This is a genomic window from Microbulbifer maximicatervae (SeqCode) (genome assembly GCF_052467305.1).
In genome coordinates this window covers 175,514-233,184 of record NZ_CP174306.1, presented here as the reverse complement: position 1 = coordinate 233,184, position 57,671 = coordinate 175,514, and the positions used below count along the sequence as shown (strand labels likewise).

At 48.8% G+C, this 57,671-nt stretch carries 46 protein-coding genes (2 of these 46 running past the window's edge); 18 read left to right on the top strand and 28 right to left on the bottom strand.

All coding sequences use genetic code 11. From position 1 onward, the window contains the following. Positions 1–949, bottom strand: partial view of an ATP-dependent RNA helicase HrpA gene (hrpA, locus tag ACJJI4_RS01020; protein WP_444926745.1) — the 5' end (the start) only. Its footprint begins 2,966 nt before the window's first position; 949 of the gene's 3,915 nt are visible here — the first part of the coding sequence; it begins with the start codon at positions 947–949; its stop codon lies off the left edge, out of view. A gap of 166 nt (positions 950–1,115) precedes the next feature. Between hrpA and ACJJI4_RS01015 the strand changes: the two genes are divergently transcribed. Both ACJJI4_RS01015 and ACJJI4_RS01010 read left to right on the top strand, forming a co-directional pair. Next, positions 1,116–2,609, top strand: coding sequence for a peptide MFS transporter (locus ACJJI4_RS01015; RefSeq protein WP_413664480.1), 1,494 nt, complete (start codon positions 1,116–1,118; stop codon positions 2,607–2,609). A gap of 12 nt (positions 2,610–2,621) precedes the next feature. Next, a complete protein-coding gene (locus tag ACJJI4_RS01010; RefSeq protein WP_444928203.1) occupies positions 2,622–3,869 on the top strand; it encodes an amidase family protein in 1,248 nt (415 codons plus the stop codon). 16 nt (positions 3,870–3,885) lie between these two features. Here ACJJI4_RS01010 and ACJJI4_RS01005 read toward each other — a convergent pair whose 3' ends face one another. The 10 genes from ACJJI4_RS01005 to dnaX all read right to left on the bottom strand — a co-directional run bounded on the left by ACJJI4_RS01005 (position 3,886) and on the right by dnaX (position 12,755). Beyond that, a complete protein-coding gene (locus ACJJI4_RS01005; RefSeq protein ID WP_444926744.1) occupies positions 3,886–5,067 on the bottom strand; it encodes a vWA domain-containing protein in 1,182 nt (393 codons plus the stop codon). 100 nt (positions 5,068–5,167) lie between these two features. After that, entirely contained in the window at positions 5,168–6,013 is an 846-nt protein-coding gene (locus ACJJI4_RS01000; protein WP_444926743.1) for an AAA family ATPase, read from the bottom strand. A 172-nt stretch (positions 6,014–6,185) separates the two neighbouring features. After that, complete coding sequence (locus ACJJI4_RS00995; RefSeq protein ID WP_108731891.1) at positions 6,186–6,866, bottom strand: YEATS-associated helix-containing protein; 681 nt, start codon at positions 6,864–6,866, stop codon at positions 6,186–6,188. 415 nt (positions 6,867–7,281) lie between these two features. After that, a complete protein-coding gene (locus ACJJI4_RS00990; RefSeq protein ID WP_282934168.1) occupies positions 7,282–7,662 on the bottom strand; it encodes a hypothetical protein in 381 nt (126 codons plus the stop codon). A 196-nt stretch (positions 7,663–7,858) separates the two neighbouring features. Continuing rightward, a complete protein-coding gene (locus ACJJI4_RS00985) occupies positions 7,859–8,308 on the bottom strand; it encodes a YcgN family cysteine cluster protein (RefSeq protein WP_444926742.1) in 450 nt (149 codons plus the stop codon). 10 nt (positions 8,309–8,318) lie between these two features. Continuing rightward, positions 8,319–8,606 carry a YcgL domain-containing protein gene (locus tag ACJJI4_RS00980; protein ID WP_444892840.1) on the bottom strand — a complete coding sequence of 96 codons (288 nt, stop codon included), beginning with the start codon at positions 8,604–8,606 and terminating at the stop codon, positions 8,319–8,321. After that, on the bottom strand, positions 8,603–9,733 hold the full coding sequence (gene rnd, locus ACJJI4_RS00975; protein WP_444926741.1) for a ribonuclease D: 1,131 nt from the start codon (positions 9,731–9,733) through the stop codon (positions 8,603–8,605). Before rnd ends, ACJJI4_RS00980 begins: the two co-directional genes overlap by 4 nt. Before the next feature lie 9 nt (positions 9,734–9,742). Continuing rightward, positions 9,743–10,348, bottom strand: coding sequence for a recombination mediator RecR (gene recR, locus ACJJI4_RS00970; RefSeq protein ID WP_444926740.1), 606 nt, complete (start codon positions 10,346–10,348; stop codon positions 9,743–9,745). Between the two features lie 30 nt (positions 10,349–10,378). Further along, on the bottom strand, positions 10,379–10,723 hold the full coding sequence (locus ACJJI4_RS00965) for a YbaB/EbfC family nucleoid-associated protein (RefSeq protein ID WP_413664473.1): 345 nt from the start codon (positions 10,721–10,723) through the stop codon (positions 10,379–10,381). Positions 10,724–10,778: 55 nt separating this feature from the next. Then, positions 10,779–12,755 carry a DNA polymerase III subunit gamma/tau gene (gene dnaX / locus ACJJI4_RS00960; protein WP_444926739.1) on the bottom strand — a complete coding sequence of 659 codons (1,977 nt, stop codon included), beginning with the start codon at positions 12,753–12,755 and terminating at the stop codon, positions 10,779–10,781. 235 nt (positions 12,756–12,990) lie between these two features. On the opposite strand from dnaX, the gene ACJJI4_RS00955 reads away from it, so the two are divergent. The 3 genes from ACJJI4_RS00955 (at position 12,991) to ACJJI4_RS00945 (ending at position 17,919) form a co-directional block, all read left to right on the top strand. Further along, the gene (locus ACJJI4_RS00955) at positions 12,991–13,518 is read left to right on the top strand and encodes an RNA polymerase sigma factor (RefSeq protein WP_444926738.1); all 528 of its coding nucleotides are present in this window, start codon (positions 12,991–12,993) and stop codon (positions 13,516–13,518) included. 351 nt (positions 13,519–13,869) lie between these two features. Next, entirely contained in the window at positions 13,870–14,898 is a 1,029-nt protein-coding gene (locus tag ACJJI4_RS00950; RefSeq protein WP_444926737.1) for a FecR family protein, read from the top strand. 126 nt (positions 14,899–15,024) lie between these two features. Further along, the gene (locus ACJJI4_RS00945; protein ID WP_444926736.1) at positions 15,025–17,919 is read left to right on the top strand and encodes a TonB-dependent receptor; all 2,895 of its coding nucleotides are present in this window, start codon (positions 15,025–15,027) and stop codon (positions 17,917–17,919) included. Positions 17,920–18,340: 421 nt separating this feature from the next. Here ACJJI4_RS00945 and ACJJI4_RS00940 read toward each other — a convergent pair. The 3 genes from ACJJI4_RS00940 to ACJJI4_RS00930 all read right to left on the bottom strand — a co-directional run bounded on the left by ACJJI4_RS00940 (position 18,341) and on the right by ACJJI4_RS00930 (position 24,048). Beyond that, positions 18,341–19,503 (bottom strand): IS3 family transposase gene (locus tag ACJJI4_RS00940; RefSeq protein WP_444925492.1). Its coding sequence is split into 2 segments (ribosomal slippage): positions 18,341–19,245 and positions 19,245–19,503, totalling 1,164 coding nucleotides; the frame shifts between segments, so codons are not numbered across the junction. 923 nt (positions 19,504–20,426) lie between these two features. Continuing rightward, positions 20,427–23,138 carry a TonB-dependent receptor plug domain-containing protein gene (locus tag ACJJI4_RS00935; protein ID WP_444926735.1) on the bottom strand — a complete coding sequence of 904 codons (2,712 nt, stop codon included), beginning with the start codon at positions 23,136–23,138 and terminating at the stop codon, positions 20,427–20,429. A 754-nt stretch (positions 23,139–23,892) separates the two neighbouring features. Beyond that, positions 23,893–24,048, bottom strand: coding sequence for a hypothetical protein (locus tag ACJJI4_RS00930; RefSeq protein WP_444926734.1), 156 nt, complete (start codon positions 24,046–24,048; stop codon positions 23,893–23,895). Between the two features lie 592 nt (positions 24,049–24,640). Here ACJJI4_RS00930 and ACJJI4_RS00925 point away from each other — a divergent pair. Both ACJJI4_RS00925 and ACJJI4_RS00920 read left to right on the top strand, forming a co-directional pair. Next, positions 24,641–24,937, top strand: coding sequence for a hypothetical protein (locus ACJJI4_RS00925; RefSeq protein ID WP_444926733.1), 297 nt, complete (start codon positions 24,641–24,643; stop codon positions 24,935–24,937). Between the two features lie 84 nt (positions 24,938–25,021). Then, positions 25,022–26,674 (top strand): tetratricopeptide repeat-containing sulfotransferase family protein, encoded by a 1,653-nt coding sequence (locus ACJJI4_RS00920; protein ID WP_444926732.1) that lies wholly within the window; start codon positions 25,022–25,024, stop codon positions 26,672–26,674. A 53-nt stretch (positions 26,675–26,727) separates the two neighbouring features. On the opposite strand, the gene ACJJI4_RS00915 is transcribed toward ACJJI4_RS00920, so the two are convergent. From ACJJI4_RS00915 to ACJJI4_RS00905, 3 genes are all read right to left on the bottom strand, one after another. After that, positions 26,728–29,700: a TonB-dependent receptor plug domain-containing protein gene (locus ACJJI4_RS00915; protein ID WP_444926731.1), complete on the bottom strand. Its 2,973-nt coding sequence runs from the start codon at positions 29,698–29,700 to the stop codon at positions 26,728–26,730. A 369-nt stretch (positions 29,701–30,069) separates the two neighbouring features. Next, on the bottom strand, positions 30,070–32,907 hold the full coding sequence (locus ACJJI4_RS00910; protein ID WP_444926730.1) for a TonB-dependent receptor plug domain-containing protein: 2,838 nt from the start codon (positions 32,905–32,907) through the stop codon (positions 30,070–30,072). Between the two features lie 245 nt (positions 32,908–33,152). Then, on the bottom strand, positions 33,153–34,295 hold the full coding sequence (locus ACJJI4_RS00905; RefSeq protein WP_444926729.1) for a tetratricopeptide repeat protein: 1,143 nt from the start codon (positions 34,293–34,295) through the stop codon (positions 33,153–33,155). Positions 34,296–35,126: 831 nt separating this feature from the next. Here ACJJI4_RS00905 and ACJJI4_RS00900 point away from each other — a divergent pair. After that, positions 35,127–36,659: a peptide MFS transporter gene (locus tag ACJJI4_RS00900; protein ID WP_444895125.1), complete on the top strand. Its 1,533-nt coding sequence runs from the start codon at positions 35,127–35,129 to the stop codon at positions 36,657–36,659. Positions 36,660–36,722: 63 nt separating this feature from the next. On the opposite strand, the gene ACJJI4_RS00895 is transcribed toward ACJJI4_RS00900, so the two are convergent. From ACJJI4_RS00895 to fabV, 8 genes are all read right to left on the bottom strand, one after another. Then, complete coding sequence (locus ACJJI4_RS00895; protein WP_444926728.1) at positions 36,723–37,553, bottom strand: sulfite exporter TauE/SafE family protein; 831 nt, start codon at positions 37,551–37,553, stop codon at positions 36,723–36,725. Between the two features lie 74 nt (positions 37,554–37,627). Then, positions 37,628–38,401: an MBL fold metallo-hydrolase gene (locus ACJJI4_RS00890; RefSeq protein WP_444926727.1), complete on the bottom strand. Its 774-nt coding sequence runs from the start codon at positions 38,399–38,401 to the stop codon at positions 37,628–37,630. After that, positions 38,401–39,594 (bottom strand): NlpB/DapX family lipoprotein, encoded by a 1,194-nt coding sequence (locus ACJJI4_RS00885; protein WP_444926726.1) that lies wholly within the window; start codon positions 39,592–39,594, stop codon positions 38,401–38,403. Before ACJJI4_RS00885 ends, ACJJI4_RS00890 begins: the two co-directional genes overlap by 1 nt. 34 nt (positions 39,595–39,628) lie before the next feature. Further along, positions 39,629–40,504: a 4-hydroxy-tetrahydrodipicolinate synthase gene (dapA, locus tag ACJJI4_RS00880; protein WP_444926725.1), complete on the bottom strand. Its 876-nt coding sequence runs from the start codon at positions 40,502–40,504 to the stop codon at positions 39,629–39,631. 92 nt (positions 40,505–40,596) lie between these two features. Continuing rightward, positions 40,597–41,562, bottom strand: coding sequence for an LpxL/LpxP family Kdo(2)-lipid IV(A) lauroyl/palmitoleoyl acyltransferase (lpxL, locus tag ACJJI4_RS00875; RefSeq protein ID WP_444926724.1), 966 nt, complete (start codon positions 41,560–41,562; stop codon positions 40,597–40,599). Between the two features lie 106 nt (positions 41,563–41,668). Beyond that, positions 41,669–41,902 carry a DUF2789 family protein gene (locus ACJJI4_RS00870; RefSeq protein ID WP_413664456.1) on the bottom strand — a complete coding sequence of 78 codons (234 nt, stop codon included), beginning with the start codon at positions 41,900–41,902 and terminating at the stop codon, positions 41,669–41,671. Positions 41,903–42,051: 149 nt separating this feature from the next. Then, a complete protein-coding gene (locus ACJJI4_RS00865; protein WP_444926723.1) occupies positions 42,052–43,095 on the bottom strand; it encodes an NADP(H)-dependent aldo-keto reductase in 1,044 nt (347 codons plus the stop codon). 112 nt (positions 43,096–43,207) lie between these two features. Then, on the bottom strand, positions 43,208–44,386 hold the full coding sequence (gene fabV, locus ACJJI4_RS00860) for an enoyl-ACP reductase FabV (protein ID WP_444926722.1): 1,179 nt from the start codon (positions 44,384–44,386) through the stop codon (positions 43,208–43,210). A gap of 480 nt (positions 44,387–44,866) precedes the next feature. Here fabV and ACJJI4_RS00855 point away from each other — a divergent pair, with 480 nt between their 5' ends. From ACJJI4_RS00855 to ACJJI4_RS00845, 3 genes are all read left to right on the top strand, one after another. Next, positions 44,867–45,295 carry an acyl-CoA thioesterase gene (locus ACJJI4_RS00855; RefSeq protein WP_444906363.1) on the top strand — a complete coding sequence of 143 codons (429 nt, stop codon included), beginning with the start codon at positions 44,867–44,869 and terminating at the stop codon, positions 45,293–45,295. A gap of 79 nt (positions 45,296–45,374) precedes the next feature. Beyond that, positions 45,375–45,947 (top strand): tRNA-(ms[2]io[6]A)-hydroxylase, encoded by a 573-nt coding sequence (locus ACJJI4_RS00850; protein WP_444906364.1) that lies wholly within the window; start codon positions 45,375–45,377, stop codon positions 45,945–45,947. A gap of 86 nt (positions 45,948–46,033) precedes the next feature. Beyond that, on the top strand, positions 46,034–46,744 hold the full coding sequence (locus ACJJI4_RS00845; protein WP_444906365.1) for a DUF2238 domain-containing protein: 711 nt from the start codon (positions 46,034–46,036) through the stop codon (positions 46,742–46,744). Between the two features lie 9 nt (positions 46,745–46,753). On the opposite strand, the gene ACJJI4_RS00840 is transcribed toward ACJJI4_RS00845, so the two are convergent. Continuing rightward, positions 46,754–47,230, bottom strand: coding sequence for an Lrp/AsnC family transcriptional regulator (locus ACJJI4_RS00840; RefSeq protein ID WP_444926721.1), 477 nt, complete (start codon positions 47,228–47,230; stop codon positions 46,754–46,756). A gap of 177 nt (positions 47,231–47,407) precedes the next feature. On the opposite strand from ACJJI4_RS00840, the gene ACJJI4_RS00835 reads away from it, so the two are divergent. Then, complete coding sequence (locus ACJJI4_RS00835) at positions 47,408–49,081, top strand: aminotransferase class V-fold PLP-dependent enzyme (RefSeq protein WP_444926720.1); 1,674 nt, start codon at positions 47,408–47,410, stop codon at positions 49,079–49,081. Positions 49,082–49,100: 19 nt separating this feature from the next. Here the strand turns inward: ACJJI4_RS00835 and ACJJI4_RS00830 are convergent, their stop codons facing one another. Beyond that, a complete protein-coding gene (locus ACJJI4_RS00830; protein ID WP_444926719.1) occupies positions 49,101–50,003 on the bottom strand; it encodes a universal stress protein in 903 nt (300 codons plus the stop codon). Continuing rightward, positions 50,003–51,505 carry a SulP family inorganic anion transporter gene (locus ACJJI4_RS00825; RefSeq protein ID WP_444926718.1) on the bottom strand — a complete coding sequence of 501 codons (1,503 nt, stop codon included), beginning with the start codon at positions 51,503–51,505 and terminating at the stop codon, positions 50,003–50,005. Before ACJJI4_RS00825 ends, ACJJI4_RS00830 begins: the two co-directional genes overlap by 1 nt. A 371-nt stretch (positions 51,506–51,876) precedes the next feature. Here ACJJI4_RS00825 and ACJJI4_RS00820 point away from each other — a divergent pair, with 371 nt between their 5' ends. The 6 genes from ACJJI4_RS00820 to ACJJI4_RS00795 form a co-directional block, all read left to right on the top strand. Next, complete coding sequence (locus ACJJI4_RS00820) at positions 51,877–53,157, top strand: efflux RND transporter periplasmic adaptor subunit (protein WP_444926717.1); 1,281 nt, start codon at positions 51,877–51,879, stop codon at positions 53,155–53,157. An 82-nt stretch (positions 53,158–53,239) separates the two neighbouring features. Beyond that, complete coding sequence (locus ACJJI4_RS00815) at positions 53,240–53,941, top strand: ABC transporter ATP-binding protein (RefSeq protein ID WP_108731860.1); 702 nt, start codon at positions 53,240–53,242, stop codon at positions 53,939–53,941. Between the two features lie 12 nt (positions 53,942–53,953). After that, positions 53,954–55,267: an ABC transporter permease gene (locus tag ACJJI4_RS00810; RefSeq protein WP_444926716.1), complete on the top strand. Its 1,314-nt coding sequence runs from the start codon at positions 53,954–53,956 to the stop codon at positions 55,265–55,267. A gap of 9 nt (positions 55,268–55,276) precedes the next feature. Further along, a complete protein-coding gene (locus ACJJI4_RS00805) occupies positions 55,277–56,485 on the top strand; it encodes an ABC transporter permease (protein ID WP_444926715.1) in 1,209 nt (402 codons plus the stop codon). Between the two features lie 136 nt (positions 56,486–56,621). Next, a complete protein-coding gene (locus tag ACJJI4_RS00800; RefSeq protein WP_444926714.1) occupies positions 56,622–57,161 on the top strand; it encodes a nuclear transport factor 2 family protein in 540 nt (179 codons plus the stop codon). Between the two features lie 102 nt (positions 57,162–57,263). Beyond that, positions 57,264–57,671, top strand: partial view of a sigma-54-dependent transcriptional regulator gene (locus ACJJI4_RS00795; protein WP_444926713.1) — the beginning only. 945 nt of this gene lie beyond the right edge of the window; the window shows 408 of its 1,353 coding nt (coding positions 1–408); the start codon lies at positions 57,264–57,266; its stop codon lies off the right edge, out of view.

The window sequence follows — 57,671 nt, the reverse complement described above, 5'->3', positions numbered from 1 at the left end:
CATCGCGCAAAGCCTTGGCGCACTCGCGGATTTCCCGCTCGCCGCTCATAAATACCAGGATATCCCCACCGCGCCGACTGCTGGATTTCTCCTCGTGCAGCAACTCCTCCACAGCAGTGACCACCTGCTCGTTGAGATCTGCATCCGTATCCGCTGCGGGGCGATAGTGAACTTCCACCGGGTAGGTACGACCGGAAACCTCGATAATCGGCGCATCGTCAAAGTGCCGGGAAAATTTTTCCAGGTCGATGGTCGCCGAGGTAATTATCAGTTTCAGGTCAGGGCGCTTGGGCAGTATGGTTTTCAAATAGCCCAACAGAAAATCAATATTAAGGCTGCGCTCATGGGCCTCATCGATGATCAACGTATCGTATTTATTTAACAGGGGATCGCGCTGAATTTCAGCCAGCAGGATACCGTCTGTCATCAGTTTGACGTGGGTATGCTCGGTGCTGTGGTCGGTAAAGCGCACCTGGTAACCGACGGACTCTCCCAGGGGCTGCCCCAGCTCCTCAGCAATTCGATTGGCTACAGTGCGCGCGGCAATCCTGCGCGGCTGAGTGTGGCCGATCTGGCCGAAAATTCCCCGGCCCAGTGACAGGCAAATTTTTGGCAACTGAGTGGTTTTACCAGAACCGGTTTCACCGGCAATCACTACAACCTGATTTTTCTCGATCTGCTCGGCGATTTCCTCCCGCCGCGCTACCACTGGCAAAGACTCCGGCCACTGCACTTCCGGCAACTTGCGCCGGCGCTCCTCCACCAGGGTCTCAGACGCTTGGAGCTGCTGCTCCAATTGGGCCAACATGCGATCTACCCGCTTGCCCTCTTTCTGGCGCCGGCGCACATTTTTGACAGTCCTGCGCAACCCATAGCGGTCACGCCCCATGGTCGCGGAGATTCGGGCCTGCAGCGCCCCCAGTACTTTTTCTGCTTCGGTGTGACTCATAATTCGTACAGCAATGGCAAACGCGGGATTATACCCCCTGAGCACCGCAGGGCTATCAAACCTTATTGTGGCGCTCATCTATACTGGTGCGAATAGCACTTCTTCTGAGGGGCACGGCCTTTACTGCTGGTGCAATTCCTCAGGGTCATACCTTGCGAGCAGTACTATGCAAGAGATCAAGCCCAAGCCCCCCGCCAGCGCAGGCCAGCTGTTTGGCCACCCCAAGGGACTCTTCCTGTTGTTTGGTACTGAGATGTGGGAACGTCTCAGCTACTACGGCATGCGTGGTATTTTTGTCTTCTACCTGACCTCTACAGCGACTGCCGCAGTCTTCGGCTGGGAACAACTGACCGATACCGAGTTGCAATCCAAAGCCCTCAGCTACCTGGGCTGGTATGCAATGCTGGTGTACCTGACCCCCATTATTGGCGGTTGGATGGCAGATAATCGCTGGGGCCAGCGCCGCTGTATTATGTTCGGCGGCACCTTGATGATGCTGGGGCAGTTCGCCCTGGGATTCCCCCACGGTTGGCTGCCAAATGGCAGTCAAATTTATATGCTGTGGATCGGGTTGGCCTTGCTGATTATCGGCAACGGTTTCTTCAAACCAAATATCTCTACCATGGTCGGGGACCTTTACGAGGAAGGTGACCACCGCCGGGATACCGCTTTTACCATTTTTTATATGGGCATCAACCTGGGCTCTATCCTCGGTTACCTGCTGGTGGGCTGGATTGGGGAAAAGGTGGATTACCAGCTGGCCTTTATCGTCGCTGGCCTTGGCATGTTAGCCGGCCTAATCCTGCAGATGACCCAAGCCAAGCGCTACCTGGGAGAAATCGGTGTAGAACCTTCTGCGCACCTGGAACTGAAAGACAAGAAAGATGAGGACGTCGATAAGCGCCGCCCGTTGACTCAGGAGGAGCGAGACCGCATCAAAGTTATTTTGGTTTTGGGCGTGTTTATCGTGATTTTTTGGGCCGGCTTTGAGCAGGCTGCCGGCTCAATGAACTTATTCGCCAAATATCGAACCGACCTGAATGTACTGGGATGGGAGATTCCAGCCAGTTGGCTGCAGATGGTAAACCCACTGTTTATTATTATCCTCGCGCCAATTATGGCCAGTATTTGGGTAGGCATGGGGGATCGGGAACCCAGCTCACCGGCCAAATTCAGTTTGGGACTGGTTTTTCTCGGCGTGGGATTCTTATCCATGTGCGGTGCCGCCCTGCAAATTGGCGATTCAGAGACCATTAAAGCGAGTATTTGGTGGCTGGTATTTGCCTATATTTTCCACACCATTGGCGAACTTTGCCTATCGCCAATTGGGCTCTCTGTCGTAACTAAATTATCTCCGCTGCGCTATTTATCCCTGATGATGGGGCTTTGGTTTGCCTTTATTGGTATTGCCAACAAAGGAGCCGCAGAGATCGGTAAACTCGTTGGTGTATCCGGCCCACTCGCAACCTTTGGCGGAGTAGCCCTGGCCGCAATTATTGCCGGAATTATCCTGTACTTTATTCGCGAGAAACTGGTGGACTGGATGCACGGTGCAGAAGAGGTTCACGTAAAGGTGGGCGAAACCACCAAGGAGGAACTGAGCATCACCGCCGATCACGACGGTGTACCGCCGAAGCATTTTAGCGGTAATGACAAATAAGGGAGCCAACCCATAAAAGGCGTATTTTGCGAGCACGGACCGCGCTCTTTAACGTTATCAGATTCCGGACCACTAACAGGCGTACGTTTAGCGGTCAAAGATCTCTTTCAATTGAAAGGGGAGAAAAATACGGCAGGCAGCCCCGAGTGGTTTAATACCCACCCTCCTGCCAATAAAACCGCACTTAGCTTGCAGCAATTACTGGAGGCCGGCTCAACCTTTACTGGGTTTACTCACCTTGATGAACTCGCCTACAGCATGCAGGGGAGTAATTTACATTACGGTTCTGCCGACAACCCTAAACTGCCCGGCTATTTTTGTGGGGGTTCCTCTATGGGATCGGCCGCCGCCGTGGCCTCAGGAACAGCCGATATTGGCTTAGGCACCGACACCGGCGGATCGGTGAGGGTACCTGCAAGCTATTGTGGTTTATTCGGCATTCGAACCAGTCACTCACTTATTCCAACCGACGGCGTTATCGGTTTAGCACCCTGCTTTGATACTGTCGGTTGGTTTAGTCAAACTCCTTCATTACTTGTAGACGTCGGCAAAATTCTAATCCCGTCACAGCACTTATCCACAAATCAAGTAACCCGCCTGGTTACTTGCCCCGAAATAAGTCAACTGGCAGATACGCCCATTCAATCAGCAATCCAGGAATTTATTCCCACATTAAATAATCAATTTCCTATCTGCGAGATTAAACACCTGCCTGACATAGAATTACTGGGCGAACTGGCTAATGTATTCCGAATTTTGCAGGGCCGCGCCATCGCCAATACTCACGGAGACTGGTTGCGAAAATACCGGCCGGTATTTTCAGAGGACATAGCCACAAGAATTACTATGGCCCTATCAATTACCGACGATGAGATATCCTGGGCCAACGAAAAACGACAACAGTGGTGCAAGTTGATGGAGACATTACTACCGGACAACAGTAGCGTTTTACTAGTACCAACCACCCCCACAACCGCAATTAAGAAAGGGACCGATAGTGAATTCTGCAAAGTACAAAAAGATCGCCAGCGACTATTGGGTTTAACCGCTATTGCAGGGCTTTGGGGCGCCCCCCAGTGTCATCTGCCGTTGTTTTCTATCGTAGAAAATGGGATTAATACTGGGGGAAAGGAGATAGAGAAACCCAGTGGTTTCTCATTGATAATGACTCCACGAAGTGATTTTTCGCTTCTCTCTCTAGTTGAGCAACTAACGAAACCCCTCGAAGGAATAGCAGGCAGCACCTACGGTGCTACCTGAAAAAGCGATCAGCCTTTTAACGCCCTTTAACCAAATAAGCGATAGCTCGATCCAACCCCTCCAGGGTCATCGGATACATATGCCCGTCCACCAGTCTCTGGGTCATACCGATACTGGGAGTATATTGCCAGTACTCCTCTCCTACAGGATTCAACCAGATCAGGTTACTGTAGGTATCGGTAACACGCTCCATCCAGGCCGCACCGGGCTCTTCATTCATATGTTCGACACTGCCGAAACGACTGGTAATTTCGTAGGGCGCCATAGACGCATCGCCGACAAAAATTACTTTGTAGTCCTTGCCATAGGTGCGCAGTATTTCCAGCAGCGAGGTATTTTCGCTATAGCGCCGCTGGTTGTCTTTCCACACATGCTCGTAAACAAAATTGTGGAAATAAAAATATTCGAGATGCTTGAACTCGGAACGACAGGCGGAGAACAGTTCTTCACAAACGCGCACATAGGGGTCCATAGAGCCCCCTACATCGAAAAAGATCAGCACCTTAATCGCATTATGTCGCTCCGGCACCATTTGAATATCCAGTAACCCTGCGTTGCGTGCAGTAGAGGAAATGGTGTTATCCAGATCCAGTTCCTCTGCGGCACCGGTGCGGGCAAATTTGCGCAACTTGCGCAGAGCCACCTGGATATTGCGGGTGCCCAGACTGATACTGTCATCCAGATTTTTAAACTGGCGCTTCTCCCAAACCTTTGACGCCGAGCGATTGCGCCCCTTACCACCCACACGGATACCGCCGGGATGATAACCACTATTGCCAAACGGGCTGGTGCCGCCAGTACCAATCCAGCGATTACCACCGCTGTGACGCTTCTTCTGCTCCTCTAGACGCTTTTTAAATTCCTCCAGCAGTTTTTCCAAGCCACCGAGGCTTTGTACCTGGGCCTTTTCCTCTTCGCTCAGCTGCTTCATAAATTCTGCACGCAGCCAGTCCTCGGGAATCATTTGTTCGACAATGTCGTCGAGGGTCTCAAGGTCCTTAAAATAGGCGTCGAAAGCGCGATCAAATTTATCGAAGTGCTTCTCGTCCTTGACGAGGCAAACGCGGGCAAGGAAGTAAAATTCCTCAAGGTCGGCAAACACCAAGCGCTGCTGTAATGCCTCAAGCAGGGCCAGCAGTTCGGTGATGGTTACCGGTAATTTATAGCGGCGTAAATTCTGGAAAAAGCCAATCAGCATAATAATTCGCAGTCAGCACAGGGAAAAAATAACACCCGGTTAAACCGGGCCGAAATCACCGAGGACAACCTAAGCCCTCGGTGACATTAACCAATACAGTTTAGCGATTATCGCGACGGGCCATAAACGCCAGGCGCTCCAGCATATGGACATCCTGCTCGTTTTTCAGCAGGGCACCGTAGAGCGGCGGAATAGCATTGCTGCTATCGCTGTTTTTCAGGATCTCCCCGGGAATATCATCAGCCATCAACAGCTTGAGCCAATCGATCAGCTCAGAGGTAGAAGGCTTTTTCTTCAGGCCTGGAACCTCGCGCAGCTGGAAGAAAATATCCATTGCCTCGGCCACCAGCTGCCCTTTGATCTCTGGATAGTGCACATCGACAATTTTGCGCATAGTGTCACGATCGGGGAAGCTGATGTAATGGAAAAAGCAGCGGCGCAAAAAGGCGTCCGGCAATTCTTTTTCGTTATTGGAAGTGATAATTACGATGGGGCGCTGCTTGGCCTTGATGGTTTCGCCAGTCTCATAGACAAAGAACTCCATGCGATCCAGTTCAACCAGCAGGTCGTTGGGGAATTCGATATCCGCTTTATCGATTTCATCGATCAGCAGCACCACGCGCTCTTCTGCCGCAAAGGCCTCCCAAAGCTTACCGCGCTTAATGTAGTTGCCAATATCGTGAACCTTATCCACCCCCAGTTGGGAGTCCCGCAGGCGGGATACCGCGTCGTACTCGTACAGGCCCTGCTGGGCTTTGGTAGTGGATTTAATATGCCACTGAATCAGCTTTAGTCCGAGGCTCTCTGCTACCTGCTCGGCGAGCAGTGTTTTGCCGGTGCCGGGCTCACCCTTGATCAATAGTGGGCGCTGCAGGGTAACGGCCGCATTCACCGCCATCTGCAAGTCGTCGGTCGCTACATAGCTTTCGGTACCGGTAAACTTCATAACTGCTCCAATCCTGTCGTCGAGGCTAACTATCTCTTTTAGCGAATGATAATTGAACAACAGGTTGGGGGCGAGGCGGTAACGCTCAATTTGGATGACCAGCTTGCGCTGGGGAAATTTTCCAGTCCCGCAGGGCGAGTCTTGAAAGCCCGCGTGGGCTTTCCGAAGCAGCCTAGGCCATCTGGGTACTGCGGCGGTGTACAACCTGGCGACCTTTGCCGGTGATATACCAGCGGATGCCCAGGTGACTGTGAATTTTCCCGACCATCTCCAGCACCAGCAAGCTATTCAAGGCGCGGGCTATAGAATTGGTTTCCATACCGCTGTCCTGCACCATGCCGGAAAGAGACCGAAATACACACTCCCCGGTATTTAACAAATGCAGCACCTGTAGGGCATTGTCATCCAATTTACGGATCTGATTGAAATCGATGGTCGGCCCCTGCTCGGGATCGCCCTCAATTTCATGCTCCAATAGGGGCATCATTTCCAACTGCATGGTGCGCAGTTCTTGCTCCATATTCTCTACTCGGGCGCGGGCAATACTGGCGTCGCGCAACTGGCGCCGCGCGGCGTTAAACACGAACATACGGGACGCAATTGCAGCGAGCAGGCAGTAACCGGTAAAAATCAATAAACGCGAGGGGTCACCCTGGATTTCTATCAACAAGTCACTCTGGGTGAATTTAAGGAATATCGGCACCATCAAGGCGCCACACAGCCCCATAATCAGGCAACGTGCGAGCCCCGCTGGATCTTCTTCGGTAAACAGCATTTGATAGTAATTGACCAACCCACCCAAAATGCCCGAAACCAGCATTACTGCAGTCAATATAAGCAGGTGATCGAGCATCAGTATTCCTCAGCCATTCGGCTCTCACTGCCAATCCGGGCAAGTGGGTATTGAACTGAATATTTCACTCTATTCACGACTGCCCTTGCCCTCTTCCCCTATTAGGTGCGAGGTATTTCCCACATGCCGGATACAGCCGCCTCTTGTTGTTACTGGATACCTGGCAGAAAAGTGACACTGCTTTTACATTGTTTTGCCTTGCGCCACAGCGGGAACCAGCTTAATAGATATAGCAGCTGTCATTGACTGGGGTTGTCGGTCTAAAGGGTTTTAACGCCTTTGATACGAGCAACCGAGTGAAGGCCTGGATATAGGCGTCGAGGAGGGACGATGGCTGCGCAAGTGAATTAAAGTGCAACAAAAAATACTGGGTGAATGGCTACCCTGCCCTCAGGCATGACAGCCATATCTTGGGTTATTGTTCGTTAAAGTAGGGATCTTCATCAAAGCGACGACGCCTGTCCCGGCGAAATCTCATCAGCAAGCTGACAATCCCCCAAACAACCATGATCGCCAGGGCTCCACCCGAAGCGAATATCAAATTGGTAGTGACCTCTGGCGCCGCTCCATTTTCTTCAAACAGCGTTTGATAAACAAATAGCGGCAACACCGGCACAGCAACTGACTCCGCTACAGAGGTCTTTGCCGGCGCCAGCAACACCGCCGCAGCCACTAACAGTAGAGTCTGGCGCACCCAACTCCAGCGCCAATTGCGCATAAACCACCAGCCTGCCAACAGCATAACCAGTGTTGAAGCAGCGTATACCATCCAGGCAAATTGGAAATCTTCTGTCATTCTCTCACTCTACTTTCTGGCACACCGATCCAATATCGGGCAAATATGCCAGGGTCCTTTACACCGTCACTCGCTCGGAACCGGCATATTTACGCCGCTTCGCAGACAAGCACTGCCTGCCATAAATCGATCCGAAGAATGATTTAATTATGCGCAATATTCAAAGGCGTTCACAGGTCGCAGTTCCCGTTTGCGATCAACCTTGTTCAACCCAAGAGACAATATGATCCTCCATATCGTCTGCATGAACCGACTCTTCACTGACAACGCGCCCACGCACCGATATCCCCGCCCGATGTACGGATTCCGGGTCTCCCGATACCAATGGGTGCCAGTCCGCAAGAGGGCGCCCTTCCGCAAGGCTGCGGTATGCGCAGGTGAGCGGCAACCAATCGAATTCGGCAATATCCTCTATACGCAACTGAATGCATCCGGGAACATGGGCTTTGCGCTGGCTATACTTGCTGCACTGGCAGGAATGGGTATCCAACAGGCGGCAGGCCACATTAGTGAGGTAGACCTCACCCGTATCCTCATCCTCCAAGCTGTGCAGACAGCAGCGACCACAACCGTCACAAAGCTGCTCCCACTCGGATCGACTCATTTGCTCCAGCGTTTTCCGCCGCCAAAAAGGCTCCTGTGCCATTTAGCTCGACTCAGCGTTGCAACTTGCTGTTCTTCAACGCGATTTCACTCATTTCGGAATCGGCTATTGGCGGCATCTGTAAGTAATAGCCGCGAGTACGCACCTCTTTGAGCAACTTGTCCGCCTCTGCACGGGCCAGCTTTTTGTCCGGCGTCACCAACATCGTAGTGACGTGCTGCGGCTTGCCGAAAAGCTCCAGTAGATTTTTGGGAACCCTCGCAGTGCCCTCGCGCTTATCCACGTACAGATACATTTCGTCTTTATTTGGACTGCGATAAATATCGCATAAAACTTTCACTTCAATTCCTCTTTACGCAATTGTTTCAGAGCTTCGAGCAAAGGATGGCCAATCACATCGGCCCGCCACCCTCTGAGCCGCCCCTCTAACTCGGGTCGACGGGCCTGGACCAGAGCTTCGAGCTCTTTTTTGCGAATTAATATTTCGGCAGGCAACCCGGCCCGCTCGGCAATAGACACCATCTCAAGTCGCAGTTGCTTGAGGATTTCTCCCTGCTGCCGGTTGAGAGGCTGCTGCATTCGCGCAGGTGGATCGCTTCTCTCACAGGCTTGGGCAACGATTTTTAAAAGGGCGTCTCCGTGCTCACGCAAAGCCCGCCCTTCCATACCCAGTTGGCTCAAGGCACCTCTGTGCCGGGGCAACTGCTGGGCCAGGCCGAGACAGATATTCTCTTTCAACAGGTGATTGCGCGGCATATTCAGCGCCCTGGCCTGCTTTTCGCGCCAGGCACACACATCCTGAAGCACTGCCAGTTGTTTACTGCGCAGGCGCCAGGCACCTTTCACTTTTTGGTAGTAAACCTCAGGTGGGTTCGGGTTTCGAGCCGTGACCACCAATGATGCACAGTCTTCCCGCAACCACTCCAGGCGCCCCTTCGCATTGAGGTCCTTTACCAGTACGCCGTAGAGTACCGGCAACCAAGCGACATCGAGGGCAGCATAAGTTTTTTGTGCATCGCTGAGAGGTCTCTGCAGCCAGTCCGAGCGGGTTTCACTCTTGGGCAATTCAATATGCAGTAGCTGGTTAACTGTCGCCGCATAACCTAAGCCCGCTCCCATACCACAGATTGCAGCGGCAATTTGGGTATCAAAAATGGGCTCGGGAATCACCCCCAGCAAGCGCTCAAGGGTTTCCAGGTCCTCACTACAACTGTGCATGATTTTAGTGACAGAGGTATCGAGCAAGAGGTCGCGAAGCGGCTGTAACTCCTCAATCGCCAAATTGTCGATCAGGTAGCAGTGTTTTCCATCACCTACCTGGACCAGAGCCGGTTGGGGATAAAAAGTACGGCTGCGCATAAACTCGGTATCCAGGGCTACCGCACTCTGCTTGCGCCATTCTGCACACAACTCTACCAGCTGCTCGTAGCTGTCGACCCAGCGTGGAGTGGTATCTATTTCTGTCATCGATATCACTCAACTGCCGGAAAAAAATGCGGTTCGACTATTAAAGGCGTGAGCGAGAGTCCCGCCATCGATATATTCCAGCTCTCCGCCGATGGGCACACCGTGGGCAATCCGGCTCACCGTCACCCCCTGGGCACGAGCTCTCTCCGCGATGTACTGCGCGGTAGCTTCACCTTCTACCGTAGGGTTAGTGGCGACAATAAGTTCACGCAACTGCTCAGTAGCGAGTCTCTGCTCCAGCAAGTCGATCCCCAGGTCCCCCGAGCCAATGCCATCAATGGGCGAGAGATGCCCATGCAGGACAAAGTAGCGACCGTGGTAATTACCGGCCTGCTCAATAGCCAGAACATCAGCGGGCGTCTCAACCACGCACAGTGAGTCCTGCTCGCGCCGGCTATTGCTACACAATGAGCAAACGGGCTCCTCTGTGAGGGTGCGACACTGCCCACAGCGCCCCACTTGTTCCACCGCTCGCGCCAAACTCTGGGCCAGCAGAGACGCAGCTTCGCGGTCTTTCTCCAACAGGTACATCGCCATGCGCTGCGCGGACTTGGGGCCCACACTGGGCAGACAGCGGAGCGCGCGGATCAGCTCTTCAATCAGGGGACTAAACATACAAACTCAAAACCAGTGGATGGCCACTTCTTAAAAGGGGAACTTAAAGCCTTCAGGCAAATTGATACCTGAAGTCAGGTCTCCCATCCCCTGCTTTTGCAGTTCCTGTGTTTTTTCCTCTACACGGCGCACAGCGTCGTTGACCGCAGCGGCCAGCAGGTCTTCCAGCATTTCCTTCTCTTCGGTCATCAGGGAGGGATCAATTTCCACAGATGTCACATCGTGGCGACCATTCATCGTCACCTTGACCATACCCGCCCCAGACTCACCGCAGATGCGAAGCTCAGTCAGGTCCTGCTGCATCTTCTGCATTTTTTCCTGCATATCGGCCTGCATTTTCTGGGCCTGCTGCATCAAATCGCCCAAACCTTTCATAGGTAACCTCTATCTTGTGCATGTGGCCCCGGAATAAACCGGGCCCTAATTGTCATTAATCTTCTACTACTAGTGATTCTACGGAGCCCGGCACCAGTTCCGCACTCAATTCTGTCTGTAATTCTTGAACCAGCGGGTCAGCGACCAGTGCATCCTGGGCAGCTTCAAGCCGCGCTTGGCGAGTAGCTGCGACTAACCGGGCGGGAGTACTCCCATGTACCTGCCCTACTTGTATCTGCGCTACCACAGGCTGTTGGAAGAAGTCAGCCAGAGAATCCCCCAGGCGCCGCTGGTGAACTTCGTCGTAGAGGCTGCTATAGGATTCATCCAGGGTGAACGAGAGTATATTGTCCTGCCTGCCCACCATCTCCAAGTGCTGGGCAATGGAGTGCAAAATACCGGTAATACCCAGCTGTCCATACATTACCGGCCAACTGCCAGGCGTTAATGCTTCCAAACGCCCTTTTGGCACTTCCTGACCCTGGCTTTCTACCGGAGCCTGCCGCGAGGTATTCACCGTATTTTGTGGTACCGGTTGCTGTGGTGCCGGCGCCGACTCCACTTCCGCAACTCGCTGGCGCAGCTCGGCCAGGACATCTTTACGCTGGGGACGCTCTTCTGCCACTCCCTGGACAGGGGGCGGGCTTGTAATTTGCCCCGGCTGAGCCTCCGTCGCTGGCTCACTGATCATTTCAGTTGGAGCTGCCGGCTCTGCCTCTCGCTGCTCTGCCTGGTGCTTTAACGGTTGTAGGCCCTCCCCTGCTTGCGAGGGAGCTAGATCAACGGCTGTAACAGCCTGCGGCTGTGCCGCTTCAGGCTTTTTTGCCGGACTGACCTCCGGTACTTCTGGTGCCACAGGGGCCTGTGGCTGTAGCGCTTCTGGAGCCGGTGCTGGTGAAACGGGTTCGGAAGCCGATGGCAGTGGAGAACGGGGAATATCCGCAACTCCCTGAGGGCGGAAGGCCAGCATCCGCAGAAGAGCCATTTCAAAGCCACTGCGCTGATCCGGGGCCAAGGGCAGGTCACGTCGGGCCAGCAGAGCCATCTGGTAATACAGCTGCACATTTTCCGGGGCGATACGCCCAGCTAAATTTCTCAGTCGTTCACCATCACCCAGGGAGTTATCGATAGATTGAGGCAACACCTGAGCCACTGCGATACGGTGCAGGTTATCGGCGAGTTCTGCCAGCGCAGCACTGTAATCAGGGGCCTGCTGGGACAACTCAGCAACTGTGGCAAATAAAGCCTGTGCGTCCTCTTCAGACAAGGCTTGCAGCAGCTTCCACACCAAACCGGTATCGATACTGCCCAGCATACCGCGCACTTCTGCCTCAGTAATTTGCCCCCCACCAAATGCGATGGCCTGGTCAGTAAGACTCATCCCATCTCGCATACTGCCATCTGCGGCGCGACCGAGATGCCACAGGGCCCCTTCTTCAAACGGGACCTGCTCCTGCTCCAACACAAACTTCAAGTGCCCCACAACCCGCTCGGGGCTCATATTCTTCAGCTTGAACTGAAGACAGCGGGACAGCACGGTAACCGGCAACTTCTGCGGATCAGTCGTTGCCAGTAGAAACTTCACATGGGGAGGCGGTTCTTCGAGGGTTTTTAACAGCGCGTTAAACGAGCTGTTCGACAACATATGGACTTCATCGATCAGGTAAACCTTGAAGCGACCCCGGGTCGGTGCGTACTGCACGTTCTCAAGCAGTTCACGAGTATCTTCGACCTTGGTGCGCGAGGCTGCATCCACTTCGATCAAGTCGACAAAACGGCCATCGGCAATCTCATTGCAAGTGTGGCACTGGCCACAGGGTTCAGAACTGACTCCCTCTTCACAATTCAGACACTTAGCCAGGATTCGTGCGATCGTGGTTTTACCCACACCACGGGTACCGGCAAAGAGGTAGGCGTGGTGCAAGCGGCCATTATCCAGGGCGTTGATCAACGCCTGGAGAACATGCTCCTGTCCCACCATCTCGCGAAACAGCTTCGGCCGCCACTTCCGTGCCAGTACTTGATAACTCATTCGATCTCCGGTGCTCGACACACCTCTGCAAGGTCTTATTGTCTGCGCCTGTGGCGCGGCCGCCATTATACCGGCATCCATCGCCAGGCATAGAGAATCGAAGAGTGTGACCAGTCAAGTTCTATCGTACCTCTCGTAGCGAAACCAATGCTTGTGATATAACTGTGCGCCAGCTCGCACTAAGAACAATCAGTCCATAACTACAGCGAGCAGGGTACGGGGATCACGATCAGTAATGAATAAGGCCAGGAAGACGCTTCTTGAAAGGCTGTTTACCGAGCACGGACAGGCCTTGGTACGCTTTGTCTCTCGCATTGTAAAAAGCCCTGACGATGCCGAGGATATCGCCCAACACGCCTATCTACGCCTGCAAAAACTCAGCGATGAGAAGGAACTTGAGAATCCACGGGCCTACCTCTACCAGATTGCCAATAACCTTGCTGTGGACCAGCTACGTCGGGGCAAGCTTCATGTAGAGTATGTGAGCCAGCAGATCCCCATGGAGGGTGAGCCCTACACCGACGACCATGCGGACCATCAGTCACCAGAAAGGTTGCTGGCAGCCCGCCAGCAACTACAGTCCATCTACGAAACCATGGACAAGCTACCCCTTAAGTGTCGCCAAGCATTTCTCCTGCACAGGACACGCGGCCTCTCCTACAGCGAGATTGCCCAGGAAATGAATATCTCGGTGAGCAGTGTTGAGAAGTATATTTTGCAAGCTTTGAAAGCCTGCAGGAAGAAGGTAAACCCAGAACCGTGAGCACCAGCTCAAGCTATCAACTTAACCATCCACGCCCCTAACAATAACAAGAACCTATGGCACAAAATGCAGTCACTTAGTATTAACCTACTAAACTTTAAAATTAGTTGAGGGAGCAACCCTTTCACCCGTCTCAGCTTCAAGGGTGTGGTTTGAAAGTTAGGCAATGCTGAAATCCTTATTGAAAGCAGCATTTTTTCCTGAAAATTAAGCCATAAAGCTGAAATTATTTCATTTCGTGTCATACCCCGTGCGGCAGAGGTCACACAAATCGGCATTTTTTGAGTAAGATGCATGTTTAAGCATCTGCGTGCCAAGTAAAGTTTTACGACCCAAGGTATTTGAGTAGCCATGAAAACCACCCCAAAGCAAGCAGTAAGCGAAGATAGCCTGGATCAGGCTTGTGCTTGGGTGGCTCGTTTGCGCTCAGACTCAATAACCTCAGCTGATCGCCATCAGTTCAAACAGTGGCTTTCTATCGAAGAGAATCAACAAGCCTTTGCAGAGGTCAGCGAACTTTGGGGGGACTTGGGCGCACTCTCCAGAATGCCGGTTGATACACTATTCCCTGAAAGTATCCCCTCGCGCAAAACCACTGACAAAGTTGAGATGCCCAAAACCAATAAGCACTGGACATTACCTCAATGGCTTATTGGCGGCGGGCTCGCAGCCTGCGGGGCAGTCATTACTTTGTGGATTGGTTTCCAAGGAATGGGCGGTGAAATCCAGACCCAAATGTACGCTACAGAACGCGGACAGATACAAACGGTTAGCCTTCCTGATGGTTCCGAAATAAAACTGAACTCCAACAGCGAGTTAAAGGTTATATACAACCGCAATGAGCGTCGTACCGAATTGGTCCGTGGTGAGGCCTTCTTTGAGGTAGCAAGGCAGACCTCGCGTCCATTTACCGTGTCCGCTGGTAGCGCCAATATTCGGGTATTGGGTACTGAGTTCAATGTTGAACTCAATCCGGAGAATACTCAAGTATCTGTAACTGAAGGCACTGTATCAGTTACTGAATCGGTGAGTGCTCCTGGCCTGGAGCCCGAATCAGTACAATTGGTTAAGAACCAAAAAGTCAGCATATCCGATCGAGGTCTCAGCCCGATTAGCCGCACCTCCCTCGAGGAGGCCACTGACTGGACAAAAGGTCTCCTGGTTTTTGAGAAAACCCCCCTTAAGGACGCTCTTATAGAATTAAATCGCTACCTGATAACCCCTGTAGCCGCTTCTCCTCAAGTAGAAAATAGACTTGTTTCCGGAACATTTGAAGTTTCTGACCCGGATAACACCCTGAAGGCCATCGCCACTGCTCTGGATCTATATCAAGACCACAGCAATGCAAACCTGACTATCTTGTCTCCCTCGCATAACTAGGTTATAAACGTCACCCAGGGCGGTTACTTTCTATCCGCTGGGACTCTTTCCGCCCATAAAACCAAAATAGCGATATTGATGCTACTGACTGATAGAATGTAGCTCGTATAACACTGGGCAACTACTTTGACTCTAAAGCACTGGATAACAATATCCCTTGCGGCTGCGCTAAGCCTTCCTGGCGCAGCCTATGCAGAGTGCCCTAGCTCAGGTATCCAAATAGCTTCTGGAAACCTCTCTCAAGCATTAATATCTCTAGGCCAACAGTGCAAACTTTCACTACTTGTTAGAACGTCTTTTGTAGCAAATTACCTTGTAGAGCAACAGGTATTACAAAGCCCAACAGGTCGATTTGAACCTGCTTTAAACAAATTGTTAGAAGGTACCGCCCTTTCTTTTAAAAAAATCGGTACCTCTTCCGTCGCAGTGATTGAACTACCTGCAGAAGTCCCCCCTCTCAACCAACCACCCAATTCCACGCAGACTGAAGAAGTGACAGTAACAGGGCAAAGCCTAACTGGCAGCCACTTGCGCCACTTTCATTCCGATGGGTATCTACCGATTGATAGCTTGTCAAGGGATCAATTAGAGGTGACCGGTGCTCAAACTATTGCAGACTTATTAAAATTTTTACCAGCTATATCAGGTAATTCAACTAGCACTTCAGTAAGCCTTGAAAGCAATGGAGCGGCTATAGTTTCGTTGCGTAACCTTCCAGCAAACAGCACTCTTGTACTAATAAATGGAAGGCGGATTATTAGCGATGGATTTAATGGAGAAGCCACAGACCTTAATACGATCCCCCTCGCCATTGTCGATAGAGTAGAAATATTAAAAGATGGAGCTTCTGCTGTTTATGGTTCGGATGCAATTGCTGGAGTGGTCAATATTATTCTTCAGAAGGAATTTGAAGGCCTCTCTTTGGCAAGCTTTTACGGGCAAGCCACAAAAAACGATAGGCAGAGTGAAGCCCACCACTTAACCTGGGGATGGAAAAGTGACCGAGGCAACCTAATGCTCAACCTCTCGCGGACCAAGCGAGAAGCAATAATGAGCCGTGACCGGGATGTTACGCAGTCCGCTGACAGTCGCACACAGGGGGGCTCAGACCAAAGGTCATCCGCTATACCAGAAGGATTTATCGCTGTTGACAGAGGTAATATTTTAACCAGCCAAGGAGTAGGTATATACGAAACTTGGTCACCTGAAAATAGGTTTGATTATAATAACTTCTCTTCAGCCATCCCCCAGACTCAAAGCGACTCCATTTACATCACAGGAAGCTTTGATATGGGAGAAAGCTCTTTCGCTTTTTCAGAGATAATGGCGGTTCGCTCTACCGGAGAAACAACACTATCTCCAACCCCTGTCTTTACTCGATTTGATAATGGCAACCTAGTGATATCTACGGACAATATTTATAACACTTTTGGGCAAGATATTTATGATGTTCGTCGACTTATGGTTGAACTAGGCCCCAGAAGGCAAAATAATCGCACAAATACTTGGAGATTTAATACCGGCCTGAAAGGTTTTTGGGATGAATGGCAGTGGGAACTCAACGCATCAACCCATCAATCTCATCGCAAGGAAACTTTAAGTAATGTAGTTGATCCCAACGCGCTATCCATGGGTCTAAAAGGACCTGAGGTTTGCTCTCCAGCAACTTTCTGTACTCCCATTAACCTCTTAGGCCCCAGCGGAAGTATTGACCCTGATCAACTGGCCTATATTCGAAGCAAGAGTGTTACTAACAGCGACTCTCGAATGACATCACTCACGTTTATCACTGATGGTGCTATTAAAGATTTCGCAGCTAACGACATCCTTATGGCAACGGGTGTTGAATTTAGGCGCGAAAGCTTAAGCCTGCACTCCCCCCAACTTTCATATATCGGCAGTCAATCACCTGGATCTACTGAGGGCGCCCGAATAATTAAAGAAGCGTTTGCCGAAATTTCAATCCCAATTAAAGACAAAAAGTTATGGCTGGACGGGGCTATTCGGATTTCTCAATATAGTGATTTTGGGGGCACAAAAAACCCAAAAATTGCAATTAGATGGAAACCTATATCCACCCTTTTATTTCGCAGCAGCTATACTTCAGGGTTTCGAGCCCCTACCCTTACAGATACCAATCAAGAGAGCTATCAATCACAGAAACTTCTAGTTGATCCATGCTCTGAACCTCTAGCAACTGACCTGCCAGGCTGTACAAACCAATCTGACAGCACCAGAAATCTATACTTGACGCAATCTAGTGGGAACCCTGATCTTGTACCAGAAAAGTCCCGAACTATTTCACTCGGTTTAATGTGGGAGCCGACTGTACTGAAAGGGCTTACAACTAAACTTGATATATATAATATATCTGAGAATAAAGTTATAGGGAGTAACCCTCAATACTTATTAGATCAAAATGCATACTATGGATCCTACAAAGACTTAGTTGTTCGAGATACAAATGGCGATATAACGAGAATTTATGCCTCACGGATGAATCAGGGAAATCGAGAAGTGAGCGGTTATGACGCGGCAACTTATTATCAATTCAAACTTGATAACAATGCACAAGTCAATCTAGCTCTTAATATTAGCCGAACGCTTAGTTATCTCAGTCAGAATTCACCAAGGGGCTCATCCACAGAGTTTACGGGGACTTTTACTGATATTTCACAAGGGGGCAATGGCTCATTACCTAAATGGCAAGCTAATGCGGGGGTATACCTAAAAGGTAACAAATGGAGCCTAGGATACACTATTCATTATGTAGGTAAACTTACAGAAACTCTATACAATCAATATGGCAATAAAAACGAAAGAGAAATAAGCGACTGGTCAAAACAAGATATTCAATTCACATACTCCCCCACTAAAGATGCTCGTCTTTCGATTGGACTTAACAACATACTAGACACCCCCCCCCCTTTTGCCGCAACAGCCTCTACAACTGGCTATGACTATCAAACTTATGACCTATCAGGTCGCTTTATATTTGGAAGTATTTCCTTTCACTACTAAACCTTTCCTCTCTGTAAAAAGGGTAAAGGTAATAGTTAACTATTAGTTTAATTTTTCTTCCGCTTTTCCTAGCGGCACTCTGCCGTTGTGTTTGCCAACCCCAATTATAGTAGACCATCAAGTAATGACTGCTATCGAGCATTAATTTTTAAATAAAAATGTAATCGGGTGACGGTATCCATTCACTTTTAAGATTCCAAAATAACCTTTCCAGTGGTGCATTATTCCAACAATTTCAGGCCCAACTCATGCTCTAGATTATTCAATAACGCCACAGTAACTGGCGAAACTAAAAACTTGTACACTGACTGCATTAGTCTGAGTAGAGCATGAATCAATCAGGCACTTTCTGCTCCAAGACCGTTTCAAGTGTCTTAATCGTAGGTACAGATGATCCTACCCACCAACAACGGACACACCACTAAGCGACTAGTTGTTCCTCAAACGCCTCAGGGCTGAGATAGCCATTGGCGCTGTGTAAGCGATTTCGATTGTAGTCTATTTCTATATACTCAAATACGGTTTCCCGCATGAGGCACCTTGTAGGAAAGCGGTTACCATGGATTACTTCTACCTTAAGTGAGTGGAAGAACGTTTCTGCGCAGGCGTTATCATAGCAGTTACCTTTGGCGCTCATGCTGCACCGCAGATCATAAGCTGTAATTAAAGATTGATAATCTGTAGAGCAATATTGGCTTCCCCTGTCAGTATGCACGATAACATTTGTAGGTTTCTTACGTCGCCATAAAGCCATTTGAAGGGCGTCACAGACCAATGTAGCTGTCATCGTTTCTGACATCGCCCAACCAATAACCAGCCGACTATATAGGTCTATCACTACAGCCAGATATAACCAACCCTCTTCTGTTCGTAGGTAGGTAATATCCCCGACCCATTTCTGATTCGGCGCTTCAGTATTGAAGTTCTGCTCGAGCAGATTTGGGGCCACTGGCAGACCATGTTTTGAGTAGGTTGTGGCTTTATATCTCTTGGCGGCTTTAGCCCGTAGGCCCTGTCGACGCATGCTGGCAGCAACTGTTTTTTGATTATATTTACTCCCCTCACTGGCCAATTCCCTCGTCAGGCGAGGGGCGCCACTACGTTCTTTACTGGCTATAAAGCGCTGCTGTACCAAACCATCAAGCTCCATTTGGTACTGCTGGCGCTTGGATTGATCGGCCGATCTTGACACCCAATCGTAAAACCCACTGCGAGATACGCTCAATACCTTAGCCATCGCTTTGATGCTGAACTTATGCCTGTGCTTTAGCATGAAGGCGTACCTCATTTCAGGCTCTTTGCAAAGTACGCTGCGGCCTTTTTTAAGATCGCCAGCTCCTCTGCCTGCTCAGCCAGCTGCCGCTTAAGGCGAGCATTCTCTGTGGCCAGCTCTCTCTCGGCATCCCCTCGGCTCTGATGTAACTTAGCCTTGCTTCGCCATCCGTAAATCTGGGAAGGATGTAACCCAAGCTGTTTAGCGGCAACGCTTACCCCTACCTTGACCGCCAGTGCTAGGGCATCTTTTCTATATTCCTCTGAGTATTTTTTACGAGTGGTTTTGGTTGATTTACTTGATCGTGTCATAGGGCACCTCTGCTGCGTAGTTTATCGCTTAAGAGAGTGTCCGTCTTTGGTGGGTAGGATCAAGATAAGGAGGGCTCACTCAGCGATATAACGAGCATGTAAATCTATAACGGTAGCGAGGCAACGCTAATTTTAATCAATACAATTATAGGTAATCTCACCACACAAAATTCTTTTAGGTTGCCATACATTTAACTAGCAATTAAATTTATTGAGTTTATCTATATGCTCTACGATTACGTTCTTATGCTTGTAAGTACCAAGTTTCTTACACACCAAGCTTATCTCACTCATGAGTCTTCAAATTTTAAAGACTACGATCGCACAGTTTTCAGTAGGGCTACCGCTGTGCTCTAAGAACTCAATAACCCTTAAAACAAAGTTAGATTCTGAGAACCTCAACGGATCCTGGTTTTTCTTATATTCAAAATAACATGATCTAGGCATTCCAAACACCTTGCAGACCAGCTTCCCTGACTCCTGCTTGCTTAATTACTCAATCTATGCGTACGATTCATTTCATCGAACATCAAAAGAGTGGTAGCCTTTTTAGCATTTATATCTCCCTTCGTAGGTAACTGGTACGGATTTCCAGTCCCTTAATTTTGACTACCCACTATTAAGTACTTTACGTGTATGTACTGCTAGTTGCCTCACCCAGAGGCAGGTTTACTGCGACCGGGACCAATCAAATAGTCTTGATCTACTACTACAAGGCGGACAACGCCTAATTATAGTTTGGAAGAAAAGAATTGATATTTTTTGCTTATTGAACACCTTTATTTTCGAGGCAGCTGTACTACCTAACTTGCTGCCCAAATTTAGTAGAGAACTATAAGAAATAAAGAAGGGGGCTACGCCCCCTCTTTATTTCAGTAGTTAGAGAACAAACATATCCTCAAGACTGAAGCTTACCCTCTAAGCTAGAATTGGTAACTAATACCAGCCCAAGCGTAGCGGCCCTGATAATCATAGCTGCTGTTTACATCGTACCAGCTAGAGGTGTACGACGGTTCGCGATCCGCAACATTATCAATACCTGCTGTCAGGCGCATATTGTCATTCACATCCCATCCTGCCTTCAAGTTCAAGTAAGTGTGTGAAGGGACATCAACATATGGACTCTGGCCATCGCTCAAATACTGCACATCTACACCAAAGTCCCAGTTATCAGCGTACCAAGTTGCATTAGCAAGACCTCGCCACTTCACATAAACGCCACTACTGGTGCCAACGTAATCCAGATAGTCTGAAGTAGCTTCAGTCTCAGTATTGTAAATTTCGTATTCAAGCAAGCGAGTTGCCTGGGCACGCAGAGCCAGCTTTCCTGTATCGAAGTAGAGGTTTTGAGCTATATCGAGATCGATCCCTTTAGTTCTAATCTCACCGATATTTAACAAAGAGCCTTCCAAATAGGTGATTTGACCACTATCACCGCGCTCAATCAGAGCACAAGCATCCGTAATTCCATCCCGATAGCAGTCATCCAGAATCTGCTGTAGGTCGGCGCTATCGATTGCGTTGGTAATTTCAACGTCGTAATAGTCCACAGTAATGGAGAGATCCTCGACAAAAGAGGGAGTCCAAACGATGCCAGCAGTGAATGTACGAGCCTCTTCAGCTTCCAAGTCCTCATTACCACCTATATTGGTAGCTACTTGAGAGCCTGCCTGGGTGAAACTTGAACCCACTTCGCTACAGTAAGCACCTTGGCCATCAGAGTTTGAGCTAGTAGTATCACAAGGGTCTAGTAGATACTCATAACTCTGAGAAGTACCGCTATATAACTCATAAATACCTGGTGCACGGAATGAGGTTGAATAGCTGGTGCGAAAACGGAAGTTTTCAGTCGGGGCGTATACGATACCCAGCTTACCAGTGCTCTGACCGCCAAAAGTGTCAAAATCGGAGTAACGCAGGGCGACATCCATAGATAGCTCATCCGCGTATTTTTCACCAGACAGGATTGGCAGATTAAATTCCGTGAAAAGCTCAGTTACCGAGTAATCACCAGAGGTTGCATCTTGCTGGTTGCCAAAAGTATCACCATTCTGAGTCTCCTCACTAGGATTAAACTCACCAGATTCTTTGCGATACTCGACACCAGCAGCAAAGCCTAGAGGACCAGCAGGAAGTTGGACAGCGTCAATATCGCCAGTCAAGCTGGCACCAAAGTTGATCAACTCATATTCATTATTTTCTCGATCGGTATAGCTTATGTAGTCGATCACCTCACTGCTCATACCGCCAAGGAAAGAGATGTCCTCATCAGAGAGACTGCTTTCTCCATCAATAACTTCTTGTAATAAAGTCTTGTTATAGGAATTTCCAGTTGTATTTTCACCCTCATTTCGACCATAGCTTAAAAATGTATCCCAGCTCCAGCCATTCACAAGATCTCCGCGAGCACCACCCAGAAGGCGGAATGTTTCTGTTTTCTGCTCATAGTCGCGGGTACCACCTGAAACAGGGCGGATACGGATATCGGAAATACCATCTTGCCAATTATCTCCGTGGGTTGCTTCCGGAGCTGTAGGCTCCAAGCCATCAGGGCTGCCTTGAGACTCCCATTCATCAAATGCGGCTTCATATGCAGCTAATTGAATTTGATACTCACTTTCTGCTTCTTGCCACGCTTCTTCCAGCTGTGCAGCCACTTCGTCTGAAACATTGTCAGAAGTCAGATTTAAACCATTACCGCTATACATCGGTTGAGCGGCTAACTGCTGATTAGTAGTTTTTAAAGTATAGGAACCCTCACCGTAGAGCTCTATCGCATCAGTGATTGAGTAACTGCCACTTGCAGTCAAACTGGTCCGCTCCATTGCACCAGAAAGCCACATGTATTGGCCAATATCATATGAAGAATAATCAGTCAGTGTTTCTCCATCATCATCAACCCCAAAAGTCCCGTAGTCGGTAAATATGTTGCCCGTGGGGGACATCGAACTATAGAGCTCCGCCCAATCACGATCGTTATAGGTAATTTGGTCGCGCTTACTATGGCTTATATTTGCGATAAAATTACCTCGGTCACTTTCTCCACCGAAAGTAATCGAAATTTCGCCATTCTCTCCCCCCCCTGCTTCAGTAGCCCCAGCACGAGCATTGATGCGAACTCCATCAAATGAGTCCTTCATCACGATGTTGATAACTCCAGCGACCGCATCAGAACCATATACAGCTGAGGCACCATCGGTCAGAACCTCAATGCGGTCAATCATGTCCACAGGAATATTATTCATATCCACAGCTGAACTAACACCAGAGCTAGAGGACACAAAGCGCCGGCCATTGACCAATACCAAGGTGCGAGCGGATCCCAGGTTACGCAATTCAACAAAAGACAGACCGCCGCCACCATTGTTGTCGTTGGAGTTGATACCTGTGGTCCCCATCGATGGCAACTGATTTAGCAGTTCATCAATGGTGCCAACACCAGAACGTGCAATCGCCTCTGAGTCAACCAAAGTAATCGGGCCGGTAGTGGATAACGGGTCACGAGCAATACGCGAACCAGTAACAATTACCTCTTCTACTTCCGCGCCAACAGCAGTGGACTCCTGGGCGAAGGTGCCTGTAGCAGCAAATGTACTGAAAGCGGCGATGGCAATGCTCAGCTTGGTCTTGATCATAACGAAACCTTCTTATACTCAAGATATTATAGTGATTATCATACTATCTATTAAAACATGACAAACCTGACTTTAATGCATTGAATGCCTACATGGAACTTTTGTCTCGTTTTTTTTTCATCTCGCCTAATTTCCCAATCAGAGCATGTTGTTACTTTTAATCTGTAAATCTCCAATAAATATCCAAAAGCCACTAAATTTCCTTAAAAAATGGGATATAAAACTAATATCCCGACAATTATTGGTTATTCATTTTTTTTCGATATAGGGGCAATAAGAACAAAGAGGGGGTAGGCTATGAAATATTGATTGCAATAGTTGAAACTGTATGGTAATTGAGGGAAAAGCTATTAAGCGGGAAAGAATGGGGATAAACGAAATAACTAAAGCTGAGGCACGTGGTTGGCACCTCAAAGGTATTTTGAAGATATAAATTATTACAAGGGAAAATAGCTGGCTACTCTATTTTCCCAATTAACCTTACATAAGATATAAAAGAAAATTTGCAACCTTTATATAGTTACTATAAATGTTAAAAAATATGCGGGGGGGGGGCTTGTAAATCCATACATACTACATTGGTCTACTACCTACTTCGCAGATTTATGCAGTTACTTATTAATAATAACTGTACTTTACCTCAATTCTATCGCAAAGAAGAGACTGGCCTTTATTAAGGTTTTATTATCTACACATAACTGCTTTACCTGATGTTGTAGCCGGCATAATTCTTCTTATTTATTAGCATCCAACCTCACACCATTATCTTCTTTTTTTCAGCGTCGTAGGATGTTTGTAGTGTTTCCCGTGAGTCTACCACCTTGGATACTGCCCCCTGCTCAGAAACTACAGACACGTAGTCAATATTTAATTCCAACAATAATTGCCCTCTTATGCCTTTAGCTATCATTCACAACCTCATTTAGAAGCTTTGCCACCTTGGAGCCCGGCAGAATTAGAAAACCACAACTCTACTCAAAATAGCTAAGCGCATACTTACAAATACACCGTGCTCATTTTTTTACACCGATAGTATTTAGAATGTCTTTTGCGACTGCATATTTAGACAACCTTGAAACATTCAAATAAGAATCTACCATTCATCTTGATAAAGAACTTATTGAAAAATATCCTTCAATGAAACAAAATTGTTTCGCAGCCTTCATATATTTATATCATGCGCGAGGGAAGCTATTAGCTTTTAACTCATCTTACTAACTACTTTATATATTTCGCCACCTGACCTTAGAGGACCCCCTTAAAGCCTTGCGGCCTATAGCTCTCCTAAAGCAGTGAGATCACTTAACGTCTAACTGCTAACAAGAGAAGTAAAGTTTACTTTCGGCAGATGGCATTTTATTGCCGAATTTAGCTTTATGAAAAGAAAATAACTAACCTTGAAAAGATAAATTCTTACTGTAAATTTGAAATAATTAAGGGTATTATTTTATCGGTGGTAATTATACATGCCAACTTGGATACACTTAGAAACGGATAGCCCCATGAAAGCAAGCTTTATAATACCTGGTCTTATCGCATCACTACTAATAACAGGCTGCGCAAGTGAACAGCCTTTAAGTATTACTCCTCAAAAAGAAGACAGCAGATCTCAAGAGGGTAAGGAGGAGGGGGAAACTTCAAACAATCGCATGATTTGTAAGTATAGACCTATTACAGGATCAAGATTTAAACAAAAGACATGTATGACAGAAGAAGAATGGGAAACTATGTCGCGCAGATCTCAAGAAACGCTAAACAAACAACGTCAAAGAGGCGCGCAAGGCAACCCGGATGGATAGCGTCGCCAATAACAATGCTAAGTTAACGTTTTAGTTGGGCAACGAAGGTGCTTGCTTAAGGCACCTTGTTTCTATGTAACAGCAATGACAAAACCTAATCAATTTTCAGAATCACTCCAGCATGCTCTACATCTACTCAGGTTAAATAGATTTACTGATGCTGAAGAAAAACTTCTTGATCTAGCCAATAAAGCAGACAATCCATACAAACTTAGAGCCACACAGGAACTTTACAGATTAAATATAAAGCTCAAAAGAGAAAAGAAAGCCTTACATTTTCTTGAGGCCGCAGGGGAAATTCACCTCCCCGATCCAAACTATTGGATTGAACTATATAGACTTGCTAGATCCTTAAAAGATACACCAAAAATCATTCATGCATTGAAGTCCTTTGTTGAGCAAGTACCAGATTGCCGTCCTGACAACTTATATAACCTTGCATTCTACTTGAAAGCCAATGGGGATTTTAAAGAATCCTTACTCTATTATAATAAAGCTCTAAGGGGAGGAATAAAAAACCCAGAGGAAGTACATACCAATATAGGCAACATCTACTCTGAATTGAGACAAGAAATCAAAGCAGAAAATAGCTACAGAAAGGCCTTACTCCTAAACAGCCGCTACATTCCTGCACTACTCAATCTTGCAGGCCTACTTGAGGAGCAAGGAAACAAGCAGGATGCTATCCGCTTTTATAAGAATTCTCTTTCTGTTGATTCAAAATGCTACTTGGCTCTTTGCCGGCTAGCTAACATCTACCCCGCCAAGGATAAAAGCGACGATAGAATTATTAAAATCAGCCAAGCTCTACAGTCACCTATTCCCCCTAGAAATAGAGAAGATTTAAATTTTGCATTGGGCAAACTGCTTGATGACTGCAAATCCTACCAAGAAGCCACCACCGCTTTTAATGAGGCCAACTCACTAGAGAAACAAAGAATCTCTCCATATATTCCATCACACCAAGAAACAATAATTAATAATATCATTAACACTTTCACCAAAAATCAATTTCTCAAAAAGTCATCCCCCAACAAAGCAACCCCAATTTTCATCTGCGGAATGTTTAGATCAGGCTCTACACTAGTGGAACAAATACTGAGCAGCCACCATAGTATACATGCAGGGGGAGAACTAGACCTGATCCCAATTAAAGCAAGAGAATTAGGAGTACACAAAACAAAATTAAATAAAAGACTAGACAGTGCTTTTTTTGACAAACTTGCTAGAACGTATTTATCCGAGTTAGAGCTCAAATTTCCTGAACATAAAATAGTAACTGACAAGCGACCAGATAACTTCTTAAACATTGGAATAATAAAACTGGCCTTCCCCAAAGCAAAGATAATTTGGACCAAGCGAAACTTTCAAGATAACATTCTTTCGATTTTCTTCCAGCAAATGAGAGAAGATGTTAATTACGCAGTAGATTTAAATCATACAAAACACTTCTATCTACAGCACATAAAACTAATGGATTATTGGAGATCAATTTTCCCTTCAGATATTTATACAATAGACTATGAAAATCTAGTAATACGACCAGAACTCACCACAAAAAGGCTCTTAACTTTTTTGAATCTACCGTGGGATTCAAACTGCCTATCTTTCTACTCCAGTAAAAATTACGTTAAGACAGCAAGCTTATGGCAAGTGAGAAATAAGCTCTACAAGACATCTTTAGAGAGAGCAAAGAACTATAAAAATATATTAAAGTCCCTTAATTCGACCCCATAAATAAGAAAGGGGATGCAGCTTTAAGCTACACCCCCTAAAAATACAAAGATTATTTAAAAGTCTGCTGTTAACCCTAAGAATGCATAGCGCCCAAGAGCATCGTAGACTCCAGGGAAGGTATTACCATTACCATAAATACTTGATCCAGCATCCGCTGTTAATGGAGGCTCTTTATCGAAAATGTTATTAATACCACCGCGCACTGTAACTTTCTCAGACAGCCCCCACGAAGCCGCTAGATCCAAATAATTGACTGATTCAAAATCAGCGTTATTAGCTCCTAGATCTTTCACCCCACCAATATGTCTCCAGGTGGCGACTAAATCAAGACTCCATGGCGTGCTCCAAGTTGTACGTAAAGTACTCGAAAACTCTGGGGTTGGAGTTCCGCATGAGCCTCCCCAGTTACCTGCGCATTCCTCTACCGGCTCACCCTCAAACTCTTTTTGGTCCCATTTAGTAAGATAAGTAGCAATTAGATTCATATCTACAGCCCCATAACTTCCCACATCAAAGCCATAGTTAGTATTTATGTCGATACCCTCTGTTTCGAAATAACCGATATTGACGTCTATTGCGGTTATCGCAGCTTCACCGATCCAAAGATTACCATTATCCCCTCGACTAACTGAGTCGCAGAACCTGTCTTCTCCAGTTTCAATACACTTGTTGAGAATCGTTTCCGGTTGAATATTGGCAATAGCATCTTCTACTGTAATATTAAAATAATCCGCACTAACTGTCAGGCCATCAACAAATGATGGAGAATATACAAAGCCAATAGAGAATGTTTCTGACTCTTCAGGTACCAGCTCTTGATTGCCTCCCCCCACATAATTGTATTGACCCGCAGGAGAATCGATCTCATTACCGTAAGTGGATGCGGTGATGCCGCTATTCATACACGCCTCGAGGGAGGCTGTGGGTTCCTCTATAACCCCATCAGAATTTGTACGGGAACCGCAAGGATCTTCTGTCATATCAAACAAGCTTATCGCCTGTGGACGATAAAGTTCACGTATGTTTGCATGGCGAGTTGCGGACTGGAAGCTACCCCGTACTTTTAAATTATCAGTTGGCTGCCAATCTGCGGCTACCTTATAAGTATTTGTTTGCTCATCAGTTGAATAGTCAGAATACCTATACGCCAACTCAAGACCTAAATATTCTATAGCCGTCATGCCACTAGCAATTGGGATATTCATCTCTCCAAAGACTTCTTTTACACTTAAAGAGCCATCTACTGGTAAGGTTGGCCCGCCTTGACCAGCACCATCGCCACTCTGGAAACCTGCATCAGGTGAGTACTTGAGGTTCTCCCGGCGACTCTCCAAGCCCATCACAATCGCAATACCGTTATCTGCACTTGGTAGCTTCCAACCATAACTGGTTAAATCGCCGGTTATGTAGCCTGATATAATTTCTTGCTCAGTAGTTCCTCGAGCGTAAAGAGGTAGCACTAAATAGTCGATGGCCTCTTGGGTCACACCGCCCTCCTGGAATATATTCCATGGTACGCAGCTAGGATCAGAGCCATCTAGAACTGATTGACATACTGGGTTGCCATTTTCATCTTCTCTAACATCAAGCGCTCGACGAATATGTGTACTAGACATGTCATTAAGATATGTCTGTTCGAGGCTTACCTCAGAGTGCTGATAATAAACATCATAATTCCAGTCATCATTTATATCACCACGTAAGCCAAAGACCCCACGGAAAGTAGTATGGCGTAAATCATCCTGCCGGGGGCCACCTTCAACATTTCGCCTCCCAATATACAAAGCCCCGTTATGCTCGGATATTTCACCTGTATTTTCATTGGTTCTTTGTACAACCAAATCACTTACATAATTATCTTTTGTAAGCCCATAAACTCCACATACCGCTTCGAATTGCTCATCAGAAAGTAATGGGTTTCCGCAATATAAGTCATCCGTAACAAAGAAGGCTCCAGATGGCGCAATTTGAGCAACCGTGCGGTCATCGGCGTACATTAATTGTACGTAGGCTTCAGTATTATCATTGATATCGTAATGAGCAAATGCTCCCATAGTCCAGCGCTCATCTGGTCGCTGGAAATAATTCAGGGGTCCATAATTATATGGGCGGGTATATTCAGTGAAGCCGGTACCATCAACACTGTAATCAAAGCCGTCAGTATTATCGCCGCTATTAACCCCAAAATCAGTAACCCGCCCCCAAGGTACTGTAGAAGAGCCCCCGCACTCGAAACTACCTGGACTGCCTTTTAAAGTACAACTACTATAATCACGATCAGATTGTAATACCGGATCAATCTTTCTGTAGTTTGCATAGGCAGTCACATTGCCTCGACCATTGTCGAGATTAGCCCCCAAGATTAGGGAGAAATCATTAGTCTCCCCATCTGTGACGTTTCCATCTGCAACATCAAAGTCGTAAGACTCTACAAGCCTTTGCATACTGCTATTATCATTATTATGCTGGTACACGCTTGTTTGAGTTTCAAATCGAACTCCCTCAAAGTCGTCCATCATAATGAAATTAACAACACCAGCAATTGCATCTGAACCGTAAGTAGCTGAGGAGCCACCGGTTAAAACCTCAACTCTTTCAACCAAGGCCCCGGGAATTTGGTTAAGGTCTGCTCCCGATCCATCCTCAAGCGGAGAGCCAGTTGGCATCCTACGCCCATCTATCAAAACCAAAGTGCGCTGAGAGCCTAATCTACGTAATGATATTGTCGCAGTTCCTGTAGACCCATTCGCCTGGCCAGCGTCTTGAGTAGCAGCAACCTGGGGCAGGTCACTTAGCAAATCTTCGACTCGGACAACACCAGTAACTTTTAAATCCTCGGCACTAACGGAGGTTACCGGGCTAACACTAATATCATTGGCACGCTCAATACGAGAGCCTGTTACAACAACCTCTTCAACCGCTTCAGCATCTTCTTGTGCAAACACCGGCATAGCTGGAATCATAATTGCTGCCGTGGTAAGGCCCAGAGCCCCTTTTACTGCCACAGATAAAAGGTTCTTTTTCATTGTCAATCCTCTCTTGATCGTTGGATTTATTGTCTTGTGTCAAAATTGACGCTTCTAAAAGTAACTACCCCCAAGTGGTTACTTCTTTCCCAACAACTTTTAAGACGTATTGACTCTAAAAAACCTCAAAGAAACCAAATTTTCATCTAAATATAGATAAGTTCGCTTTGACATCTAAGTACATATAGTACAAAGGTGCAAATGACACTTAGCCACGTGGTAGAGCTTAAATGTAAACACCCTGAGAACTCTTAAATCTAGGAGAAAATAAGGCTAAAGCTACTGGGCTAATCAGAAAGGATGTCTTGAAAAATTCGAGAGCAAAAAAAACGGGCCAATTGGCCCGTTTTTTCGTTTAAGCGGAGAGTTTTAGAAGTCCATTCTCACGCCAACAAATGCACTACGACCAATATCTGTATAAACATCGGATGCAGTATCATGGCCTGTAATATTACCAGGAACTGTCGGTAGGATTATTGGAGCTTCTTCATCCAGAATGTTGTTAATGCCAAGATTTGCACTAATGCTATCCGTGAACTGATACGAAGCATAAAGATCGTGGGTTACGAAACTACCAACGTCGAAATTATAGAGATCATAGGTTTTACTAGGAACAGCATCACCAATGAAATTAGTTTCCCACTGGACAGTCAGACGATCCAGAGAGTAGTTGACAGAAGCTATCCACTCATTCTCGGATATGCCAACTGTACCGGCCAACTCTTCAGTTTGACCAAACTTAATTTCGTTGAACTCAAGAACATGAGCATAAACAAGATTCAGGTCCAGCTGGCCTGCACCTAACTCCATTCCCCACTGAACCTGAAGATCCACACCTTCAGTCTCAAGACGTCCTTCATTGATGTAAATTGAGTTTACATCAGTCAGCTCACCCAGCTGATGGGCGCCACCTTCAGAGTCACGTACGATATTGTTACAGAACTCATTTGGCCCAGTGGTAGATTGGTAACAGAAATCCAGAGAAGTCTGTCGGCCAACAGTATCAATCAGGTCATCAATCTCAATGGAGTACCAGTCCACAGATACGCTCAGGCTACCCACACCAAAGTCGTGATCAAACACCGCGCCGAGAGTGTAACTATCAGAAACTTCAGCTTCCAGGTTCTGAGAGCCCACATTAACAAAACCGCCAGTGCCTTGTGTTTCTGACTGACTCAACTCAAAAACACCTTCCGAAGCGATACGAGCTGCAATCTCAGGGATCGCAAGGCAGTTTTCAGCGATAGTCCCAGTACTGTCAGCAGTTACGCCATTACAAGGATCAGTGATAGCAGCAAAGGTCTCTCCACCTCCACCATAGTATTCTTCAATATTTGGCGCACGTACCGCACGAGCATACTGTCCGCGCACACGCAAAGCATCATTAATCATCCAAGAAAAGCGCGCAGTATAGGCATTAGTATCACCTACCGTGCTGTAATCCGCATAACGATAAGCAGCGCCAACACTAAACTCCTGGATTCCAGGAAGGCCGGAAAGGATTGGAGCTTCCAGCTCAACATAGAGCTCAGTCGCATCAAAGCTGCCCTCGGTAGCCTTAGCCCTGTTTCCTCCATTCTGACCTGAACGCGTTAAGGCGTCGGGCAAATCAGCAGCAAACTCATCTCTGTATTCAAGACCCGCAGCCAGGCTCAATGGGCCAGAGGGCAACTGAAGAAGCTCACCACTAACGTTGAGACCACCAATAGTTTGCTTGGTGCTCTGGTCACGCATGGAAACCGCGGTCACATATTCTGCCGCATCGGCAGAAATGGTCCCATAACCGAATACGTTGATTGGAACACACCCTTCTGCGACCGCTGCTGCGTCCGCACAAACGATTAGGCCATCCTCATCGAGGGTAGCATTCAGTGCATTACGGAAATTGGAGACATTAACTTGACCAGTACTGCGCTGACTGTCCTGCATCTGCCCCTGTCCAAAGTAGGCGTCCCAGTTCCAATCATTGATTTCACCGCGCAGCCCCATCAAACCTCGAAAAGTTTGACGCTCAGCATATGATCCACGTTGATCCAACTCAGTGGTACGACGGACAAAAGAGACATACTCATCCCCCGCAGCAACAGCAATATTTCGCAGTTCTTCAGGCATATAGGGATTATCAATGTGAATTCCGTCAACATTGAGAGCATCCTGAGCATTGAAGGGGTATGGTTCAATATCAGTCTGAGTTTCAGTGCGAGCAAAGGAGGTTTCTATAAACAGCTCAAGAGAATCACTGAGATCATAAGACAGATTGGAGCTGATTAGGTAGCGCTCTGTAGGCACCAAATAGCGGCGAAACTGTTGGCGGTTGAATCCATACTTATCGCCATCCCACGCAACAACCTCACCGTTATCAACAGTGTATTGATTCCCCCCAGACGGCAAGAAAAAGCGCCCATTCTCAGAGTAAGAGGAGTAGAAAGGCTCTATTTCCTTGTCACAGTCGCTAGAAACTTCTGAGTAGTAACATTCTGCAAGATCATCTACTTCAGTATTCTTACGGTCTCGTGCCCAAACACCTTTTTGATCCGTGTAAGTGAGAGAGATTACAGCGTTACCCTTGCCATCGGCAAAGTTGCTACCGGCCGTCAAATTGAAGCGATCTGTAACATCATCGCCATATTCAACTGTTTCACCGTGAGAGGTGTTTATGCTCACACCCTCAAAGTCATCTTTCAAAATGACGTTAATTACACCAGCGAGGGCATCAGAACCATAAATTGCAGAAGCACCACCAGTAATAACTTCTACTCGCTCAATCAGCTCAGTAGGAATAGTATTCCAGTCAACTGCGGAGGTACCCGCAACACCAGACACGTAGCGACGGCCATTTACCAGAACAAGGGTACGATCTGCGCCCAGGTTTCTCAGGTTAACAGTGTTAACACCGCCACCGGAAGTAGAGAAGTTGGAGTTGCTGCTTGAAAGGCCAGACACACCAGTTGCAGGCAAGCTCCGCAGAATATCCGCGCTATTTACCATGCCTGAATTTTCAATGCTTTCAGCATTCACAGTTGTGATAGGAGTAGCAGCCTCTAAATTGGCCCGCGTAATACGCGATCCGGTTACCACAACTTCTTCAACTAATGTTGCATCATTTGTATCTGCAACACTCTGAGCAAAAGCCTGAACAGTTGCTCCAAAGGCTACAGATACTCCAAGGGTTGCCTTGATTGCTGACGAAAGGATATTCCTTTTCATTGTTTTATCTCTCTCTTGAGTAGAGCACAGCTCCACCAGAACATTTGAGTTTACTATTGAAGCGGCCACCCCCATGGTCGCCCCAGCTCCCAACTTAGATAAAACGAACGAACTCTCCACCCCCTCAATAAAAATTTACCCAAACATCAAAAAAGCTTTTTCCACACAAATCTGCCAATTCGTACATTATTACCAATACTGCATCCTTTATAAGGCCAACCGAAAAGATAAAAAATCTTGATCGCCTAATCTCGATCGACTTCCTTTAAAAAGGTGTCTAATTTTTGTTCGTACACCGCAATAGTCTCGGAGCTTCCAGCAAGCTCAAAAGCCTGCTTCAAACTCTCCTTTGCTTGGCTAAACTTACCAAGTTTGTAACGTGACAAACCTAGCAAAAAATGAAACCGGTGTACTTGCTTAGCCTGCCTCAGTGCGCGATTCAGATGTTTTTCGGCTATAGCGTACTCTCCTGCCTCATAACTTTTGGTCGCCATGTAATAGTGAAAATAAGGGTTTTGGTCCCGGTGGTACTGAACTAATCCAGCAAAAACCTCGGCTTCCTCTTCCCTACCCAAACCTTTGTAGAGCCACTCTAAATTACTAACTGCCACAAGATTTGAAGGTTCCAGGGATAAAGCTTGTAGGTAACTTTGCTCGGCCTCATAATTGTGGCCAAAATGACTATAAAATGCACCAATATTAGACCAAAAGTCACTCCTGTCCGGCTTCATTTCCAGTGCTTTTCTAAGGTAAAGAAAGGCCTGCTCTTCACTCCCCTCTCGAAGCAGCTCTACACCCCGGTTACTATAATAAAGGGCAAATGCAGTAACATCATCAAGAGCCCTCTGTTGGTAAGTAGGGTCATAAGCTTCAAGATTTAGATCAATAATTCGTCGCCCGCCATAGTGCTTAGCCACCATATTTACGTGGCGATAAACAACGAATATCTCTTCCTCCTCCTGATCCCAGACTGGGGGGACTTCTACCTCATTAAAATAAGCCTCAGCCCCGAGCTCTCTCGCCATAGCGACCATCATTAGGGTAAAAGTCAAACAGTTCCCCCGCTGCTGATGATAAGCCTCCCTTGCAGGCAGCGTACTATCCACGTCATATTCAAAGAAAAGTTCTCGCTCACTAACCATGCTTACCAGCGCCTGCAGCCGACTTTCCGGGATTGCATTAGGGGAAAGTGTTTCTAAATACGAACGAATCTCAGCATCCAGTTCCAGTAAGTTCTCATCTGGCAGCTCATCCTCTCGTATAGGGCGATTAAAAACGACCTCCCCACTCAGAACAGGTTTAATATCTGGATCTTGTGCAGAAATATCTGGCTGCAAGGAACAACCACCGATAATCATCGACAAAACAGCCACAACTAGAACCTTCACATTGCTCCCCCCAAAAAAGCATGAACTGTAACAGCATTTATCACTAACTTACCCCCAAAGTGAGCACCCTGGTACTATTTGCCTAAAACACCCCACCACTGTTCGCCTATTTAATGGACAGCCGATTAATTTTCCTGCTCAGGCAACAGGTACCCACTTCAAGTATTTGAGACTTTATTATGACTGAGACAGCCGCCTTATCCACATAAGCATCTATTAAAGACTGAAGACCTTTTGGCGGAGCTAGACGGGAGCGCTAGTACCCAAAATACATCGGCATCAAGACCTGGGAGATGCCCATCGGGCAGGCCCTTCAACAAATTGGCCAGTTGAAGATCGTTCGGTCACCAAGGGGCGTTATTTAGATCAACAGCCCCGGTGTATTTAGGGGGGAGTTTGAGCGCAACTAGAAACAAACAGGGCCAGAATATAAGCTAGTGAGGTCCTCATCGTTATTTTTCCCTCAATATTTTTAGCCTTATGGGATTTAACACCAATTTAACGTAAATAGAAGTACCCTGTTGCCATTTATGTAAATCCCTTCACTTCGGTTCGCCTGTTAAATAGACAACTGGTAAACTTTCCAAGTTACGCAGGAGGTAGGCACTACAAACATTTAGGCCTTGGAGCTGGCAGAAAACATCCACCCAAGCCCGGATAAGTCCCGACCTCTTTAAACAAGAGCAATACAGGAAAGAAATAGTACTCTGACACACGGATAATTTACCTGGCTAACCAAAGGGCACCGAAATTTCAGTTCCCTGGCCAGGCTGCCTTCCTAATATGCAACAACATATTGCATTAGAGCTATAACAACTGGAATTTCAGCTTATGTCGTCAAATACAGACCAAAATGACGCCGGCTTTTTTGGCCACCCCAAAGGGCTCTCGACACTTTTCTTCACTGAGATGTGGGAGCGGATGAGTTATTACGGTATGCGAGCCCTGCTTGTGCTGTTTATGACAGCCAGTCTTCAGGAAGAGGGCTTGGCCTTTACCGTTGCAGCCGCGGGAGCTATTTATGGGCTCTACACTGGCGCCGTGTACTTCCTCGGCCTGCCCGGTGGCTGGATTGCAGACCGCCTACTAGGAGGGCAACGCACCATATGGTACGGCGGCATCATCATTATGTGTGGCCATATTGTGCTCGCTATCCCAACCAGTTGGAGCTTCTTTATAGGCTTGATCCTTGTTGCTACCGGCACCGGCCTACTCAAGCCCAATATCAGCGCAGCAGTTGGACACCTGTACCAACCAGATGATGTTCGCCGCGACAGTGGATACGCACTGTACTATATGGGCATCAATATGGGCTCAATCATCGGTTATGCCGTCTGCGGGTACTTTGGTGAAAATGTCGGCTGGCATTGGGGCTTTGGTGCCGCTGCTGTGGGAATGGCTATTGGCCTGATCCAGTATCGCCGCACTATCCACAATCTGGGGGACGCAAGCCTCAATCCCGAGAACCCACTTTCGCCAGAAAAGGCCAAACTGGCTTGGCGCATAATTGGTGCTGTCGTAGTCGGTGTTGCAGTGATTACTGGCTTGGTGATGAATGGCACTATTACCATCAACCCGGTAGAAATAGCCAAGTACGTAGCTGTAGCCTTCACCCTGACTTTCCTTGCCTACTTTGGCTTTATCTACTTTGGCGGCCAGCTGAGCGGGTCAGAGAAAAAGAAAATGTGGGCGCTATTCCTAGTCTGTGTAGCCTCTACCTTTTTCTGGTCGGGCTTCGAGCAAGCGGGCTCCTCACTGAACCTATTCGGCCGCGACTACACGGATCGCCTGATTGGCAGCTTTGAAATGCCCACCTCCTGGCTACAAAGCTTTAACTCCATCTTTATCATTACTCTGTCCCCCTTCTTTGCCGCGCTGTGGATTAACCTGGGCAAACGCATGATCACCCCATCCTATGGGCTGAAATGTGCACTTGGCCTGATCATCATGGCCAGTGGCTTCCTAGTAATGTTCTTTGCCGCTCAATACGCAGCAGCGGGCCTGAAAGTTGCTCCTTACTGGCTGGTAGCCACTTACTTCCTGCACACTGTCGGTGAACTCTGCCTGAGCCCAGTGGCCCTGAGTGCTGTAAGTAAACTTTCTCCTCGCCGCTTTGCTGGCCAGATGATGGGTGTCTTTGTTCTGACTTACTCTATCGGCAACCTCTTTGCCGGTCTTCTGTCAGGTAACTTTGATCCGAACAATGTTGCTGAGATGCCAAACCTATTCCTGCAAATCAGCTTGTTCACAATCGGAGTGGGTATCATCCTGGCCCTGATCAGTCTCAAGTCCAAGTACTGGGAAACTGACTCAGAAGCGCCCCAGAATACTGCGACAGCTGAAGGCTCTACTAAAACGGCCTAATACTTAGCTGTATTCCAAAAAAAAGGCCACTGCTATGCAGTGGCCTTTTTTATTTTCCCTCGCCTAAAGCAAGCCTTGTAACAGACCGACATTCAGCCAGATAAAGCGCGCCCCAATAATAAACAGCAAAACGGCAAAGCAATGCTTAAGCATTTTGGAAGAAAGGCGATGGGCGAGATTGGCACCAAAGCGGGCAAAAAACGTGCTGGTGACAACGATTCCAAAAAACGCAGGCCAGTACACATAGCCACTACTCCATTCTGGTAGAAGCTGATTGCCCCAGCCCTGGAAACCAAAGCTCAGCGCACCCGCAACTGCAATGGGAAGACCGCAAGCCGCCGACGTAGCAACCGCACGTTGCATCTTCACTCGGCAGCGGGATAAAAATGGAACGGTTAATGAGCCCCCACCGATACCAAAAATTGCGGATACCCAGCCTATAACTCCCCCAGCAGATAGCAATATAGATGACCTTGGCAAGTTGCCGGCCCCCTCCGTTAATTGATCGTGCCGGGCACCACTAAGCCACATCCTAACCGCAATCACGATCGCAAAGACGCCGATCAACAGCTGCAGCCAGGCACCGGGCAGCAGTTCAGCAGTGGCACCACCGGCCCAGGAGCCGATTAAAATGCCTGGAGTCATAACCCCAAAGATCTTCCAGTCCACTGCCCTTTTCTTGTTGTGGGCGCGCACTGAGCTTATTGATGTGACAATGATTGTTGCTAGGGAGGTACCCACAGCCATGTGGGTGAGGATTTCAGAGGATATCCCCATAGCGGTGAAAACAAAAACCAAGGCAGGGACAATGATCAGGCCACCACCTACGCCAAATAGTCCAGCAATAGTTCCAGCAGCGGCACCGACCAACAAATAAACCAGTAGTATTTCCATAGCCCACCCCGTTTAAATACGACAAACAATTTTGTCGCATTTAAACAGATAAAAGCTGGGGATAGATAGCGACCTTAACTTCGGCTTTCCACTGTAAGCCAGTCAAACCCTTCCTGCTGACAGGCAAAAATACAGCTCTCCACTGTTTCGGTAACCTCTGCCAGGGCCTCCTTTGCCAGGACAAGGCTGTTATTTTTTTCACTGATATGGGCAACAACCAGGTGCTGTAGCTGCTCATAGCCAACGCGCTGTAGAAAGCCAGCAGCCTGTTGATTACTCAAGTGGCCATAGGCTCCTCCAACGCGTCGCTTCAACGAAGGTGGATAGGGCCCTTGAGCGAGCATCAGAGGGTCGTGATTTGCCTCTAGAACCAAGGCATCACAATCACCGAAATGCGCTTCAACATGAGGAGTGATAGTCCCCAGGTCCGTCAACAAGCCCAGACTGCTGCCGCGATAGCGAAACACAAACTGCGCCGCCTCACGGGCATCGTGGGGAACCGCGACCGGGGTTACTTCAATATCAGCGACAACAAAAGGCTGATGCCCCTCAATTAAGTGCAACTCCGGTAACTTGCCAATATCACGCGCCTTAAAAGTACCAGGCGTCAGGTAAACAGGCAGGCCATACCTGCGCGCAAGCGGGCCCACACCGGAAAGGTGATCACTGTGTTCGTGGGTAACCACAATCGCAGAAATATCAGCGGGAGACATACCGAGCCGCGCCATACGGCGCTCGGTTTCCTTGATGGTAAAACCGCAGTCAACCAAAAGAAAATGGTCGCCACTGGCGACCACTGTTCCATTGCCTTTACTGCCGCTTCCCAAAGAGGCGAAGCGCAGGCCCATTAAATAAGGTTCTGCTGGATAGATTGAAGCAGCTGGGAAGCTTCATTCTTTGAAAGCGGCTGTCCGCGAGTATCGCGCACACGCACTTCAATCTCATCGTCATTGCCACGAATAACAATCAGGTAGCCGGGATAAGCCTCGTTCGCAGCAGCCTCGACTCCCAGGCCTTTGATTTCCTTGAAGAGAGCAGGTTCAGCTCCCTCAGTCATATCAATTCCAGCCAAGATCTGCTGTAGGCTTACCTGATCAGCGCTCTCTGCCAGCTCATCCTCATCGCTCTTACTCCCCCAGGAGAACCAGCCTCCGTCGCTATCTTCCTCATCAGAAGCAAGTGCACGATCTTCATCGTAGGTGACGTAAAGAAGTCCAATATCGGAATCTTCACGGTGCAGGCGATAAGCACCGGAATTCACAGCATGAGCGACAGTAGCCCAGGCCCGGTCCATTTCGAGCCCCATTGCAATATAGGGCTCGTGACCAGCAGGCTCCCTCAACTGGACCTTAAGTGAGCTGCTACCAATTGCCTGGGCAACCAAAGACGCTGTAGCAGCAGCTGTTTCTGACGCCAGTGCCGTGGACATTTCATCAATCATCCACCCTTCACGCTCAGGGCTCGAAGAGCGGTCTGGCCAATTAACGCTACCGCCAACCGGGGCTGCAGAAGGCACAGACAAGTGGCGCACATGAATCTCTGTCGTATCGGGTTGCACACCGGTTTCTACCTGCAAGCGATACTTATCTTTAGTGTCAGGACTCTCTTTAAAGGCCATCCAGGCAGTTTCCATCACACCTGCATTGGCATCTGACATTTCTATATTCAAGCCTGAGCTGCGAAGGAACTGGTGCAACTGGGGCCACACCTCTTCAGGAGGCTGGGATACCAGCACCCAGCGATTTCCGCCGAGCTTTTGAATTTTTACTCTCTCCAGACCCGCATTCACTGAAAGCGCTTGAGGACGCGGAACTTCAAACTCCCCCTGGGCCAGCTGCTCTCCTGCAATCTGGGGGATCTCATAGAGTTCCTCCTGGTGCTTGGTATTAACACCTTCAGGTATCCGCAGAGGCGTCAGGCTATCGGCATGCTGGTAATCATTACTGCGATCGCGGAAATAGCCATCGTTGCCGAACACACCGCACCCTGCCAGCGTAATACTGGAGATAAAGAGCCCGGCTCCAACGGTCAATTTTTTCATTAAAGCTATCCTGGTTAATTCTCAGTTCGCGGGTTTAGAGTACACCGGCACTGCGCAGAGCTTCGCGCACTGTTCCGTGGTGCTCAGGGGATAAACTTGTCAGAGGCAGGCGTATTCCACCGTCGACACGACCCATCTCCCGGAGAGCCCATTTCACCGGTATCGGATTGGACTCCAAAAACAGCACTTTGTGCAATATTTGTATTCGCTGGTCAATTGTCCGCGCAGTCACCGCATCACCGGCCAGCGCAGCTTCACACATTTGGGCCACTGCTGCGGGGGCCACATTAGCGGTTACACTAATATTTCCATGACCACCCAGTAACATTAGTTCAACCGCAGTACTATCGTCGCCAGAGTAAACGGCAAACCCTTCGGGCAGAGTATCTATTAAAACCTTAGCTCGCTCCAGGTCACCAGTGGCCTCCTTGACGCCTACGATATTGCCGACCAACGCCAGGCGCTGTACCGTTTCTGGCAGCATATCTACTGCTGTGCGGCCGGGAACATTGTAGAGAATTTGAGGAATGGAGACAGCCTTGGCCACCGCACGATAGTGCTGGTAGAGGCCTTCTTGGGTGGGCTTATTGTAATAAGGTGTAACCAGCAGGCAGGCATCTGCACCACATCGGGCGGCATTCTCTGTGAGGTCAATCGCTTCAGAAGTAGAGTTTGCGCCAGTTCCAGCAATCACTGGCACTCGACCTGCCACTTGGTCCACAACACGTCGAATAACCTCAATATGCTCATTGAAGTCCAAGGTTGCAGATTCACCGGTAGTCCCCACCGCAACTAGTGCTCGGGTCCCCTGCTCGATATGCCACTCAACGAGGTTGTGCAGGCTGTCCCAATCCGGGCTTCCGTCTGCGTACATTGGGGTGGCCAGGGCCACCATACTACCGGTTAACATCCTCACTCCTTATTTTTTGCACTCCACCCGGAATACCACCGCCAGAGTCAGTTCAGTATGTTACTTAGGCCAGGGTATCTGCGCCAGTGCGACTAGCTCGCCACTCTTTTGCGTTTCTTCTTCTTTTTGCGTACCCCGTGATACACGTTTTCTGCCCCTTCAGGACGGGTCTTAAAACGACGATGCACCCACATATATTGTTCTGGGGCCTCGCGAATACGAGCTTCGATAAACTGGTTCACCAGGATCGCATCTTGCCGTTCATCTCCAGATGGAATTTGCTCGATGGGGTCGTAAATCTTCACGTGATAACCTGAACAGTCTCCCCTCCGGGTTACCATATAGGGCACTACTTTGGCCCGTCCAACTCGGGCAAACCGGGAGGTTCCCGTTACTGTTGCCGCGGGAATACCAAAGAAGGGGGCAAAGATTCCCTGCTTGATCCCATAGTCTTGATCCGGAGCATACCAGACTGCACGTCCCCTCTGCAGGGCGCGAAGAACACCGCGTACATCTTTGCGCTGATAGACACTGCCATTCTCAGAGTGGCGCTCGCGGCCCTTGCGCTGAAGATAGTCGTAAACCGGGTTCTTATGAGGCCTGTACATACCATCCAAGGTAATACTAGCCCCCATCATGGCTGCACCAATTTCCAGCGTGGTGAAATGCATAGCGGTAAGCAAAACACCCTGTCCTTCAGCCTGGATTTCCTGCAAACTCTCCAGCCCTTCGAAGGTAAAACGCTTGCGCAACCAGCGTATGGAACGAAACCAGGCCATGCCGGTTTCCATCAAGGCGATACCACTGGACTCAAAATTACGCCTAAGAAGTTCAGCTCGCTCATCTTCCCCCAGCTCGGGGAAGCACAGCGCGAGATTGCGTTCAGCAATCGTGCGCCGGCTGGTAGCTACTCTTAGCATTAGGCGACCAAACGCACGACCCATGGCCAACTGCCAGCGATAGGGCAGTTGCGCGATCAAAAACCATAGTGCAAAAAGCAGCCAGGTCAGCCAGTAGCGAGGATGCAGCAGCGCCGCGCGAAATCGGGGTTTTTCCATCAGATCTATATCAGGGTGTGGCGCCAAGGCGCAACCTAAGTCGGTTGAAAACGACGTAGTATACCCTATGCGAAGAGAGCGGGGAGCGCGTAACAGCCACAGGATGTCAGTGCCTTAGCAGGGTGTCCAACTCATCCACTGCAACACACCAATCCGAATCATCCAAGATGGCATTCTCCAGGAACTCTCGTTGCCCATCGCTCCAGAAGGAGGCGGAGGAAAGCTTCTCGTGACGGTGCAAATAGTGCGTGACCAGAAATTCATGGATCTGTGCATCTTCAGACGCCAGCCCCAACTGGGAAAACAGGTCCTTCAGTGTGTGATGTCCAGTAGTTTCCATAACGATTACCGCTATCTATTCTGGCAGCCAGATTTTCATGGCGACTACCCCAATTATAGTTGGGCAGCCCCTGATTCATCCCGCATTATTCCTGCGGGGCTTTCAGAGGCATCACAGGCTTTCATCAATAGAAATCAGGCTCTGCCCTTTTAGGGCGCCGGGTTGGGATTCCCCTGGTGTATAGCTTCGATAGCCGCTAATTGCTCACCATCCAGGGTAATTTCAACGCTGGAAATATTGGAACGCAATTGCTCGATAGTTGTGGCGCCAATGATATTTGAAGTGACAAATGGCTGTTGATTCACGAATGCCAGTGCCATCTGCGCCGGATCCAGGCCAAACTCCCGGGCTAAATCCACATAGGCCTGGGTCGCAGCCAGGGTTCGCTCTCCACCGTAGCGCTGAAAGCGATCATAGCGGGTAAGTCGTGCACCTTCCGGCTTCCTTCCCCCCAGATACTTGCCCGAAAGAACCCCAAATGCGAGGGGGGAGTAAGCCAATAGGCCACACCTCTCGCGAATAGCAATTTCAGCGCAGCCAATTTCAAAAGCCCTGTTTAAAAGACTGTAGGGGTTTTGAATCGATACAATCCTTGGCTTTCCGTAGGCAATCGACTGCTGCAGGTACTCAAACATACCCCAGGGGGTCTCATTGGAAACACCGATATGACGAACCTTACCTTGCTCAACCAACTCCTCAAGCGCGCCCAATGTTTCAGCTATAGACACACCATCGTCGCTGCCGTGGACATAGTCCAGGCGCCCGAAGAAATTAGTTTGCCTTTCAGGCCAGTGGACCTGGTAGAGGTCGATATAGTCAGTGCGCAAGCGTTTTAAGGAATCGTCACAGGCCTGCAAAATCTGCTCTCGACTCAGGCGGGGACCCGAGCGAATATGGCCGACACCTGAATTGGCGGCACTGCGGCCCGCCACTTTAGTTGCGACAACAACCTGGTGCCTGCCTCCTCGCGCAGCCAACCAGTTGCCGATATATTCCTCGGTTCGGCCCTGTGTTTCTGGCCGTGGCGGTACGGGATACATTTCCGCACAATCAATAAAGTTAACCCCCTGGGATATTGCATAGTCGAGCTGCTCAGCGGATTCAGCTTCATTATTTTGTTCACCATAAGTCATGGTGCCCAGGCAGATCTGGCTGACCTTAAGGTTGGTGGTGCCGAGTTGGCGATACTCCATTGAAAAGCCCCCATAAGCCGAAAAAGCGAATTATGCGGTTTTGAGAAGAAGAGTTGTAGGAATAGAGTAAAGAAAGGGAAAAGCGGGACTCTAAATAGAGCCCCGCTAGAAATCATTTGAAGTTGGCATCAACCAGGGGAGAGGCATCGGCATCGTAATCAATGCCATTCACGCCAAACCCAAACAACTTGAGAAAGTCCGCCTGATAACCTTTAAAGTCAGTCAGGTCGAACAGGTTCTCAGCAGTTACCTCAGGCCACAATTTTTCAATCTTAGCCTGGGTCTCAGGGCGCAACTCTTTCTCATCCATACGCAAACGGCTTACATCGTCGAGACGTGGAGTATCTGTATAGAGTCCCTCGGTGTAGAGGCGGTAGAGCTGTTCGATACAGCCCTCATGAGTCCCCTCTTCTTTCATAATTTTGTAGACGAGGGAAATATAGAGCGGCATCACCGGAATAGCAGAGCTGGACTGGGTAACCAGCGCCTTCAAAACGGCAACGTTAGCCGCGGCCTTACCGCTATCGGTGATCGCTTTTGCCGCGCGATCGAGGTCTTCTTTAGCTTTACCGATAGTCGCATGACCATAAATCGGCCAGGTCAACTTTTCACCGATATAGGTGTAGGCCACCGTTTTGCAATTATCAGCCAGAACTCCGGCATCACCGAGGGCCTGCATCCACAGTTCCCAGTCTTCACCACCCATAACCTTGACGGTATTTGCGATCTCTTCGTCGCTCGCCGGCTCCAAAGTAATATCGGAGATCTCCAGCTTGTCAGTGTTCAGATTCTTGGCAGTGTAAGATTTGTTAATGGGCTTGAGTACAGAGCTATACAACTCACCGCTTTTCGGATCTGTGCGACGCGGGGATGCCAAGCTGTAAACCACGAGATCAACCTGACCTAGGTCTTCTTTGATCATCGCTACAGTCTGGGCTTTCACCTCATCTGAAAAGGCATCGCCATTGATACTCTTTGCGTCAAGCCCCGCTTTGTGGGCCTCCTGCTCAAAAGCTGCGGAATTGTAATAACCCGCAGAAGCCGTGCGCTTTTCAGTAGGCGGCTTCTCGAAGAACACACCAAGGGTGCTTGCGCCGCAACCAAAAGCAGCTGTAATTCGTGATGCCAGGCCGTAGCCTGTGGAGGCACCTATCACCAGCACCTTTTTGGGCCCATTTTCGACCGCTGGCTGGGACTGAATATACTCAATCTGCTCGCGTACGTTAGCAGCGCAGCCCTGCGGGTGGGCATTGGTACAAATAAAACCGCGTACTTTCGGCTGGATGATCATCCTTACAGTCTCTCCCTTCGTCTTTTGGGAATCGTTGTTACCTGATTACAGATACGCTGGTGGCGCTCCGGAGAACTATCAACCCAAGGTCGTGAGTGCGACGGCTGGGTCAGGTTCGTGGGCCATTCTAATCTCTGTCGCCGAGGAGTCCCATAGCGGTATTTCCCACAATCGATAGATGACGTCCAAAATATCTACTATCCCGGCCAAAGCGCCATATCCTGTTCAAAACCCAAACAGGAAATCGACATTTCCTGACTTTCCTGCACATAAAAGGGGCTACAGTGATTAATGTCGCGCCAAGCCGGTGCCACAAAAGGGCTAATTGACATATTTCCACAGGAAAATTCATCAACCGCGCTTTTTCTGGCTTGGCACGCTGTATGCAGTCTCACCAGTGAAGGAAGCTTTTCGCTGTCATACAGCAAGCCAGGGATGGCTCGAGCGTTGTTAAACCTGTAGTAAGTTAGGAAGGTCAGAGTGAAATACTATTCGCGACACTGTGTGAAACCCGGAGACCTCAATCCCGCCCAGCGCCTGTTTGGCGGACAGCTACTGTCCTGGATTGATGAGGAAGCGGCAATCTTTGCCGGCTGCCAGATGGGTACTCCAATGCTGGTCACCAAACTGATGTCGGAAATTGACTTCGTCAGCTCCGCTTGCTGCGGTGATGTGGTGGAGTTTGGATTCGAAGTGGTTGGTATCGGCCAAACCTCTCTCACAGTCCATTGTGAGGTTCGCAACAAACAGTCACAGCAGCTGATTGTGCAAGTAGACCAAATTGTTTTTGTCGCGCTGGACGCACATGGCAAGCCCACCCCTCACGCAAAGGCCGGCATGTCCCTGGAACAGGCCCGAATTGTTACTCAACAAGAGCGGGAGGTTCGCGAACGCAGAATTGCCAGCTGACTCTACCCCGGAGCAATAACGCTCTAGAGCAGTGAACCGGTGGCGGTATACTGACGCTTTGCACTAACCGCCATCGACTATGTTTGAACTGCGATTTCACACCCCCAAACCCTGGGCTCAAGTGGTGCTCGCCGACTTTGATCGATTCCTGCAAGACCATGCTGCCGCAGAGAAAAAGGCCTCCGGCATGGCGGTATCCATGTTCTCTCACTATCCCGACAAGCCCGTTTTAGTGGAAGCCATGATCAACCTGGCACTGGAAGAAATGAACCACTTCCGCCAGGTTATCAAGATTATGCATGATCGAGGGATCTACCAGGCACCGGATGTGAAAGACCCGTATATCAACACCCTGCGCCAACTGATTCGCCGGGGGCCCGATGAATACTTGATGGACCGCCTGCTCACCGCAGCGATTATCGAAGCGCGGGGGTGTGAGCGCTTTGGACTGGTGGCTGAAGCTCTGCCAGCTGGCCCCCTGAAGACCTTCTACCAGGTCATCACCGATAGTGAAGCTCGCCACCACGAACTATTTGTCGAACTCGCGCTGGAGTACTTTCCCCGCGAAAAAGTGGAAGCGAGGCTATCTGAATTACTCGACGAGGAAGCCGCGATTACCGCCGCACTCCCACACCGCGCGGCATTGCATTAGCGGACCGTAATTCAACGCAATTCCTATTCCCCTCCAATGGTGTATCCTGGCGCCAATCTCTAGCCCGACGTAGAGGCGCCAAACATATGCAGACTTTCCTTCGCCAACACTGGTTCCATCTGTTCTTATTGACCACATTTGCCATTACCTGGGCCTGGTCTGCCTGGAACCCCCTGCACCCCGATGACTGGTTGCTGGAGAATTATCTGGTATTTGCCGCTCTACCGATCATTTTGATCAGTGCACGGAGTTTTCCCTTATCGAATATCTCCTATACATTGATCACCATCTTCATGTGCCTTCATGTGATCGGCTCTCACTACACCTATGCCGAAACTCCTTTTGGCTACACCTTGCAGGAATGGCTGGGCTCCGATCGCAATATGTACGACCGCCTGGTGCATTTCAGCTTTGGCCTTCTCCTGGCCTATCCGGTGCGAGAGGTTCTTGTGCGCCTGGCTCAGCTGCGTGGATTCTGGGCCTATTTCTTCCCGGTAGACGTGACTTTTGCGCTCTCATCAATCTACGAAATCATTGAGTGGCAAGCGGCAAAAGCTGTCTCTCCAGAATTGGGCGCAGCCTTCCTCGGCTCTCAAGGAGATATTTGGGATGCGCAGAAAGACATGCTGCTAGCGGGGCTCGGCTCTATCACCACCATGCTGGTGGTACTCGCCCTGAACCTTTGGTTGAACTCCAACGCCTGGAGTGAGATTCGCAACAGCCTTAAGGCCCCCCCGGGTGACAGCGCCCTGGGAGAAACTCGATTGCGCCACTGGTGGAGTAATCGACGCGGCTAGAGTCCAGCCCTATTTGGACACTGCATGATTAAGTGGTAAACGGGTTGTCTGCTTCATCGTCTCCATAACAAAACTGGAGCTGACATCAAACAGGTCGGCCTTGATCAGTTCCTTATAGAGACGATCGTAGCCAGGCATATCGGTGACTACCGCTTTGATCAGATAGTCCAAATCTCCACTCATACGATGGACCTCAAGAATTTCAGCCACCCCCTGTATCAATTCGCCAAAACGGGCGGCCCACTGATCATTGTGCTGGTTGGTACGAATTGAAATATAGACCGTCAGCGGCAAGTTCAGTTTTTGCTGATCGAGGAGGGTAACCCTGTCGCAAATCACCCCCTCATCCTCGAGACGGTGAATGCGGCGCCAGCACGCCGACTTGGACATCCCAACCCGCTCGGCAATATCCCCCACTGATAGGGTCGCATCAGCCTGCAACAGCTCGAGTATTGCCCTATCCAGTTTGCTTAATCCTTCAGTCATCACTCAGTCCCCGCCTCGCCCAATCACACAAAATAACGCTTTATGGCACAGTTTTACGGTTTATATCTAACTTTCGGCACAAAATTTCATAAATTTTATAATAACAGATACAAGCAGAGACACTGTTTCAGGCATTCGGGACTAAAGTGAGCCCCACAAAACAGGGGAAAGGAAATCATGACAGACCTGATAAAGCACATCCGCGACTCGGTAATCGGCGATATGCAAGCAATCGTGACGCCGTTTGGAAAACGTCCTCTGGTGTACGCCGATTACACAGCTTCCGGTCGTGCACTGACATTTATCGAAGAGACTATCCGCCAGCAGGTACTGCCCTTCTATGCCAATACCCACAGCGAGAGTTCCTATACCGGTGCCCATACCACCGCGCTACGAGAGCAAGCCCGTGAAGAAATTCGTCAGGCAGTCAACGCCAGCGATAACCATAAAGTGATTTTTTGTGGTTCTGGTGCAACAGCGGCGATCAACAAATTGATCGATATTCTCAACTTGCGCCTGCCCGCAGACCTGGATAGGCAACACCAGCTCTTAAGTAGAATTCCCGAACATGATCGCCCGGTTATTTTTATCGGCCCATACGAGCACCATTCCAATGAACTCCCCTGGCGAGAGAGCATTGCCGATTTAATCGCTATTCCACTGGATCAAAGTGGCAAACTTGACCTTGAAGTACTGGAATCAGAACTGCGCGCCCATGCCCATAGACCACACAAAATCGGCAGTTTTTCTGCGGCCTCTAACGTAACCGGAATCAAAACAGATGTAGAGGCAGTGACTGCACTCCTTAAAAAACACGGAGCTTTATCTTTTTGGGACTACGCCGCCGCAGCACCCTATGTGCAAATTAACATGCAAGGGCCAGCAACGCCGGATAGCCACTACCAAAAGGATGCCGTATTTATCTCCCCGCACAAATTCATCGGAGGACCTGGCACCCCAGGTATTCTGGTTGTACACGAAGACCTGCTGAAAAACTCGGTACCTGCTACACCGGGAGGCGGTACCGTCCTTTATGTCACACCGGAAGATCACCGCTATCTGGAAGACGCCGAGCGCAGTGAAGAGGGCGGCACTCCAGCCATTATCGAGTCGATCAGGGCCGGTATGGTTTTCAAACTTCAACAGACGGTGGGCGCAAAAGAGATTGGTCGACGCGAAACCCAATTTTTACAGCGGGCACTGCAACGCTGGTCGGAGGAGGAGGCCATTGAGATACTCGGCAATACTGACTCCGCACGACTATCCATCATCTCCCTGCGAATTAAATGGAACAATAAGGACCTTCACTACGGTTTTGTGGTGGCATTGCTCAATGACCTGTTTGGTATTCAGGTTCGCGGAGGCTGCTCCTGTGCCGGTCCCTATGGACACGCTTTATTGGGCATCGATATGGCCCACAGTAAATCCCTGGAAGAACAAATCCTGCAAGGTCAGAAGGTACTGAGACCCGGTTGGATAAGACTCAACTTTAACTATTTTATCAGCGAGGAGGTCTTCGAATACTTATTGGAGGCAGTGGCCCTGGTCGCCAACTACGGCTGGAGATTGTTGCCGTTTTACCGTTTTGACCCACTCACCGGCGTATGGCGATATCAGGATAAGAAAATGAGGACATCGCTTGATATTTCTCAGCTGACATTTACTGATAAAGACACGCAACAAGAGCAGGAAAACCGTTGCAACTTAGATCTTAAGAGCTATTTAATGATGGGAGAAAAAGAGCTTCGCAAAGTTGGTCGCGAAGCCCATTTCTACGATTTAAGACTACCCGATGAGGCAGAACCCCTACGCTGGTTTGCCAGCCCCCGGGAAGCGGCACTGGCACTTTAAGTGGGAAGCGAAGGGGCTTCTACCGCAACAGCAACAGAGGCTGGCGGGCTTTCAACAACATTTTAACGGTGATGCTTCCCATCAGAAGGTCGTGCAGGCGGTTGTGACTGAAAGCTCCCATCACGGTTAGATCAATCTGGTGCTCGGTTTGGTAGGCCACCAAAGCTTCAACGGTATTGCCGGTGAGATTACTGGCAGTGCAAGTGAGTCCTGCAGAATCCAGTTTGGCCGAGGCTTCAGCCAACAAATTCTCCGTAGTTTCAGCGGGCCCTACATAGACAAGGTGACAGGAGAGTTCGCGAAATAATGGGCTCTCTGCAACCATCGCCAATGCCTTGCACGAGGCCTCACTGCCATCGTAGGCAAGCATCACCCTGCTGGGCTCTGTGAAGTCCCGATTGACCACCAAAATCGGCTTGTGCAGTGAGCGCACTACTGTCTCCAGGTGAGCGCCAAGTCCACGCTCAGAATCCCCGTGCTCTTCACCGCGAATTCCCAACACCAGCGCGCGAATGGAGTCTTCCATTTCCACCACTGATTCTGTCAGGCTGTCGTGACGCTGGCAGGCTTTGATATTTTGCACACCGGCATCTTCGGCGCGGCTGCGGGCGGCCTGTAGCATCAGCTTGCCCTGCTGCACCATTAACTGCGCCCGCTGCTGCTCCAGCGCAGTTAACTCTTCCAGCAACTCCTCCTGACTTCCCAGGCCAATACTGCCGGTAAAATCGGTTACCGCAGGGACACTGCTTCTTTCGATGTTGTGCAACAGCTTCAGCGGTGCTTGCAGGCTCCTGGCCAGCCAGGCCGAGTAATCACACACCGCTCCAGTGTAATGAGAGCCATCGATACAAGAGAGTATCAATGGCGCTTTGCCGCCATTACCTGTGTTCTCATTGTTATTTTCGCTGTTGCTTACGGCCATCAATGTCCTCCAAGAACCCGCTCAATTTCCTCGGGCTTATCGTGTACGCCAAAACGGTCGACGATCGTTTCACTGGCCTCATTCAGTCCTACCAGATCAACTTGTGCTCCCTCGCGGCGGAACTTTAGCACCACCTTGTCTAGCGCATTAACCCCGGAAACATCCCAGAAGTGCGCGCGGTTGAGGTCGATCACCACCGTATCCACCACCTCTTTGAAATCAAATGAAGCGGTAAACTTATCGGCTGAATTGAAAAATACCTGCCCAATGACCTTGTAAGTGCGGCGACTCTGCTTTTCATCCAGGGAGCTGCTCACATACATAAAGTGACTGACTTTGTTGGCAAAGAACAGCGATGCCAACAGCACACCGACAAATACACCATAGGCCAGGTTGTGAGTCCACACTACCACAACCACAGTGGCCAGCATGACCAAATTTGTAGAGAGTGGGTAGTGCTTCAGGTTGCGGATGGAGCCCCAGTCAAAGGTGCCGATAGAGACCATAATCATGACTGCCACCAGCGCCGCCATGGGGATCACAGCAACCCAGTCACTGATAAACACTACCAGTGTCAGCAGACCGATACCGGCCACCAGAGTGGAAAGACGGCCGCGGCCACCGGATTTCACATTAATAACAGACTGGCCGATCATCGCACAGCCAGCCATACCACCCAGGGTACCCGCAGCAATATTGGCAATACCCTGACCTTTACACTCGCGGTTCTTGTCACTGGTAGTATCCGTCAGGTCGTCGACAATCGTCGCGGTCATCAGGGATTCCAGCAAGCCCACGACGGCCAGACCTGCGGAGTAGGGAAAGATAATCTGTAAGGTTTCAAAGTTAAGCGGAACTTCTGGCCAGAGGAAAACAGGCAAAGTATCCGGCAGCTCACCCATATCGCCGACAGTGCGAATATCCAATCCCATCGTCACTGCCACTGCGGTGAGGAGCAGAATACACACCAGCGGTGATGGCACAGCCTTGCCAATCACGGGGATATAAGGGAACAGGTAAATAATCCCCAGACCCGCCGCAGTCATTGCATAGACTTCCCAGGTGCCGCCGATCAATTCCGGCATTTGCGCCAGGAATATCAATATTGCCAGGGCATTGACGAACCCTGTCACCACAGCCCGGGAGACAAAACTCATTAAGCTCCCCAGCTTCAGGTAACCCGCAATAATCTGCAGTACCCCCGTCAATAAGGTTGCCGCAAGCAGATATTGCAACCCGTGTTCTTTCACCAGGGTCACCATCAGCAGAGCCATGGCCCCGGTGGCAGCGGAGATCATTCCCGGGCGACCGCCGACAAATGCAATCACAACGGCGATACAGAAAGAGGCGTAGAGGCCGACTCTGGGGTCAACGCCCGCGATAATCGAGAAAGCGATGGCTTCGGGTATCAAAGCCAGGGCCACTACCAGGCCGGCGAGAACATCCCGACGTATGTTGCCGAACCAGTCGGCTTTGGTCGATGAGAGCAGCGAAGGAAACATAGGAGACAGCTAATTAAATTGAGATTGATCAAAAAAAGGCCGCGCACTCTACCATAAACGGCAGCAACCCCGCATGGCGTAGCCTCCCTCTCACCACTTTTCCTCTGACAAATATCAGAACTGTCCACTGCCGTACGACCGTGGACAAAGCGGACACCGGACACTTTTTGCGGACACCATCAAGAAAACCAAAAACTACAAAATTTCAAAAATTCCTTTTATTTCAACAGGTTAAATAAAACTTAATTGTTGGCATGCTTATTGCGATACCCCTCCTAACAAGCAGATTCTTAACTCTGAATCCAAATTTCTAAAAGCCTGCATCCAAATAGCAATGACAGGCAAAACAGTAAGAGAAACGGAAAGCCGCAATGATTAGAGATACTTCCGGACAAGATACCAAGATAGAAGCCGTGCCGGTTTGGAAGAACAAAAAGGTCGTCAAAGCCTCGGTATTTGCCGGTTTGACAGTGGCATTCCTGACCTGGGGTATCAACTCCTGGCACAGCAATAGCTCTGTCGACAGCACCCTCTCCCTGTCTCAAGTCAATATCGCCCAGGTCCAGCGAGGAGACCTGGTGCGGGATCTGGTGGTTCAGGGCCAAGTGGTCGCCGCAAACAGCCCCACGCTTTTCAGCCCAGCCCAGGGCATTGTGAAGTTTGCAGTGAAAGCTGGGGATACCGTTGACGAAGGGCAATTGCTGGCCACCGTCGACAGCCCGGAACTATCCAATCAGCTGGCCCAGGAAAACGCCCAACTCAACCAGCTGACGGTGAACCTGCAGCGCCAGAAAATCCAGGCCAAACGCCAGCATATGGAAAACCAGCAAAAGGCCGACCTAGCCAAAGTCAACCTCACCGCTGCCAAACGAGAATTGAGACGTGCAGAGCTGTCTATGGAAAAGCAAATTATCTCGCGGCTGGATTTTGAAAAAACCAAGGACGATATGGCCCGCGCCCAGCTGGAGTACGAACAAGCTGTACAAAATGCGGGACTGGAAAAAGAATCACTGACCTTTGAAACCCAAAACCTGGAACTCCAGGTCTCACAACAACGCCTTCAGGTAGAAGAAACTGAGCGCCGTGTACGCGAGCTGAACATTATCTCACCGGTCAACGGCACCGTCGGTAGCTTAGCTGTGGCGCAGCGCAGCGCAGTGGGCGCCAATGCGCCTCTTATTACAGTTGTCGATCTCACCAGCTTTGAACTCGAGGCCAAAGTGCCGGAAAACTATGCCGACGACCTGGGTATCAGCATGGCCGTGGTAATCAAGCTCGGTGGAAAAGAATTACCAGGGGAAATTACTGCAATCTCCCCCGAGGTCATAAACGGCCAGGTGGTCGCACGGGTTCGTTTCACTGAGAGTCAGCCGAAAAAGCTTCGACAAAATCTCCGCCTCACCGCCCGCATACTGCTGGAAAATCGCAATAACGTACTGTTGGTCAAACGCGGTGGCTTCCTCGATCAAAGCGGTGGCAACCATGCCTTTCGTTTGAACAGCGAACAACAGGCAGAGCGAGTTTCCATCCAGATAGGCGCCTTTGGCTTAAAACAGGTAGAGATTATCTCAGGCCTACAAGAGGGAGACAGAATCATTATCTCCTCTTCCGAGGAACTCGAAAATGCCCAGCTAATTGCGCTGACAGATTAACCCCGAATTCAAATTGGAGCTCGGTATAGCTCCCTAGTAAATCAATCAATAATTTAAAGTTAAAGAAAAAGGGAATATTGCAATGTTGAAAATGAACAATATCCGTAAAAGTTTCCGTACCGATACTATCGAAACTCATGCGCTGCGCGATTTCAGCCTTGAAGTTAAGGAGGGTGAGTTTGTTTCTGTAACCGGCCCCAGTGGCTCCGGTAAAACCACCTTTCTCAATATTGCCGGCCTACTGGAAACGCCCACCAGTGGAGAGTACCTGCTCGACGGTGAGAATGTCAGTAATCTCAATGACCGCCAGCGCTCACATCTGCGCAACGAAAAAATAGGCTTTATTTTCCAGGGGTTTAACCTGATTCCCGACCTAACCTTATTCGACAATATCGACGTTCCCCTGCGCTATCGTGGTTTCAATGCAAAAGAACGTCGCAAGCGTATTGAAAAAGTGCTCGAGCAGGTAGGCCTTTCTGCACGTGCTAAACACCTGCCGGCACAGCTCTCCGGTGGACAGCAGCAACGTATCGCTATCGCCCGCGCTTTAGCTGGCGAACCCCGTTTTCTGCTTGCGGATGAGCCCACCGGTAACCTCGACTCCTTAATGGCCCGCCAGGTAATGGAGCTACTGGAGTTTATTAACGAGTGGGGAACCACCATCGTAATGGTTACCCACGATCCAGAACTCGCACGCCGTGCCCACCGCAACATCCAGATTGTAGATGGACAGGTTTGCGATTTACGTGCGGTCCCCGAACAGCCTGCTGCCGTTACTGCTTAAGGAGTCTGCACCATGTTTGGATACTATATTTCCCTCGCCCTACGAAGTTTGCGCGGAACCCCAATTTTAAGCAGCTTAATGGTTGCCGCTATTGCAGTCGGTGTCGGCGCCTCTATGACGGTGCTGACCCTGAACTACACCATGTCTCAGAATGCTTTGAAGCATAAAGACGATGTACTCTTTTCCGTACAGCTGGATAGCTGGGATATCAATAAAGCCTATGACGCACCTAATGAGATACCCTGGCAGCTAACCTATAGAGATGCCGAAGCTTTATTGCGCTCAAATATTCCAACGCGCCAAATCGCCATGCATCGTTATGGTTTCACCGTAAAACCGGAAAGCTCAGCTATTCGGCCTTTTGAGTCAGACGCCAGGGTAACTACTCGCGACTTCTTCTCTTTATTCGATGTTCCTTTTATTTATGGTGGCACTTGGGAAAAGTCCGCCGACAGCTCCCCGACTCAAGTCGTCGTGCTTTCCAAGCCATCAAATGACAAGCTTTTCGCAGGTGAAAATAGCGTTGGAAAAACGATAAGACTCAATGATCAACCTTATACCATCGTAGGTGTTATCGACACTTGGGAACCATCACCGAGAGTGTACGATGTTAACAATGGCCCCTTTGACGAAGTCGAGGAGCTATTTATTCCCTTTGGTCTGCACCGCAAACTGGAAATTAGCACCTGGGGTAACACCAATGGCTGGAGCAACGCAGATCCGAAAACCTATGAAGAATTTCTGCAGAGCGAATATGTTTGGATTCAATATTGGGTTGAACTAAGTAGCAGTGAGCAAAAAGCTGAGTATGAGGAATTCCTTACTGCCTACATACAACAAGAAAAACTTCAAGGCCGTTTCCAGAGACCGCTAAAATTCGCACTTAGCAAACCGTCGGAGTGGCTGGTACTCAATGAAGTTCTCAGCGATGACAACCGTATTCTCGGCTGGGTCTCACTGGCTTTCTTATTGGTATGTGTGATTAATGCCGTTGCTTTACTGCTAGCTAAGTTTTTGCGAAAGGCTCCAGAAGCCGGAGTACGTCGAGCCTTAGGTGCCAGCCGAGGTGCTATCTTTACCCAACACTTAATTGAAAGTGCCACCATCGGTATTCTCGGAGGTGTAGCAGGCATTTTCTTAGCCCTGCTCGGCCTCAGCGGTATCCGTCACCTCGCCATGGGGCGAATCGATACACTGCCCTCTATGGATTGGGTCATGATGGTTGCTGCAATTGGCCTCGCTATTGTGGCCAGTCTGTTGGCAGGCCTCTATCCGGCGCTAAAAATCAGCCAAACCAACCCTTCAATTTACCTTAAAACCCAGTAAGGCCTGACCATGCTTGAATTGAAACCGATGCTGTCCGCCCTCTGGCGCAATAAAATATCCGCTTTGCTGATTGCCCTTCAACTTGGCTTGACACTTGCGATCGTCAGCAATACCGCGATTATTATTCAGGATCGAATTGAGAAAATAAATCGCCCTACAGGTATAGAGGTTGAGGATTTAATTACCGTAGGATTTATGGCGATACCCCAAGACTACGATACTAATGGCGCCATTAAAGCTGACCTTAGTCTACTTCGTGATTTGCCTTATGTAGTAAATGCCTCTATAACCAATCAGATCCCTATTTCAGGGTCTGGTTCGGCATCTCGATACTATAACAACCCCAATCAAGAGGTCGGTGGTGAGACTTCCAACTACTACCAAGTTGATCCTCAATTTATCAACACCCTCAATTTGAACTTGATAGCTGGGCGTAACTTCACCGAAGCTGAAATGCAAATTGGCGACCAAAGTATACCAAGCACAACGGCTACTACCATTATCACTAAGCAACTTGCCGAAAAACTCTACCCCGATCAAGACCCTATCGGTAAGCCAATTTTTCAAGGTGGCAGCTCAGAGCCCATGGAAATTATTGGAGTTGTCGAGCAACACCTTGGGGCCTGGGTAAGTTGGTCAAACTCAGGTAACGTTATGTTTTTTCCGGTAATAAAGGAAAGACGCTTTGCAAAATACATGGTGCGTACCGAGCCGGGTAAACGAGATGAAGTTATGCAGACTCTAGAGGACAAACTATCCGAACGAGATCCTCAGAGAGTAATTTCTGTCAATACACTGTCTAAGTATGTAGATCGCAGTTATGCAATTGACAACACAATGGTTAAAGTACTTTCTATCGTTGCCGCCATGTTAAGCTTTATTGTGGCACTCGGTATCGTTGGTTTGACAATTTTCTGGATCAACCAAAGAGCCAAGCAAATTGGGGTTAGGCGTGCATTAGGAGCTACTCGCACAAATATCAGTCGCTATTTCCTTTTAGAGAACGGGATCATATCGGGTCTGGGAATTACCGTTGGGTGTGCAGCAGCACTTATTGCCAATCAATATATGGTTCGAGATTATTCACAGCCTACTTTAACAATTGTGCCCCTAGTTGTTTGTGCTCTATTGGTTCTTTTAATCAGCCTTACAGCTGCACTTGCCCCAGCGTTACGAGCAGCAAATATATCGCCGGCAACCGCCACCCGAAATATTTAAATAACAAATTTGAGGGGGTGACCTACTTGCTCACCCCCTAGAAAGGGCATTTTTTTCATTCATTTTTCATTGCTTGTCTATCGCGTTCAACGGATATGCCCGAACCCCATCAAAATAAATAATAAGGACATTGATCTTGTTTAAAAAAATAACTTCTTTCTTTTTTATGGGGCTAACCTTTCTAAGCCCAAACTCACAAGCGGAAAAACATCCGGTTATTGCTGGCCCATTAGTAACTGAAGAACTAGTACAACAAATTACAAAAGCTGACCAACACTTATTTGATGCGTTATTCAATAATTGTGATCTAAGAGAAGCACAAAACCTGGTTACCGACGACTTTGAAATGTACCATGACAAGTGGGGTCAAACAGCGAAGTCTGGAAAAGAGTTTGTCAAGGCCATTACCAATATGTGTAAACAGCGTGAAAATGGAAGTGGTATTCGTGCACGTCGTGAATTGGTAGTCGAGAGCACTAGAATCTACCCTGTTAACCATTATGGCGCTATTCAATCTGGTACCCATCGATTTTACGGCATCAATGACGACAAATCTGAAGTTTTACGGGAAAGTTCTCAATTCACTCATCTCTGGAAACAGGTAGATGGAGAGTGGCAGCTAGCGAGGGTGCTCAGCTTCGACCATAAACCTGCCGAGCAACATATCGGCCACTAGCCCTTCCAGATCTATTTGTGGCAGAGAAAACCTGCCACAAGCATTCCCCCTCGCCACCAACACATTGCATAATAGGCGCCTTAATAGCGTGTCTTAGAAACTATGGACAAAGTACTTATTATTGATGACAACAGCAGTATCGTTTCCGCCCTGGAGATCCTGTTGTCCCTGCATGACTTGCAGCCACTTTGTGCGATTACTCCTCAAGCCGGCCTACAACTGCTACGAGAGAACAGCGATGTTAGCCTGGTTATCCAGGATATGAATTTCACCGCTGATACAACCTCTGGACAAGAGGGAAAAGAACTTTTCTTTGCGATTCGGGAAATAAATCCGGACCTTCCGATTATCCTGCTGACCGCTTGGACTCAACTAGAAATGGCCGTCGAGTTAGTCAGAGCTGGTGCTGCTGATTACCTGGGTAAGCCCTGGGATGATAATAAACTAATATCCACAATAAACAATTTATTGGAACTGGGAGAATTACAAAAGCGCCAGCAGGCATCCCAG

Excerpts from the sequence above, each read along its gene's own strand:
- ACJJI4_RS00845 (WP_444906365.1), top strand. The coding sequence starts at position 46,034 with ATGCAGACTTTCCTTCGCCAACACTGGTTCCATCTGTTCTTATTGACC.
- ACJJI4_RS00840 (WP_444926721.1), bottom strand. The coding sequence starts at position 47,230 with ATGACTGAAGGATTAAGCAAACTGGATAGGGCAATACTCGAGCTGTTG.
- ACJJI4_RS00850 (WP_444906364.1), top strand. The coding sequence starts at position 45,375 with ATGTTTGAACTGCGATTTCACACCCCCAAACCCTGGGCTCAAGTGGTG.
- ACJJI4_RS00910 (WP_444926730.1), bottom strand. The coding sequence starts at position 32,907 with ATGAAAAGGAATATCCTTTCGTCAGCAATCAAGGCAACCCTTGGAGTA.
- ACJJI4_RS00830 (WP_444926719.1), bottom strand. The coding sequence starts at position 50,003 with ATGGCCGTAAGCAACAGCGAAAATAACAATGAGAACACAGGTAATGGC.
- ACJJI4_RS01015 (WP_413664480.1), top strand. The coding sequence starts at position 1,116 with ATGCAAGAGATCAAGCCCAAGCCCCCCGCCAGCGCAGGCCAGCTGTTT.
- ACJJI4_RS00890 (WP_444926727.1), bottom strand. The coding sequence starts at position 38,401 with ATGGGCCTGCGCTTCGCCTCTTTGGGAAGCGGCAGTAAAGGCAATGGA.
- ACJJI4_RS00985 (WP_444926742.1), bottom strand. The coding sequence starts at position 8,308 with ATGGCACAGGAGCCTTTTTGGCGGCGGAAAACGCTGGAGCAAATGAGT.
- ACJJI4_RS00930 (WP_444926734.1), bottom strand. The coding sequence starts at position 24,048 with ATGATAGCTAAAGGCATAAGAGGGCAATTATTGTTGGAATTAAATATT.
- ACJJI4_RS00915 (WP_444926731.1), bottom strand. The coding sequence starts at position 29,700 with ATGAAAAAGAACCTTTTATCTGTGGCAGTAAAAGGGGCTCTGGGCCTT.
- ACJJI4_RS00885 (WP_444926726.1), bottom strand. The coding sequence starts at position 39,594 with ATGAAAAAATTGACCGTTGGAGCCGGGCTCTTTATCTCCAGTATTACG.
- dnaX (WP_444926739.1), bottom strand. The coding sequence starts at position 12,755 with ATGAGTTATCAAGTACTGGCACGGAAGTGGCGGCCGAAGCTGTTTCGC.
- lpxL (WP_444926724.1), bottom strand. The coding sequence starts at position 41,562 with ATGGAAAAACCCCGATTTCGCGCGGCGCTGCTGCATCCTCGCTACTGG.
- ACJJI4_RS00815 (WP_108731860.1), top strand. The coding sequence starts at position 53,240 with ATGTTGAAAATGAACAATATCCGTAAAAGTTTCCGTACCGATACTATC.
- ACJJI4_RS00870 (WP_413664456.1), bottom strand. The coding sequence starts at position 41,902 with ATGGAAACTACTGGACATCACACACTGAAGGACCTGTTTTCCCAGTTG.
- ACJJI4_RS00950 (WP_444926737.1), top strand. The coding sequence starts at position 13,870 with ATGAAAACCACCCCAAAGCAAGCAGTAAGCGAAGATAGCCTGGATCAG.
- rnd (WP_444926741.1), bottom strand. The coding sequence starts at position 9,733 with ATGACAGAAATAGATACCACTCCACGCTGGGTCGACAGCTACGAGCAG.
- ACJJI4_RS00820 (WP_444926717.1), top strand. The coding sequence starts at position 51,877 with ATGATTAGAGATACTTCCGGACAAGATACCAAGATAGAAGCCGTGCCG.
- ACJJI4_RS00865 (WP_444926723.1), bottom strand. The coding sequence starts at position 43,095 with ATGGAGTATCGCCAACTCGGCACCACCAACCTTAAGGTCAGCCAGATC.
- ACJJI4_RS00805 (WP_444926715.1), top strand. The coding sequence starts at position 55,277 with ATGCTTGAATTGAAACCGATGCTGTCCGCCCTCTGGCGCAATAAAATA.
- dapA (WP_444926725.1), bottom strand. The coding sequence starts at position 40,504 with ATGTTAACCGGTAGTATGGTGGCCCTGGCCACCCCAATGTACGCAGAC.
- ACJJI4_RS00990 (WP_282934168.1), bottom strand. The coding sequence starts at position 7,662 with ATGACAGAAGATTTCCAATTTGCCTGGATGGTATACGCTGCTTCAACA.
- ACJJI4_RS00925 (WP_444926733.1), top strand. The coding sequence starts at position 24,641 with ATGAAAGCAAGCTTTATAATACCTGGTCTTATCGCATCACTACTAATA.
- ACJJI4_RS00825 (WP_444926718.1), bottom strand. The coding sequence starts at position 51,505 with ATGTTTCCTTCGCTGCTCTCATCGACCAAAGCCGACTGGTTCGGCAAC.
- ACJJI4_RS00895 (WP_444926728.1), bottom strand. The coding sequence starts at position 37,553 with ATGGAAATACTACTGGTTTATTTGTTGGTCGGTGCCGCTGCTGGAACT.
- fabV (WP_444926722.1), bottom strand. The coding sequence starts at position 44,386 with ATGATCATCCAGCCGAAAGTACGCGGTTTTATTTGTACCAATGCCCAC.
- ACJJI4_RS00995 (WP_108731891.1), bottom strand. The coding sequence starts at position 6,866 with ATGCTCGATCACCTGCTTATATTGACTGCAGTAATGCTGGTTTCGGGC.
- ACJJI4_RS00965 (WP_413664473.1), bottom strand. The coding sequence starts at position 10,723 with ATGAAAGGTTTGGGCGATTTGATGCAGCAGGCCCAGAAAATGCAGGCC.
- ACJJI4_RS01005 (WP_444926744.1), bottom strand. The coding sequence starts at position 5,067 with ATGCTGATTGGCTTTTTCCAGAATTTACGCCGCTATAAATTACCGGTA.
- ACJJI4_RS00810 (WP_444926716.1), top strand. The coding sequence starts at position 53,954 with ATGTTTGGATACTATATTTCCCTCGCCCTACGAAGTTTGCGCGGAACC.
- ACJJI4_RS00900 (WP_444895125.1), top strand. The coding sequence starts at position 35,127 with ATGTCGTCAAATACAGACCAAAATGACGCCGGCTTTTTTGGCCACCCC.
- ACJJI4_RS01000 (WP_444926743.1), bottom strand. The coding sequence starts at position 6,013 with ATGAAGTTTACCGGTACCGAAAGCTATGTAGCGACCGACGACTTGCAG.
- ACJJI4_RS00835 (WP_444926720.1), top strand. The coding sequence starts at position 47,408 with ATGACAGACCTGATAAAGCACATCCGCGACTCGGTAATCGGCGATATG.
- recR (WP_444926740.1), bottom strand. The coding sequence starts at position 10,348 with ATGTTTAGTCCCCTGATTGAAGAGCTGATCCGCGCGCTCCGCTGTCTG.
- ACJJI4_RS00955 (WP_444926738.1), top strand. The coding sequence starts at position 12,991 with ATGAATAAGGCCAGGAAGACGCTTCTTGAAAGGCTGTTTACCGAGCAC.
- ACJJI4_RS00920 (WP_444926732.1), top strand. The coding sequence starts at position 25,022 with ATGACAAAACCTAATCAATTTTCAGAATCACTCCAGCATGCTCTACAT.
- ACJJI4_RS00935 (WP_444926735.1), bottom strand. The coding sequence starts at position 23,138 with ATGATCAAGACCAAGCTGAGCATTGCCATCGCCGCTTTCAGTACATTT.